This is a genomic window from Achromobacter sp. UBA4530, assembly GCF_002388205.1.
GTDB lineage: Bacteria > Pseudomonadota > Gammaproteobacteria > Burkholderiales > Burkholderiaceae_B > Achromobacter > Achromobacter animicus.
This window is the reverse complement of the sequence record NZ_DGMA01000028.1, coordinates 54,158-107,340: the sequence shown is the minus strand read 5'-3', so window position 1 is coordinate 107,340 and position 53,183 is coordinate 54,158. Positions and strand designations below refer to the sequence as shown.

50 protein-coding genes and 2 tRNA genes are annotated in these 53,183 nt (G+C 65.0%); 32 read left to right on the top strand and 20 right to left on the bottom strand.

Annotated features, from left to right (window positions below; all coding sequences use genetic code 11):
* Positions 1-251, bottom strand: a 251-nt coding sequence (locus B2W22_RS20630; RefSeq protein WP_286939387.1) for a hypothetical protein, incomplete at its 3' end; no start/stop codon positions are given.
* A 110-nt stretch (positions 252-361) separates the two neighbouring features.
* Here B2W22_RS20630 and B2W22_RS20625 point away from each other — a divergent pair.
* From B2W22_RS20625 to B2W22_RS20595, 7 genes are all read left to right on the top strand, one after another.
* Complete coding sequence (locus B2W22_RS20625; RefSeq protein ID WP_175123988.1) at positions 362-622, top strand: hypothetical protein; 261 nt, start codon at positions 362-364, stop codon at positions 620-622.
* Positions 623-625: 3 nt separating this feature from the next.
* Positions 626-1,435, top strand: a complete 810-nt coding sequence (gene truA, locus B2W22_RS20620; RefSeq protein ID WP_286939385.1) for a tRNA pseudouridine(38-40) synthase TruA — start codon at positions 626-628, stop codon at positions 1,433-1,435.
* Positions 1,436-1,487: 52 nt separating this feature from the next.
* Positions 1,488-2,585 carry a TRAP transporter substrate-binding protein gene (locus tag B2W22_RS20615; protein WP_286939383.1) on the top strand — a complete coding sequence of 366 codons (1,098 nt, stop codon included), beginning with the start codon at positions 1,488-1,490 and terminating at the stop codon, positions 2,583-2,585.
* Positions 2,586-2,641: 56 nt separating this feature from the next.
* The gene (locus tag B2W22_RS20610; protein WP_286939382.1) at positions 2,642-3,307 is read left to right on the top strand and encodes a phosphoribosylanthranilate isomerase; all 666 of its coding nucleotides are present in this window, start codon (positions 2,642-2,644) and stop codon (positions 3,305-3,307) included.
* 154 nt (positions 3,308-3,461) lie between these two features.
* Positions 3,462-3,538 (top strand) — tRNA-Val (locus B2W22_RS20605).
* 13 nt (positions 3,539-3,551) lie between these two features.
* Positions 3,552-4,526 carry a tetratricopeptide repeat protein gene (locus tag B2W22_RS20600; protein WP_286939381.1) on the top strand — a complete coding sequence of 325 codons (975 nt, stop codon included), beginning with the start codon at positions 3,552-3,554 and terminating at the stop codon, positions 4,524-4,526.
* A 145-nt stretch (positions 4,527-4,671) separates the two neighbouring features.
* Positions 4,672-5,151, top strand: a complete 480-nt coding sequence (locus tag B2W22_RS20595; protein ID WP_349679464.1) for a YbaN family protein — start codon at positions 4,672-4,674, stop codon at positions 5,149-5,151.
* Positions 5,152-5,170: 19 nt separating this feature from the next.
* Here the strand turns inward: B2W22_RS20595 and B2W22_RS20590 are convergent, their stop codons facing one another.
* The 4 genes from B2W22_RS20590 to B2W22_RS20575 form a co-directional block, all read right to left on the bottom strand.
* Complete coding sequence (locus B2W22_RS20590; protein WP_286939380.1) at positions 5,171-6,952, bottom strand: IlvD/Edd family dehydratase; 1,782 nt, start codon at positions 6,950-6,952, stop codon at positions 5,171-5,173.
* 62 nt (positions 6,953-7,014) lie between these two features.
* Positions 7,015-8,031: a TRAP transporter substrate-binding protein gene (locus tag B2W22_RS20585; RefSeq protein WP_286939379.1), complete on the bottom strand. Its 1,017-nt coding sequence runs from the start codon at positions 8,029-8,031 to the stop codon at positions 7,015-7,017.
* A 31-nt stretch (positions 8,032-8,062) separates the two neighbouring features.
* Entirely contained in the window at positions 8,063-9,343 is a 1,281-nt protein-coding gene (locus B2W22_RS20580; protein WP_286939377.1) for a TRAP transporter large permease, read from the bottom strand.
* 43 nt (positions 9,344-9,386) lie between these two features.
* Positions 9,387-9,944 carry a TRAP transporter small permease gene (locus B2W22_RS20575; protein ID WP_175138561.1) on the bottom strand — a complete coding sequence of 186 codons (558 nt, stop codon included), beginning with the start codon at positions 9,942-9,944 and terminating at the stop codon, positions 9,387-9,389.
* A gap of 131 nt (positions 9,945-10,075) precedes the next feature.
* Between B2W22_RS20575 and B2W22_RS20570 the strand changes: the two genes are divergently transcribed.
* Complete coding sequence (locus B2W22_RS20570; protein ID WP_239213779.1) at positions 10,076-11,101, top strand: LacI family DNA-binding transcriptional regulator; 1,026 nt, start codon at positions 10,076-10,078, stop codon at positions 11,099-11,101.
* On the opposite strand, the gene B2W22_RS20565 is transcribed toward B2W22_RS20570, so the two are convergent.
* On the bottom strand, positions 11,098-11,706 hold the full coding sequence (locus B2W22_RS20565) for a TetR/AcrR family transcriptional regulator (RefSeq protein WP_175184992.1): 609 nt from the start codon (positions 11,704-11,706) through the stop codon (positions 11,098-11,100). The genes B2W22_RS20570 and B2W22_RS20565 overlap by 4 nt on opposite strands.
* Positions 11,707-11,845: 139 nt before the next feature.
* Here B2W22_RS20565 and B2W22_RS20560 point away from each other — a divergent pair, with 139 nt between their 5' ends.
* The 7 genes from B2W22_RS20560 to B2W22_RS20530 all read left to right on the top strand — a co-directional run bounded on the left by B2W22_RS20560 (position 11,846) and on the right by B2W22_RS20530 (position 21,369).
* Positions 11,846-13,633, top strand: coding sequence for an ABC transporter ATP-binding protein (locus tag B2W22_RS20560; RefSeq protein ID WP_286939376.1), 1,788 nt, complete (start codon positions 11,846-11,848; stop codon positions 13,631-13,633).
* Positions 13,627-15,381 (top strand): ABC transporter ATP-binding protein, encoded by a 1,755-nt coding sequence (locus B2W22_RS20555; RefSeq protein WP_286939375.1) that lies wholly within the window; start codon positions 13,627-13,629, stop codon positions 15,379-15,381. The genes B2W22_RS20560 and B2W22_RS20555 overlap by 7 nt, the downstream gene beginning before the upstream one ends.
* Positions 15,381-16,322 (top strand): ABC transporter permease, encoded by a 942-nt coding sequence (locus tag B2W22_RS20550; protein WP_286939374.1) that lies wholly within the window; start codon positions 15,381-15,383, stop codon positions 16,320-16,322. The genes B2W22_RS20555 and B2W22_RS20550 overlap by 1 nt, the downstream gene beginning before the upstream one ends.
* Complete coding sequence (locus B2W22_RS20545; RefSeq protein WP_286939389.1) at positions 16,322-17,269, top strand: iron chelate uptake ABC transporter family permease subunit; 948 nt, start codon at positions 16,322-16,324, stop codon at positions 17,267-17,269. The genes B2W22_RS20550 and B2W22_RS20545 overlap by 1 nt, the downstream gene beginning before the upstream one ends.
* Positions 17,266-18,042 carry an ABC transporter ATP-binding protein gene (locus B2W22_RS20540; protein ID WP_286939373.1) on the top strand — a complete coding sequence of 259 codons (777 nt, stop codon included), beginning with the start codon at positions 17,266-17,268 and terminating at the stop codon, positions 18,040-18,042. Before B2W22_RS20545 ends, B2W22_RS20540 begins: the two co-directional genes overlap by 4 nt.
* A complete protein-coding gene (locus B2W22_RS20535; RefSeq protein WP_286939372.1) occupies positions 18,039-19,052 on the top strand; it encodes a siderophore ABC transporter substrate-binding protein in 1,014 nt (337 codons plus the stop codon). The genes B2W22_RS20540 and B2W22_RS20535 overlap by 4 nt, the downstream gene beginning before the upstream one ends.
* Before the next feature lie 100 nt (positions 19,053-19,152).
* Positions 19,153-21,369 (top strand): TonB-dependent receptor, encoded by a 2,217-nt coding sequence (locus B2W22_RS20530; RefSeq protein WP_286939370.1) that lies wholly within the window; start codon positions 19,153-19,155, stop codon positions 21,367-21,369.
* Here the strand turns inward: B2W22_RS20530 and B2W22_RS20525 are convergent.
* The 10 genes from B2W22_RS20525 to B2W22_RS20480 form a co-directional block, all read right to left on the bottom strand.
* The gene (locus tag B2W22_RS20525) at positions 21,341-22,240 is read right to left on the bottom strand and encodes a DMT family transporter (protein ID WP_175124011.1); all 900 of its coding nucleotides are present in this window, start codon (positions 22,238-22,240) and stop codon (positions 21,341-21,343) included. The two genes, B2W22_RS20530 and B2W22_RS20525, sit on opposite strands and share 29 nt — an antisense overlap.
* Before the next feature lie 45 nt (positions 22,241-22,285).
* Positions 22,286-23,350, bottom strand: a complete 1,065-nt coding sequence (locus B2W22_RS20520) for a histone deacetylase family protein (protein ID WP_175124012.1) — start codon at positions 23,348-23,350, stop codon at positions 22,286-22,288.
* Between the two features lie 47 nt (positions 23,351-23,397).
* Entirely contained in the window at positions 23,398-23,688 is a 291-nt protein-coding gene (locus B2W22_RS20515; protein WP_056569641.1) for a cupin domain-containing protein, read from the bottom strand.
* 36 nt (positions 23,689-23,724) lie between these two features.
* Entirely contained in the window at positions 23,725-25,365 is a 1,641-nt protein-coding gene (locus B2W22_RS20510) for an ABC transporter ATP-binding protein (protein ID WP_175124013.1), read from the bottom strand.
* Positions 25,366-25,374: 9 nt separating this feature from the next.
* Positions 25,375-26,214, bottom strand: coding sequence for an ABC transporter permease (locus B2W22_RS20505; RefSeq protein ID WP_286939369.1), 840 nt, complete (start codon positions 26,212-26,214; stop codon positions 25,375-25,377).
* Positions 26,211-27,218 carry an ABC transporter permease gene (locus tag B2W22_RS20500; protein ID WP_056569653.1) on the bottom strand — a complete coding sequence of 336 codons (1,008 nt, stop codon included), beginning with the start codon at positions 27,216-27,218 and terminating at the stop codon, positions 26,211-26,213. The genes B2W22_RS20505 and B2W22_RS20500 overlap by 4 nt, the downstream gene beginning before the upstream one ends.
* Before the next feature lie 100 nt (positions 27,219-27,318).
* Positions 27,319-28,896, bottom strand: coding sequence for an ABC transporter substrate-binding protein (locus B2W22_RS20495; protein ID WP_175124014.1), 1,578 nt, complete (start codon positions 28,894-28,896; stop codon positions 27,319-27,321).
* A gap of 307 nt (positions 28,897-29,203) precedes the next feature.
* Positions 29,204-30,460 carry a Zn-dependent hydrolase gene (locus tag B2W22_RS20490; RefSeq protein ID WP_218343341.1) on the bottom strand — a complete coding sequence of 419 codons (1,257 nt, stop codon included), beginning with the start codon at positions 30,458-30,460 and terminating at the stop codon, positions 29,204-29,206.
* Positions 30,457-31,197, bottom strand: coding sequence for a FadR/GntR family transcriptional regulator (locus B2W22_RS20485; RefSeq protein ID WP_175124016.1), 741 nt, complete (start codon positions 31,195-31,197; stop codon positions 30,457-30,459). Before B2W22_RS20485 ends, B2W22_RS20490 begins: the two co-directional genes overlap by 4 nt.
* Positions 31,198-31,371: 174 nt before the next feature.
* On the bottom strand, positions 31,372-31,638 hold the full coding sequence (locus B2W22_RS20480; RefSeq protein ID WP_175124017.1) for a hypothetical protein: 267 nt from the start codon (positions 31,636-31,638) through the stop codon (positions 31,372-31,374).
* Between the two features lie 235 nt (positions 31,639-31,873).
* Here B2W22_RS20480 and hemN point away from each other — a divergent pair, with 235 nt between their 5' ends.
* On the top strand, positions 31,874-33,304 hold the full coding sequence (gene hemN, locus B2W22_RS20475) for an oxygen-independent coproporphyrinogen III oxidase (protein ID WP_175124018.1): 1,431 nt from the start codon (positions 31,874-31,876) through the stop codon (positions 33,302-33,304).
* Positions 33,305-33,333: 29 nt separating this feature from the next.
* On the opposite strand, the gene B2W22_RS20470 is transcribed toward hemN, so the two are convergent.
* Positions 33,334-34,047 carry a response regulator transcription factor gene (locus B2W22_RS20470; RefSeq protein WP_175124188.1) on the bottom strand — a complete coding sequence of 238 codons (714 nt, stop codon included), beginning with the start codon at positions 34,045-34,047 and terminating at the stop codon, positions 33,334-33,336.
* Between the two features lie 562 nt (positions 34,048-34,609).
* Between B2W22_RS20470 and thrS the strand changes: the two genes are divergently transcribed.
* From thrS to ptsP, 6 genes are all read left to right on the top strand, one after another.
* Positions 34,610-36,562 (top strand): threonine--tRNA ligase, encoded by a 1,953-nt coding sequence (thrS, locus tag B2W22_RS20465; RefSeq protein WP_175124019.1) that lies wholly within the window; start codon positions 34,610-34,612, stop codon positions 36,560-36,562.
* Positions 36,563-36,582: 20 nt separating this feature from the next.
* A complete protein-coding gene (infC, locus tag B2W22_RS20460) occupies positions 36,583-37,134 on the top strand; it encodes a translation initiation factor IF-3 (RefSeq protein WP_076812461.1) in 552 nt (183 codons plus the stop codon).
* A 166-nt stretch (positions 37,135-37,300) separates the two neighbouring features.
* Positions 37,301-38,287, top strand: coding sequence for a glutathione synthase (gshB, locus tag B2W22_RS20455; protein ID WP_175124020.1), 987 nt, complete (start codon positions 37,301-37,303; stop codon positions 38,285-38,287).
* A 15-nt stretch (positions 38,288-38,302) separates the two neighbouring features.
* Positions 38,303-38,704 (top strand): PTS sugar transporter subunit IIA, encoded by a 402-nt coding sequence (locus B2W22_RS20450; protein WP_056569684.1) that lies wholly within the window; start codon positions 38,303-38,305, stop codon positions 38,702-38,704.
* A 108-nt stretch (positions 38,705-38,812) separates the two neighbouring features.
* Positions 38,813-39,082, top strand: a complete 270-nt coding sequence (locus B2W22_RS20445; protein ID WP_006387993.1) for an HPr family phosphocarrier protein — start codon at positions 38,813-38,815, stop codon at positions 39,080-39,082.
* A complete protein-coding gene (gene ptsP / locus B2W22_RS20440) occupies positions 39,018-40,919 on the top strand; it encodes a phosphoenolpyruvate--protein phosphotransferase (protein ID WP_414631250.1) in 1,902 nt (633 codons plus the stop codon). Before B2W22_RS20445 ends, ptsP begins: the two co-directional genes overlap by 65 nt.
* Positions 40,920-41,027: 108 nt before the next feature.
* On the opposite strand, the gene amt is transcribed toward ptsP, so the two are convergent.
* Together amt and B2W22_RS20430 are read right to left on the bottom strand one after the other, a co-directional pair.
* On the bottom strand, positions 41,028-42,266 hold the full coding sequence (gene amt / locus B2W22_RS20435) for an ammonium transporter (protein ID WP_175124021.1): 1,239 nt from the start codon (positions 42,264-42,266) through the stop codon (positions 41,028-41,030).
* A gap of 28 nt (positions 42,267-42,294) precedes the next feature.
* Positions 42,295-42,633 (bottom strand): P-II family nitrogen regulator, encoded by a 339-nt coding sequence (locus tag B2W22_RS20430; RefSeq protein ID WP_006218735.1) that lies wholly within the window; start codon positions 42,631-42,633, stop codon positions 42,295-42,297.
* Here B2W22_RS20430 and B2W22_RS20425 point away from each other — a divergent pair.
* The 10 genes from B2W22_RS20425 (at position 42,632) to B2W22_RS20380 (ending at position 50,962) form a co-directional block, all read left to right on the top strand.
* The gene (locus B2W22_RS20425; RefSeq protein WP_175138546.1) at positions 42,632-42,799 is read left to right on the top strand and encodes a hypothetical protein; all 168 of its coding nucleotides are present in this window, start codon (positions 42,632-42,634) and stop codon (positions 42,797-42,799) included. The genes B2W22_RS20430 and B2W22_RS20425 overlap by 2 nt on opposite strands.
* 508 nt (positions 42,800-43,307) lie before the next feature.
* Positions 43,308-43,583 carry an accessory factor UbiK family protein gene (locus tag B2W22_RS20420; protein ID WP_056315890.1) on the top strand — a complete coding sequence of 92 codons (276 nt, stop codon included), beginning with the start codon at positions 43,308-43,310 and terminating at the stop codon, positions 43,581-43,583.
* Between the two features lie 125 nt (positions 43,584-43,708).
* A complete protein-coding gene (locus B2W22_RS20415) occupies positions 43,709-45,439 on the top strand; it encodes a YifB family Mg chelatase-like AAA ATPase (RefSeq protein WP_286939366.1) in 1,731 nt (576 codons plus the stop codon).
* Positions 45,440-45,702: 263 nt separating this feature from the next.
* Positions 45,703-45,900: a 50S ribosomal protein L35 gene (gene rpmI / locus B2W22_RS20410; RefSeq protein ID WP_008159912.1), complete on the top strand. Its 198-nt coding sequence runs from the start codon at positions 45,703-45,705 to the stop codon at positions 45,898-45,900.
* A gap of 17 nt (positions 45,901-45,917) precedes the next feature.
* The gene (gene rplT / locus B2W22_RS20405) at positions 45,918-46,277 is read left to right on the top strand and encodes a 50S ribosomal protein L20 (protein ID WP_006218741.1); all 360 of its coding nucleotides are present in this window, start codon (positions 45,918-45,920) and stop codon (positions 46,275-46,277) included.
* Positions 46,278-46,354: 77 nt separating this feature from the next.
* Positions 46,355-47,377, top strand: a complete 1,023-nt coding sequence (pheS, locus tag B2W22_RS20400) for a phenylalanine--tRNA ligase subunit alpha (protein ID WP_175124022.1) — start codon at positions 46,355-46,357, stop codon at positions 47,375-47,377.
* Positions 47,378-47,390: 13 nt separating this feature from the next.
* The gene (pheT, locus tag B2W22_RS20395; protein ID WP_286939365.1) at positions 47,391-49,808 is read left to right on the top strand and encodes a phenylalanine--tRNA ligase subunit beta; all 2,418 of its coding nucleotides are present in this window, start codon (positions 47,391-47,393) and stop codon (positions 49,806-49,808) included.
* Positions 49,809-49,810: 2 nt separating this feature from the next.
* The gene (locus B2W22_RS20390) at positions 49,811-50,149 is read left to right on the top strand and encodes an integration host factor subunit alpha (RefSeq protein ID WP_082579019.1); all 339 of its coding nucleotides are present in this window, start codon (positions 49,811-49,813) and stop codon (positions 50,147-50,149) included.
* Between the two features lie 58 nt (positions 50,150-50,207).
* Positions 50,208-50,642, top strand: a complete 435-nt coding sequence (locus B2W22_RS20385) for a MerR family transcriptional regulator (protein ID WP_218343345.1) — start codon at positions 50,208-50,210, stop codon at positions 50,640-50,642.
* A gap of 243 nt (positions 50,643-50,885) precedes the next feature.
* Positions 50,886-50,962, top strand: a tRNA-Pro gene (locus B2W22_RS20380).
* A 485-nt stretch (positions 50,963-51,447) separates the two neighbouring features.
* Here the strand turns inward: B2W22_RS20380 and B2W22_RS20375 are convergent.
* Positions 51,448-52,710, bottom strand: coding sequence for a J domain-containing protein (locus B2W22_RS20375; protein ID WP_218343346.1), 1,263 nt, complete (start codon positions 52,708-52,710; stop codon positions 51,448-51,450).
* Positions 52,711-53,183: the final 473 nt, after the last annotated feature.

Below are 53,183 nucleotides of genomic sequence, written 5' to 3'. Positions count from 1 at the left end.
AGGTACTCCGCTCGCAGCACGCCCTCCGGGCGGAGCAGGCACGCCGGGCGCAGCAGGTACTCCGGGCGGAGGAGGTACTCCGGGCGCAGCAGGTGCTCCGGGCGCAGCAGGCACGCCGGGCGCAGCAGGCACTTCGGGTGCAGCAGGCACTTCGGATGCAGCAGGCACTTCGGGTGCAGCAGGTACTCCGCGCGCAGGAGGTACTCCGAGCGTAGCAGGCACGCCGGGCGCAGCAGGCACCCCAGGTGCAACAGGCACCCCAGGTGCAGCAGGCACCCCGAACGCGGCAAGCACCCCCGGCGCCACGACCTCCTCACCCTCCGACGCCGACAAACCCGTCGGCACGCTTCCGGACAAAACTGTGCAAACTGGCATGCCCGGCTGGCTGGCCGACAATCTTCTCGTAATCGTTACCGCGGTGCTGGCGCTGGTCGCCTTCGCCATTGCCTGGCTATTGCGCCGGGCCGCCGCGCGGCGTGACGACGATGACGAGGACAGCTATACCTACAACGAGCCCGCGCTGGATACGGCAGCGCTGAACCGCAAGCTCGACACCATCAATCTCGACCTGGACGTACCGCCCACGGACGAACCGCGCCGTATCGGCGGTCCTCGGGTTTGAAGCATGTCTAGAGTTGCATTGGGGCTGGCGTATGACGGCTCCGCCTGGCAGGGTTGGCAGACACAGCCGCACCGGCAGACGGTGCAGGATTCGCTGGAATCCGCCCTGGCCAGTTTCTGTGGCGTCGCCGATCCCGTGCCCACGATCTGCGCCGGGCGCACCGACACCGGCGTGCATGGCGCGATGCAGGTGGTCCACTTGGACACCGCACTGAACCGCAAGACCGAATCCTGGGTGCGTGGCGTCAATGCGTTTTTGCCGCCCAGTATCTCCGTGCAATGGGCAGAAGAAGTCTCCGACGAATTCCACGCGCGCTTTTCGGCGCGCGCTCGCACATACGTCTATCTGCTCTGGCGCGGCCGGGTGCGTCCGGCGCTGTGGGCAGGGCGTGCGGGCTGGTGCTTTCAGCCGCTGAATGTGGACGCCATGCGCGCGGCCGCGCAGGCGCTAGTCGGCGAGCATGATTTTTCCAGCTTCCGTTCCTCGCAATGCCAGGCCAAGCATCCGGTGCGCCACATGCACAGCCTCGAGATCGAAGAGCGCGGACCGTTCCTCGTCTTCACGCTGAAGGCAAATGCCTTTCTGCATCACATGGTGCGCAACATCATGGGTGCGCTGCTGCAGGTCGGGCAGGGCAGGGAAACGGTGGACTGGATGACGCAGCTTCTGGCGTGGCGCGACCGCAAACGCGGCGCGCCCACCTTTGCGCCGGATGGCCTGTACCTTGCCAGCATCGATTACCCGGAAGCCTTCGGGCTGCGCGAACTCGATGGCGGGGCGTCGCTGCTGTCGCCCTTTACTCAATCCTATTAGGGAAGCCGCCGCGCAGCCGGCGGGATCCCGCGCCTTTCTGGAGGCATGCGCCATGCAACGCCGCGCGTTTCTGAAGCAGACCGCCCTGGGCGCCGCCGCCGGCAGCGCCGTGCTGGCCGCTCCCGCCATTGCGCAGGAAGCACCCAACCTCACCTGGCGGCTGGCTTCGGACTTTTCGGCCGATGCGGCGACGCTGTTTGCGGGGGCCGCCGACGTCGCGCGTTATGTGGCCGAGGTCACGGACGGGCGCTTCAACATCGAGGTCTTTCCGGCCGGCCAGCTGTTCCAACCGGGCCAGGCGCTGGAAGCCGTGCAGCACCGCATCGTCGAATGCGGCCATGCGGCATCGGCCAAGTATTTCACTACCGATCCGGCGCTTTGCTTTGACGGTGGCGTGCCATTTGGATTGAACACGCGCCAGATGAACGCATGGATGCGGAAAGGCGAGGGTCTGACGCTGACGCGCGAGGCCTTCGCCAAGTTCGGCATCCTGAACTTTCCCTGCGGCTATACCGGCGCACAAATGGGCGGGTGGTTCCGCGGCGAGATCAAGACCGTTGATGACCTGCGCGGCCTGAAGGTAGCGGCCGATGGCTTTGCCGCCCACATCCTGTCGCGACTTGGCGCGACGCCGGTCGACATACCCGCGAGCGATGTGCATGCCGCGTTGGCGCAAGGCGTGGTGGACGGGGCGGCGACAATCGGCCCGTTCGACGATGAGCGGTTTGCGTTGTTCGAAGTCGCGCGAAATTATTACTTTCCGGGCTGGTGGGCCGGCACGCAGCAGTTGTCGCTGTACGTCAATCAAGACGCGTATGGCGAGCTGCCCAAGGCCTATCAGACCGCGCTGTCCCTAGCCTGCGCCGCCGCATGCAACGACATGATTGCCGCGTTCGATGCCAACAATCCCGATGCACTGCGCCGGCTGGTGTCGCAGGGTGCGCAATTGAAGGCGTATCCGCGGCCGGTGCTGCAAGCTGCGCACGAAGCCACGGTGGCGGCCTGCAATGAATTAAGCGCGAAAGACGCGACGTTCAAGAAGCTCTACGACAGCATGCTGGCTTTCCGCGGCAAGCAGGTCCCGTGGTTCCGCATGGCCGAGGGCAGCTTTGACAACATGGTGGCGACGCTGGGCGCGCCCGGGGCGTAGGGGCCGGATATACTGGCCCATCCAGTCGCCGCGGGGCGACACATCCAGAAAATGCCATGCGTACACGCATAAAGATCTGCGGGCTGACCCGCGAAGAAGACATTGAAGCCGCCGTTTCGGCAGGCGCCGACGCGATCGGCTTTGTCTTCTATCCCAAAAGCAAACGTTGCCTCACGCCCACGCGCGCCGCGCAGTTGCGCCGCGGGGTGCCGGCGTTTGTCGACGTCGTCGCGCTCTTCGTGAATGCGCAAGAGGAAGAGGTGCGCACGGTACTGGACGAAGTCGGGCCCGACCTGCTGCAATTCCACGGCGACGAAACGCCGCTGGAATGCGCGCGCTACGGGCATCGCCACCTGCGGGCCTTCCGTGCCGGCGCGCCCGGCCTGGAGACGGCGGAAACCCTGGCAGCCACTTGCCGCGCATACGGCCAGGCCGCGGGATGGTTGTTCGACAGCTACAGCGCCGGTTATGGCGGTAGCGGACATGGTTTCGACTACGCGTTGCTGGATGATGTGCGGGCCGATCCCATGTCCCGTCCGTTGATTCTGTCCGGCGGATTGAATGCAGAAAACGTCGGCGCCGCTATCGAATCCGTGCGGCCTTGGGCGATTGATGTGAGTAGTGGCGTTGAAGTCGAGCAAGGAATAAAAAGTTCTGATAGAATCTCGTTCTTCGTTGCTGCGGCACATGACGCAGACACGAAATTGAAGGAAAAGAAGTAGTGCTTTAAAGCGCTTTAGAGCGTGTTGCGAAAAGGCAGTTTGGCAAGGCCGCAAGGTAAGTGCCGCAAAACCCGAAACGCAATAAAAACTGCAAAAAATCTTCCAAGACGATTTGCACAGTTTAAAAAAGCACTATATAATTCTTCTTCTTTGCAGGCGGTTAGCTCAGCTGGTTAGAGCGCCACGTTGACATCGTGGAGGTCGTTGGTTCGATTCCAATACCGCCTACCAAATTCCTGCAAAGGTGTGTTCGATAGAGCTAGTCGGACACAGACCTGAAAAGCCGCGACAGTCTTACGACTTCGCGGCTTTTTGCTTTTCTGCGTGCGACGGTGCTTTTAGCAAATCAAGCGCGCGGCGCGATCCTCGCATCGGTTCGCAACTCGCTGCATGGGTTCGCACCATCGCCGCATCGGTATCGCAACGCTGTTGCCTTGGTATCGCAATAGCGTCGCATCAATACCCGCGCAGGTATATTCCTTCTTTCCCAATTCAAAGCCCGCCCATGCACTGCACGTTGAAGGCGTTCGTTCTGGCTCAGTTGCTGTGGCTGCCCGGCTGCGCAATCAAGGCGCCGTCGCCGGCGCAAACGGCTAGCGACGAGGCGCCGATGTATGCCGGCGCAGATCGCCGCGCGGCCGCAGCGTTGCGCGCGGGCGATGAACAACAGGTTGCACAGGCCGCGAAAGCGTTTGCGTCGCCATCGGCGGCAGCGCAGGCGCGGGTCGAAGAGGGCTATCGCCTTTTCCGTGAAGACCAGCCCGGCCAAGCCATGCGGCGCTTCAATCAGGCCTGGCTGCTCAATCCCGACAACGCCGAGGTATACGCGGGTTTCGCGGTCATTCTGGAAAGCCAGCGCAAAGTCTGCCAGGCGATGAGCATGATGGACCGCGCGATCAGTTTGAATCCGCCCGCGTTTCGCGGCATTTATGCGGACGCGGGCCGGATCGCGGCGCGTTGTGCGGCAGAAGACAAGACGCTGCCGCCCGAGGCGCGCATCGCGGCCACGACGCGTTCCGACGAGTGGTACCGCAAGGGCGAGGCCGTCGAGCCGGACAAGGGTTATCTGTATGCGTCATGGGCCACTGCTTACTACTGGCGCGGCCAGTATGGCGAGGCGTGGGCCATGGTTCACCGGGCGCGTGACGCAGGCGGCAGTCCTGATGCGGAATTCGTCAGGATGCTGCGCGCCCGCATGCCTGAGCCCGCCGCATCCTGAGCCGGTCGATGCCGGGGGCGTCGAAGATGATGCGGGCAGGGCAGACGTTGCGGGCAGGGCAGACGATCCGGGCGGAGCAGGCAATGGACGCGGCGCGAAGCAGCCGGTTCTCCGCCCGCCCATTTGCGATATCCTGCACACCATCATGATGAGAGCACTTTGGTTATGCCTGGGCTGCCTGATGCTGGCGCTGGGCGTCATCGGCGCCTTTCTGCCGGTGATGCCGACGACGATCTTCCTGATCCTGGCCGTGGGCTGCTTTTCGCGCTCGTCGCCCCGGCTCGAGAAATGGCTGCTGGACAGTCCGACATACGGTCCATCGCTGCGCGCCTGGCGTGAACAGGGCGCGGTATCGCGCAAGGGCAAGACGTACGCCAGCCTGGGCATGGCAGCGGGCTATGTGTTGTTCTACTGGAGCGCAAATCCCTCGCCGTTGCTGGCCATCGGCGTGGGCATCTTCTTTCTGGCCAGCGCGGCCTACGTGCTCAGCCGGCCGGGCCCGCGTACCGAGAGCCAGGCCACTGACCCAGCAGCCGAACCGCTCACCGAACCGACTGCCAAACTGCCTTCCGACGCAACGACAGAATCCGCCTCGGACCCGGCCGACACGCCTGCTCGCAAATAGCCCGCACGGCCCGCATACCTCAATGCGAATGCCGCGGATCCCCGCGCGTCTCCACCACCTTCAAATACAGCGTCGCCGCCTCCAGGCACCCGCCCGTGGACAGTTGTCCCACGGTCTGCCGGTAGAGCTCCTGCCAGGGCGTCTGCGACGGCGGCGCTTCGTATGCCGGTTCCTGGCGGCGCCGTTCCAGTTCCGATTCATCCACCTGCAAGATGACCGACCGTTGGTTCAGGTCCACGCGGATCCGGTCGCCGGTGCGCAGAAGCGCCAACCCGCCGCCCACCGCAGCTTCCGGCGACATGTTCAGGATGGACGGACTGGCCGACGTGCCGCTCTGGCGGCCGTCGCCCATGCAGGGCAGTGAGTCGATGCCGCGCTTGATCAGATGCGACGGCGGCGCCATGTTCACGACTTCCGCGCTGCCGGGGTATCCCACGGCGCCCGCGCCGCGGATCACCAGAATGCAATGTTCGTCGATGTTCAGGGCCGGGTCTTCGATGCGGGCGTGATAGTCCTCGGGGCCTTCGAACACGATGGCGCGGGCGTCGAAGGCGTTTTCCGAACCGGGCTCCGACAAGTACGCGCGGCGAAATGCCTCGCCCACGACCGACATCTTGATGATGGCGCTATCAAAGAAGTTGCCGGACAGCACGATGAAGCCGGCGCGGTGCTTGAGCGGCGTGTCGCAGCTTCGGATGACGTCGGTGTTATGGGTCTTGGACGCTGCGGCAATGTCGCCGATGGTCTTGCCCGACACGGTCCCGCAGTCAGGATGCAGACGGCCCGCGGCCAGCAGCTCGTGCAGCACGGCCGGCACGCCGCCCGCGCGGTGAAAGCCTTCGCCCAGGTGCTCGCCGGCCGGCACGCAGTTGACCAGCAGCGGCACGTCTTCGCCCAGCCGCTGCCAATCGTCCAGGCTCAGGTCGACGCCCATGTGGCGCGCAATCGCGATCAGATGCGGCGGGCAGTTGCTGGACGCGCCCAGTGCCGAGGCAACGACGATGGCGTTTTCGAACGCCTGCCGCGTCATGATGTGCGAAGGCCGCAGGTCTTCGCGCACCATGTCGCAGATGCGCATGCCGGTGGCATAGGCCATCTGGCCGCGTTCGCGATACGGCGCGGGAATGCTGGCACAGGTGGGCAACGACATGCCCAGCGCTTCGGCCAGCGAATTCATGGACAGGGCGGTGCCCATGGTGTTGCAGTGGCCGATCGACGGCGACGATGCCGTGGCCAGCGTCATGAAGCCTTCGTAGTCCAGCTTGCCTGCGGCCATCAGGTTGCGCGCGTGCCAGATGACGGTGCCCGATCCCACGCGCTGCCCCTCATGCCAGCCATCCAGCATGGGTCCGCCGGACAGCACGATGGCCGGAATGTCCACGGTGGCCGCGGCCATCAGGCAAGCGGGCGTCGTCTTGTCGCATCCGGTGGTCAGCACCACGCCGTCCAGCGGATAGCCGTGCAGGATTTCAACCAAACCCAGATACGCCAGATTGCGGTCCAACGCCGCGGTAGGCCGCCGGCCCTGTTCGGCCAGCGGATGCACCGGGAATTCCATGGGGATGCCGCCGGCGTCCCGGATGCCCGCCTTGATGCGCTCGGCCAGCGCCAGATGATGGCGATTGCAGGGCGCCAGGTCGCTGCCCGTCTGCGCGATGCCGATGATCGGCCGCCCCGACTGCAGTTCCTGGCGCGTCAGGCCGTAGTTGAGATAGCGCTCGACGTAGATCGCCGTCATGTCGGCGTGCGAAGGATCGTCGAACCATTTCTGGCTGCGCAGTCGGCGGGGTGTCTGGGACATGGCTGTCTCGCTTCGGTTGCTTACTGGCCCGGACCAAAAGCGGATCCGGGCCACCATTGGCGCTAGTTGCGCGCCTTCTGGATTTCGTCGTTCAGCTGCTTGACCAGTTCCGGGCCGAGCTCTTGCGTGTACTTGTCGACCACGGGCTGCACCTTCTGGCGCATGCGGGCCACCTCTTCCGGCGTGACGGTGTTGATCTTCATGCCGTTCTTTTCAAGCGTGCCCATGGCCTTGGTGGAATCGGCGCGGCTGTCCTGCCTTTCGAAGTCGCGCGACGACGCGGCGGCCTGGCGGATCAGCTTCTGCTCGTCGGGCGACAGCGTGTCCCACCACTTCTTGGACGCCATCACCACCCACGGCGTGTAGACGTGGCGCGTGATGGTCAGGTAGGGCTGCACCTCGTAGAATTTGCTGCTCTGGATCGTGGTGATGGGATTTTCCTGGCCGTCTACCGTGCGCGTTTCCAGCGCGGTGAACAGTTCCGAGAACGGCATCGGCACCGCGTTGGCGCCCAGCGTGTTGAACACACCCAGCGCGATCTGGTTCTGCATGACGCGCAGCTTGATGCCCTGCAGGTCCTCGGCGCGCGTGATCGGCCGCTTGGAATTGGTCATGTTGCGAAAGCCGTTTTCCCAATAGACCAGGCCGACCAGACCTTTGGCTTCCAGTTTTTTCAGCAGATCCTGCCCGAGCGGGCCGTCCAGCACCGCGTCGGCTTCTTTTTCGCTGTTGAACAGGAAAGGCAGGTCGAACACGCCGAACTCCTTGACCATGCCCGCCAGCGGCGCGGTGGACCCCACCATCATTTCCTGCGCGCCGCCCACCAGCGCGCTCTGCATCTGTTCGTCGGAACCCAGGTTGGCCGAGCCGAAGGTCCGCATCTTGAGCTTGCGGCCGCTGACCTTTTCCAGTTCCTGCGCCAGATGGCGGGCCGCGCGGCCCTGCACGCTTTCCTCGTTCAGCCCGTAGCCGAAGCGGATGAGGCGCGGCTTGACGTCCGCAGCCGCTGCCACCCCGGCGACGGTGCAGGACAGCACCGTCGCCAGGACAAGAATGCGGGTCTTGAATTGCTTGATCATGGTGTTTCTCCTCGGGGGGTTTCAAGTGCCGCTAGTGCATCCAGCGTGCGGGTACGGTGATCAGTTCGGGGAAGATCACCAGCAGGACCAGCAGCAGCGTGTAGGCCACGACGTAGCGCCACACCCCTCTGCAGATGGTTTCCATATTGATGCGGGCCACGCCGCAAACCACGTTGAGCACCGTGCCCACCGGTGGCGTCAGCAGGCCGACGCTGCCGACCATGACGAACATGACGCCGAAGTAGACGGGGTCGATGCCGGCCTTGATGACGACGGGCATGAGCACGGGGCCGAGGATCAGAATGGTCGGCGTCAGATCCATCACCGTGCCGACGAGGGTCAGCAGAATCAGCAGGGCGAACATCAGCATCTTGGGCTGATCCATGACCGGCTCCAGCAGTGCGATCAGGTCCTGCGGCAGATCCGCCAGCGTGATCATGTAGGACGACACCATGGCGGCCGCCACCAGGAACATGACCACAGCGGTGGTGCGCGCGGCGTTGACGAAGAGCGGCCCCAGGTCGCGCCAGCCGATCTCGCGGTAGACGAAGAGGCTGACCAGCAGCGCATACACGGCGGCGACGACGGCTGCCTCCGTGGGCGTGAAGATGCCGCCCCGCAGGCCGCCGATGATGATGACCGGCAGGAACAGCGCCCATAGCGAGCCGCGCAGCGCCTTCAGGCGGTTGCTCCAGGGCTCGCGCGGTGCGGGCTTGATGCTGCCGTGCTTGCGCGCCACCCAGGCCCACACGGCCACCAGCGTGAGCCCCATCATGAGGCCCGGCGCGATGCCGGCGAAAAACAGCTTGGTGATCGACACATTGGTGGCGACGCCGAAGATGATGAACGAGATCGACGGCGGAATGATGGGCGCGATGATGCCGCCGGCGGCGATCAGGCCCGACGCCTGGCCGGCCTCATAACCCTTTTCGCGCAGCATCGGGATCAGCAGCGATCCCAGCGCTGCCGCATCGGCCACGGCCGAGCCGGATAGCGACGCCAGCAGCACGCTGGCGAAAATGGCCACATATCCCAGGCCGCCCTGGATGTGGCCCACGAACGTGTTGGCCAGATGCACGATGCGCCGCGAGATGCCGCCGGCGTTCATCAGTTCGCCGGCCAGCATGAAAAGCGGCACCGCCATCAGCGTGAAGCTGTTGGCGCCGGACAGCATGTTCTGGGCGAGGAGCTGGGTGTCGTAGAAGTCCAGCTGGAACATCATGACGATCGCGCTGATGATGAGCGCGAAGGCGATCGGCATGCCCAGGGCGATCAGCCCCAGCAGCACGACTAGGAAGACGGTCAGGATCATTGCGGATATCCGGGCAGGTGATTGGGGGCGGGGAGGGGCGGGTTCACACCGCCGGGTCTTCCGGACTGGACTCCGCCGGCAGCGGGCCGCCCGCAATCACGCGGACCAGGTCGATGAGGGTCAGGATGCCCATCGCCACGGCGGCATACAGGCCGGCCGCGTTAAAGACGGCCAGCGGCATGCCGGTGACCGGCAGCACGGTGTCCATGCCGATCACCGTCTGGACCCAGCCGCCTTCGGCCATCAGCCACAGCACCCACAGGATCATCAGCTGGCAGGCAATGTGCGACACGCGGCGCGCGCCCGGGCCGAAGCGTTCCACCATCATGGTGACCCCGATGTGCTGGTGTTCGCGCAGCGCGATCACCGCGCCCAGGAAGATCATCCAGACAAAGGCCAGGCGCGAGACCTCGTCGGACACGTTGATGCCGGAGTTGAAGAGATAGCGCAGCGCCACGTTGCCGAACAGCAGCACGACCATCACGATCAGACAGGCCACCATCAGCCAGGTCTGCAGCACAAAACACCAGTCCGCGGCGCGGGCCAGCGGCGACCGGCCGGGACGCGATGGCCCCGGCCGCCCCAATGGGGAAGCTTGCATGGTTGTCTCCTCTCCATTTTTCCGGAGTTTTTCTAATCATTTGATGCGGATCATGTTAGCGCTAACATTTTTGCTTTGGCAAGCCTCTTTTTTTCCGTCAGACTACGCGCTTGCATTCACCGCGAGGGTCCATGTCCATCCGCAAACCCCGAAGCTCGCGCGCCGGCCGCGTCACCATGCAGGACGTCGCGCGGCGCGTCGGCGTCAGCGCCATCACGGTCTCGCGGGCGCTGCGCACGCCGGACAAGGTGGGGGAAGACCTGCGCCAGCACATCGCGCGGGTGTGCCAGGAGCTTGGCTACGTGCCCAACCACGCCGCCAGCGCGCTTGCATCGGCGCGGTCGCAGACCATCGTGGTGCTGATTCCGTCGCTGAGCAACGTGGTCTTCGTGGACATCATCACAGGCATCAAGGACGTGTTGGACCAGCACGGCTACCACATGCTGATCGGCGTCACGGGCTACTCGCCGGACGAAGAAGAGGCGCTGCTGCGCAAGTACCTGCAGCACTCGCCCGACGGGTTGGTGCTGACCGGCATCGATCACAATCCGGGCGTCTGGGAACTGCTGCGCGCGCAGGCGATTCCCACGGTGCACACGATCGAAACGCTGGAAGGCAACGACGACATGAGCGTCGGGTTCTCGCAATTCGACTCGGGCTACGCGGCCGGCCGTCATCTGGTGGAACGCGGCTACCGCCGCATCGGCATCATCGGCGCGCAGTTGGATCCGCGGTCGCTGCGCCGTTGCGAGGGGTGCCGGCAGGCGCTACGCGATGCAGGCTTGTATGACGCGGCGCTGGAAATCATGACGCCGGAGAAATCGTCGATCAGCCTGGGGGCCGCGTTGATGCAGGACCTGCACGCGCGCCACCCGGATTGCGACGCCGTGTTCTTCTGCAACGACGACCTGGCGCAGGGCGCGGTGTTCCAATGCGGCCGCGATGGGTTGCAGGTGCCGGCGCAAATGGCGATCGTCGGGTTTCATGACCTGGCGGGCACGGCCTGGACCACGCCGCCGCTGTCTACCATCGCCACGCCGCGCTATCAGATCGGGCTATCCGCCGCGCGATTGCTCATGCAGCATCTGGCGGGCGAACCCGTGCCCGAGCGGCACGTGGATCTGGGTTTCGAACTGGTCCAGCGCGAAACCAGCTAAGCGCCCTCCAGCATCGCCATCAATCCGATGATCAGCGCCTGCATGCCCTGATCCAGTTCCACTTCCATCTCGGATTCTTCCGCCGTGCGCGCGGCGTCGACAACCGGCTCCAGCCCGGCAACCGAATACACCGTGTCCGCCACCGCAAGGCCGTGAAACGCCACGGTCGCCAGCAGGATGCGCGATTGTTCCTTTGAGATGCCATAGGCGTCGGCGATGTGGCGCTGATGCCCGTCGATCTTCGCCAGCATGGACGGCGTCGCGGCCAGCCGCCGGATGACGTAGGGCGTCACGCCCGGATGCGCCTTGACGAACTCGCGCACGGATGTCGCGAACACCGTCAGGTAGTCCTTGAGATCGCCGCGATCGTGGCTACAGGCCTGCGGAATCTGCCACCGATTGAAGATCTCCTCGGCGACCAGGCGCTTGAGCTCTTCCAGGCTGGGCACGTGCTTGTACAGCGCCATGTGGCTGACGCCCAGCGCCGCTGCGACGCCGACGAACGTGATGTTGGGCAGGCCCACGGCGATGCCGGCATCGGCGATCCGCTCGCGGGTGATGGTGGGAGGGCGTCCCCGTGCGGGGCGGCGCTCTGGCGGCTGCATGTCTGATCCCTGGTGTTGGCGTCGGCGTTCCCGCACTTTAACCCGTCCCGCAATTATTTAGTTTATTGCTGTGCAACTATTTCAAGATTTAGTTTATAGTGATGCAAATAATTATCAACTTCGTCCTGGTACTTCGTTCATGAGCACTTCCGGAGCCGCGCCGGCCCACGCTAAACACCCCGGCCCGCTCAGCCTGGTGTTGACCCCGATTCGCGGGCGACTCATTGCCGCAGCCGCGCTTGCCGCAGTTGGCACCATGCTCACGCTGGCGCCGCTCGCCGCCATCGCACACATTGCTCGCCTCTTCCTGGAAGGTCCCGAACCAACAGCTCCCGAGCTTTGGTGGACTGTCGCCGCTGCCGTCGCGTGCCTGTTCACGGGCATGGCGCTGGTGTCGGCTGCCGAACTGACCGCCCACCTGGCCGACAACCGGATCACGCATCATCTGCGTCTGGCCGGCGCGAGGCGGTTGGCGCAAGTGCCGCTGGGCTGGTTCACGGACCGGGCCTCCGGCGAGGTCAAACAGGCATTGCAGGACGACATGGCGACGCTGCACAGCCTCACCGCGCATTTCTTCACGGCGGTGGGACGCGCCGGCGGCGCCATCGCGGCGTCGGCGGTCTACCTGTTTGCGCAGGACTGGCGCCTTGCCATCGCGGCGTTGCTGCCGTTTCCGGGCTTCTTCCTCTTTCTGCGGCGGGCCATGAAGGCGGGCGGCGCGAACATGCCGGTGTTCATGGAACGCCTTGGCCGCCTCAACGGCGCGACCGTCGAATTCGTCAATGGCATACCCGTGGTCAAGGCGTTTGGCGATGCCGGCAAGGCGCATCGCGGCTACCGGGACGCGGTGGACGGCTTTGCCGCGGCTTTTGCCGACTTCACCCGGCCATTGGTCGCCGCGATGGCGCGGGCCCACGCGCTGATCGCGCCGGTCACGGTTCTGGGCGTGGTGCTGGGCGCGGGCGCGCTGTTCGTGGCGCTGGAGTGGATGGCGCCGGTGGACGTGCTGCCTTTCGCATTGGTGGCGCCGGGCATCTGCGCGCCGATGCTGTTGCTGCACACGCTGTTGCACGATCTGGGCAGCGCCACGGGCGCGGCGCAACGGGTGCTGGCGCTGATGAATACGCCCGTGCTGAAGGCGCCGGCGGCCGGCCACGGCCAGATTCCTAAAGGGCATGAAGTGCGGTTCGAGGATGTCAGCTACCGCTACGGCGATGGTCACGAGGCCGTGTCCGGCATCACGTTCACGCTGGCGCCCGGCACGGTGACCGCCATTGTCGGCCCGTCCGGCGTCGGCAAATCCACGCTCGCCCGCCTGCTGGTGCGCTTCTTCGACCCGGCGCAAGGGCGCATCACACTCGGCGGCGCGGACCTGCGCCAGATCGAGAGCGCGCAGCTCTACCGGCGCATCGGCTTCGTGCTGCAGGAGGTGCGGCTCATCCACGCCAGCGTGCGTGACAACATCGCGCTGGGCCGGCCGGGCGCCACCCAGCAGGAAATCGAAGCCGCCGCGCGCGCCGCCAACATCCACGAACGCATCCTGGCCCTGCCGCGCGGCTACGACGCCGTGATCGGCGAAGACGCGCAGCTCTCGGGCGGGGAACGCCAACGCGTGAGCATCGCGCGCGCCGTCCTGCTGGATCCGCCCGTGCTGGTGCTGGACGAGGCCACGGCCGCAGCCGATGCCGGCAACGAAGCGGCCGTCCAGGAGGCGCTGTCGCGCTTTGCGCGGGGTCGCACGCTGCTGGTGATCGCGCACCGGCTGGACACGGTGGTGCATGCCGATCACATCCTGGTCCTGGAAGACGGGGCCATCACCGAACAGGGGCGGCACGACGCGCTGCTGGCGCATGGCGGCTGCTATGCGCGGCTGTGGGCGCAGGGCGGTCATGCGATGGCGACGGCGCAAGAGGAGCCGGCATGCTGACGACCTTTGTGCGCCTGCTTGGCAACGACGTTGCCTTCCTGCGCCGCTACGGGTGGCTGGCGGCCGCCTACGGGCTGGCCTGCGGGCTGACCATGGCGGCCACGGCGCCGCTGCTTACGCATCTGCTGGCCGGCGACACGCGGCAGGCCGCTGCGTGGCTGGCTGCGGTGCTCGCCGGGGTGGTGTGCTGCGGGGCGCTACGCCTGCCGGTCGAACGGGCCGGCGTGCGTGTGGGCGTCGCCATCCTGCAGGCTGGCCGCCATCGGCTGGGCGACCATGTGGCGCGCCTGCCTGTCGGCTGGTTAACGCCGCAGAACACCGCGCGTCTCAGCCATGTCGTCACGCAGGGCATGATGACCGTGGCCCAGTTGCCCGCGCACGTCTTCACGCCGCTCGTCGCAGGTGTGGCGGCGCCCCTCGTGCTGGTGGCGGCGCTGTTTGCGCAGCATTGGCTGCTGGGGCTGATCGCACTGGCGGCGCTGCCGCTGCTGGCGGGCGTGCTGGCGCTGACCGCGCGGTTGGCGGGGCGCGCCGACGCCGAGTTTCATCGGCGCTTTGCCGAAACCAGCCAGCGCGTGGTGGAGTTTGCGCAGGCGCAGTCGGTGCTGCGCGCCTTCAGCGCGGAAGGCGGCGGCATGCGGCACATCGAGCAATCCCTCGACGCGCAGCGCCGATCGGGCACGCGCCTGATCTGGCGGTCGGCGGCCGCGGCCGTCCTCAACGTCTGGGCGGTCCAGGCCGTCTTTGCCGCCCTGCTGATCGCGGCGGCTCTGTGGCTCAACGGACTGCTCGCCGCCGGCGCCGCTAACGGGCAATTGGTGGCCGCCGTTGTCGCGATGCTGCTGGCGGTGCGCTACATCGACGGCCTGCTCGAGGTTGCCGGCTACGGCGAGGTGCTGCGCGGCGCGCGCGCCCAGCTTGATGAGATCGACGCGCTTTTTGCGGCGGCGCCCTTGCCGGAGCCCGCCGCACCGCAGACGCCGCGCGACGCGTCCATCGAATTGCGCGACGTGCGCTTTCGCTACGCGCAGGACACGCCCGACGTGCTGCACGGCCTGAACCTGCGCATCGAGCCGGGCAGCATGGTCGCGCTGGTCGGCGCATCGGGGTCCGGCAAGACCACGCTGGTGCGGCTGATCGCGCGATTCTTCGACCTGACGCAAGGCAGCGTGCACATCGGCGGCGTTGACGTGCGGCAGATCGCCAGCACGCAACTGGCCGGCCACATCAGCCAGATATTCCAGGACACCTATCTTTTTACCGGCACCATTGCCGACAACATCCGTGCCGGCCGGCCGGGCAGTGATGATGCCGATGTCCTGCACGCCGCGCGGGAAGCGGGCGTGGACGAGATTGCCGCCCGCCTGCCGCAAGGCATGGACACGCCGGTGGGCGAGGGCGGCGCGCGGCTGTCGGGCGGCGAGCGCCAGCGCATCGCCATCGCCCGCGCGCTGATCAGCAACGCGCCCATCCTGCTGGTGGACGAGGCCACTGCGGCGCTGGACGCGGGCAATCAGGCCGTCATCGCCAGCACGCTGGCGCGCCTGCGCGGCAAGCGGACGCTGGTGGTCATTGCGCATCAGTTGTCGACGGTGGCGATGGCTGATGAGATCGCGGTGGTGGAGGACGGCCGGATCGTCGAAGCGGGCACGCCGGCGGCGCTGCGCGCGAGCGGCGGGCGGTACGCGCAATTCCTGACGCAGCGCGAGGCCGCCAAGGGTTGGCGCATCGCCGGAGACCGCGTCTGATGCGTGCCGGGCTGTCGGTGCTGTTCGTCATGCTGTGCGGCGCGTCCCTCCTGGTCGGGGCGCGGCAGTTGGCCTGGACGCAGCTGTTTACGTTGTCCGGCGACGCGTGGCTGACGCTGACCGCCAGCCGCCTGCCTCGGCTGGCCGCGCTGGTGCTGACGGGCGTCGGCCTGTCGGTGTGCGGTGTGATCCTGCAGCACATCGTGCGCAACAAGTTCGTCGAACCCGCCACCTGCGGCGGGCTGGACGCCGCCAAGCTGGGCATCCTGGTTGCGCTGACGGTGGCGCCGTCGATGGGGCCGGGCGGGCGGATGGCGTTTGCGCTGGCATTCTGCTTTGCAGCCAGCCTGGCCTTCGTCATGATCGTGCGCCGCATCCGGTTCAAGAACACGGTGCTGGTGCCCGTGATGGGGCTGATGTTCGGCGGCGTGCTGAGCGCGCTGGCCGAATTCCATGCCTATCGCAACAACATCCTGCAAAGCATGCAGGGCTGGCTGCTGGGCGACTTCTCCAAGATCGTGCAGGGCAATTACGAGATCATCTATCTCATCCTGCCGATCGTCGTGCTGACGTACCTGTATGCGCACCGCTTCACGGTGGCCGGCATGGGCGAGGACATGGCCGCAAGCCTGGGGCTGAATTATCCGGCCACCGTCGCGCTGGGCCTGATGCTGGTGGCGGTCACGGTGTCGGCCACGGTCATCACGGTGGGCGCGATTCCGTTCGTGGGTTTGGTGGTGCCCAATATGGTCGCGCTCCACTACGGCGACAACCTGGGCCGCACGCTGCCCGTCGTCGCCTTGGGCGGCGCGTCGCTGCTGCTGGTCTGCGACATCCTGGGGCGCATGCTGATCTATCCGTTCGAGGTGCCCATTGGCCTGACGGCGGGGGGCGTGGGCGGCGTCCTGTTCCTGGCGCTAATTCTCTGGAAGCACCGATGATGCGCGCAGCTTCCCGGAACGCGGTCTGGATGGCGGTCATCGCGTTGGCCGTGGTGTTCCTGTTTTTCCGGTCGGGCCTGGACTTCGACTACGTCATCCCCAAACGCCTCGCGCGGCTGGCGGCCATGGTGATCGGCGGTGTCTGCATCGCGTGGTCGTCGATCGTGTTCCAGACCCTGACCGGCAACCGGATCCTCACGCCCGCCATCATGGGCTACGAGGCGGTGTACCTGCTGCTGCAGTCCGTGTTGATCCTGGCGCTGGGCACGCAAAGCCTGGTGCTGCTGGGGCCGAACGCCAACTTCCTGGTCTCGGTCCTGGTGATGCTGGCGTATTCGTGGATTCTGCATCGCTGGCTGTTCCGCCGCGGCAGGCAGAACGTGTACTTCCTGCTGTTGGTGGGACTGGTGCTGACCATGGTGATCGGCACCTTCACGCAGTTCGTGCAACTGAAGACCAGTCCGGGCGAGTTCTCGATCCTGCTGGGCTTTACCCAGGCCTCGTTCGGCAAGGCCGAACCGGCGCAGTTGCTGGCATCCGCCGCCGTTGTTGCCGCGATATGCCTGGCCGGACGCAGGCAATTGCCGACGCTGGACGTCCTGTCGCTGGGGCGTGACCAAGCCATGTCGCTGGGTGTTGACCATCCGCGGGCCGTGCAACTGCATCTGGCCTTGATCGCGGTGCTGGTTGCCGTTTCCACCAGCCTGCTGGGACCCACGGCGTTCATGGGCATCTTCGTGGCCAACACCGCGTATGCCCTGGCGCGCACACGCCGGCACCGCATCACATTGCCCACCGGCTGCGCCATCGCCGTCGGCATGTTCATCCTGGCCCAGCTCGCGGTCGAGCACATCTTCAACTACAAGACCACCGTCGGCATCCTGGTCAACCTGGTCTGCGGCGGCTGGTTTCTCGCGCTGATAGCGCGCACGCGGGGCGCCGCATGATCACGACCAGAAATCTTTGCAAAACCCATGGCGCGAAAGCCGTCCTGCGCGACGTGAGCCTGCAGTTCCCCGAAGGCAAGCTGACATCGCTCATCGGCCCGAACGGCGCGGGCAAGACCACGCTCCTGATGATGATGGCGCGGTTGATGGAACCGACGCAGGGCGACGTCTTCATCGGCAACCGCAGCGTGGCGGACATGCGCCGCGCCGATTACGCGCGGCGCGTCGCCACCTTGCGCCAGTCTCCCGACTTCAACCTGCGGCTCACGGTGGAAGACCTGGTGGCATTCGGGCGCTTTCCCTACAGCCGCGGCGCCTTGACGCCGCAGGACATGCAGGCGATCGACGAGGCCATCACGTTTCTATCGCTGGAGCCGCTGCGCCGCGCCTACCTGGACGAGCTGAGCGGCGGCCAGCGGCAGATGGCATTCATGGCCATGACCATCGCGCAGCAGACCGATTGCCTGCTGCTGGACGAGCCGCTGAACAACCTGGACATCCGGCACGCAGTCCAGATCATGCGTGCGCTGCGCCGCCTGTGCGACGACCACGGCCGCACCGTGATCCTGGTCGTGCACGACATCAACTTCGCGGCCAGCTATTCGGACCATGTCGTCGCGCTGAAGGGCGGGGTGGTGCATTGCGCGGGCGCGGTGCATGAGGTCATGACCGAAGACCGGCTGCGCGAACTGTATGGACTGGATTTCGAGATCACGCAGGGCGATCGCGGTCGCCTGTGCAACTACTTCAATCCCCCTGGAGAACTGAAATGATCCTGTCGCACTGGCCGAGGGCGCTGCTGCTAGCCGCGGCATTGGCCGCAACAGCGGCGCTGCACGGCTGCGGGCAAGCCACGGACACGCCCAAGGCCGCGGCGGCAACGGCCGCCGCGGCACCCGCGGATGCGCCGTCGCAGAATGCTTATGTTCCGATCACCGTCAAACACAAGCTGGGCGAGACCGTGATCGACCGGCTGCCGCAGCGCGTGGTGGCCCTGGACATGAACGAAGTCGATTTTCTGGACGAGCTGGGCGTCCCCGTCGTGGGCATGCCCAAGGACTTCGTGCCGCACTTCCTGGTCCGCTACCGCGACGCGCCCGACGTGCAGGACATGGGCGCCATCGTCCAGCCGAATCTGGAGCGCGTGCACGCGGCAAAGCCGGATCTCATCCTGATCACCTCGCTGCAGGCGAACCACTACAAGGAGCTGAGCCAGATCGCGCCGACCATCCACTTCGACGTGGACTACCGCGACAGTCAGGCCGACCACATCGAGATCGTCAAGGACCATCTGCTGACGCTGGGGCGCATTTTCGGCAAGGAGGACCTTGCCCGCAGGAAGGCGGCTGATCTGGACGCCAAGGTTGAGGCGGCCCGCGCGCTCATCCGCGATCGTCCGGAAACGGCGCTCGTCGTGCTGCACAACAACGGCGCCTTCAGTTCGTTCGGCGTGCATTCCCGTTACGGCTTCATCTTCAAGGCGCTGGGCGTGAAACCGGCCAGTCCCTTGGCCGATGGCGGCCTGCATGGCCAGCCGATCTCCAGCGAATTCATCCAGCAGGCGAACCCGGGCATCGTCTACGTGGTCGACCGCACGGCCGTGATGGAACGCCGGCCGGCCCTGAACGCTGAGACGCTGGGCAACCCGCTGCTGCGTCAGACGGCCGCGTGGCAAGACGGCCGCGTGGTCTTTGCCGACGCCGAGGCCTGGTATGTCACTGCCGCCAGCGTGAAGTCGCTGCATCTCATGATCGACGAAGTCAAGAGGCCTTACCGGAACTGATTTCTCAAGACGCCCCGCGCGTCATTGCCGATCCAAACGTAAATGATTCCCAGTCGCCCGGATTGCCGGGCGTTCCCAGCTCAACTGAACGGAGCATTCCATGAGCAAACGTCGCCATAGCGGCCGCGTCGCACGTCCTTCGCCGCTAGCCGGGCAGGCAAAGCCCGCCTTTTCCTTGAACCCTTTCGTCGCCGCCGTGTTCGGCCTTACGCTGGGCGCCGCGGTTGCGACGCCGGCGTGGGCGCAGCAGGAGACGGGTGTGAAGACCCTGCCCACGGTGACCGTTACGGGCCAGGCCGATGCGCAGGAAGCGCCGTCAACGCCCTACGCCGGTGGCCAGGTCACGTACGGCGGCCGTGTAGGCTTCCTGGGCGACAAGGACTTCATGGACACGCCGTTCTCCGTCATCAACTACACGGAAAAGTACATCGAGGACCTGCAGGCCAAGGACATCACCGATGTCATCGCCCGCACCGACCCGTCGGTGTTCAGCAACGGCGTGTCGGGCGCGTGGAGCGAAAACTACTCGATCCGTGGCTTCTCGTCCGCCACCACCGACATGACGTTCAACGGGCTGGCCGGCATGGCGCCTTACTACCGGACGTCGCCCGAGATGTTCGAGCGGATCGAGGTCTTGAAGGGCCCGTCCGCCTTGCTGAACGGCATGCCTCCCGGCGGTTCGGTCGGCGGCACGGTCAACCTGGTGTCCAAGCGCGCCGGCGCCGAGCCGCTGACGCGCCTGACCGCCACCTACATGTCGGACGCGCAGTTCGGCGGGCACCTGGACATGGGGCGGCGCTTCGGCGAGAACCAGCAGTTCGGCATCCGGTTCAACGGCATGTACCGCAACGGCGACGGTCCCGTCGACGACCAGAAAAAGCGCGCGCAACTGGCGTCGCTGGGCCTGGACTGGCGCGGCGAGCGGGTCCGCATCTCCGCCGATCTGTACGACACCGATGAGCGCATCGACGGCGTGACGCGCGGCATCAACCTGGCGCCCGGCATCGGCGTGCCCAAGCCGCCCAAACCCGAAACCCTGTTGAACCCGGATTGGGCCTACGTGAAGAACCAGGATCGCGGCGCCATGGTCCGCGGCGAATTCGACGTCACCGACAAGCTGATGGCGTACGCGGCCATCGGCACCAGCCGTTCCGAATACACCTACAGCGGCGCCATGTCGGCGCAGGTGTTCAACGATGCCGGCGACTTCCGCACGTCGATGGGGCAACTAAACATGGAGGTGGACAAGACCTCCGGCGACGCGGGCCTGCGCGGCAAACTGCAGACCGGCGCGATCAAGCATCAGTGGGTGCTGAACGCCACGTACTACTCCGATGATCAACACGATTACGGCCGCCGCTCGGTGCCCGGCGCGGACTGGGTCACCAACATCTACAACCCCGTCTGGGGTCCGGCGCCCGCCGGCGTTTTTCCCCCCATCATGCACAGCAAGACGCGCATGATCAGCTATGGCTTGGCCGACACCTTGTCCTTTGCGGAGGACCGCGTGCAACTGACGCTGGGCGCGCGCCGCCAGGAGGTCCGCACCGACAGCTTCAGCGTCGCCACCGGCGCGCGCACCAGCCGCTATGACGCCCACGCCACGACGCCCGCCGCCGCGCTGCTCGTCAAGGCGACGGACAACATTTCCGTGTACGCGAACTACATCGAGGGCCTCTCCAAGGGTCAGTCCGCGCCCGCCACCGCGGCCAACGCAGGCGAGCTCTTTGCGCCCTTCAAGACCAAGCAGAAGGAGATCGGCCTGAAGGTCGACCTGGGCGACTTCACCCATACGCTGGCGCTGTTTGAAATCGAGCGCCCCAGCAGCTACACCGATCCGGTCACAAACATGTTCTCGTTCGGCGGCGAGCAGCGCAACCAGGGCGTGGAATGGGGCTTCTTCGGCGAACCGCTGCGTGGCGTGCGCCTGATCGGCGGCGTCGCCTACATCGATCCCAAGGTGACAAAAGCGGCCGTCGCGGCCAACGAGGGCAAGCAGGCCACCGGCATCCCGAGGCTACAGGGCAAACTTGGCGTGGAATGGGACGTGCCGGCGGTGCAGGGGCTGACGTTGACGGCCAACGCGACCTCGGTGTCCAAGCAGTACATCAGCGCGGACAACTCGCTGTCGGTGGGCGGGCGCACCACGTACGACATCGGCGCGCGCTACGCCACGAAGGTGGCGGACCGCCAGGTGGTGCTGCGCGCCGCCATCAATAATCTGACGAACAAGGCCTATTGGGGCATGCCGCAGCTCTCCAGCCTGGCACTGGGCGCGCCGCGCACGTTCATGCTGTCGGCGTCGATGGACTTCTAAGGGGGCCCAGCGCCAGAAACACCCCGGCCGCCATGATGAGCCCCATGCCCGCCAGCGCCAGCGCGTCTGGCGGGCGCTGGAACCAGAACGTGCTGAAGCCCAGCGCCAGCAGCAACTGGAAGTAGTTCAGCGGCGCGAGCGTCGCGGCCGGGACGCGCTGGAAGGCGGCGATCAGCAGGATCTGCGCCAGTCCGCTGCATGCGCCCAACGCAAGAATGATGGCGGTGTCCGCCGGTCCCGGCCAGGGATCGGGCAGGAAGAAGGGCGCCGGCAGCGCCGTCACGATGAGGCAGATGAACGCGGTGTACGCATACTGCACCGGCCCCGGCACCTTGTTCGACAGCTTTCGCGTCAGCACCTGGAAGATTGCGTAACTGACGGCGGACACCGCCATCAGCAACGTGCCCAGCAGAGGCAGGTCGCCGCCGGGCCGCACGATCAGCAGCATGCCGCCAAACCCCGCAGCCACGGCGCCCCATTGCGCCGCGCGGACGCGTTCGCCCAGCATCCAGGGCGACAGCGCCACCATGATGAGCGGGGCCGTGAAGTAGATGGCGGTGGCTTCGGACAGCGGCATCCAGATCAGCGCGGTCATGAAGCAAGTGGCCACCGTGGCCAGCATGACGCCGCGCAGCACCAGCAGCGGCTTTTCCGGCGCGTCGCGCAGGCGCAGGCCGCGCCCATGGCGCCACAGCATGCCCATCGCCAGCGTCACCACCGCCAGGTAGCGCATCACGTTCAGGAAGGGCGCGGGGTAGCGTTCCAGCAACTGCTTGGTGCCCGCGTCGAAGGTGGCAAACGCCACCAGCGCCGCAAAGAACAGCAGGATGCCGGTCTGGCGCGCGGGCGTTGATCCGGTCAGGGCGCTCATCCGGCGCACGTGCTCATGCACGCCTTTGCGCACCCCCGGGCATGGTCACTTGCCGCCACGGTCGAATCCTTCAAGAAACGCGTCCAGCGCCGGTCCGATCGCCTCGACCATGTAGCCGCCTTCCTGCACCACCACGGTCGGCACGCCCAGACCGGCGACGCGCGCGCCGATGTCGCGGTAGGCGTCGATGTCCAACCGGAGCACGCTGATGGGATCGTCCTTGTACGTGTCGAACCCCAGCGGCAAAACCAGCGCCTCGGGCGCATAGCCCGCCAAGGCGTCCAGCGCCGTGTCCAGCGCCTGCAGGAATTCCGCGTTGCCGCAGCCGTGCGCCAGCGGCAGGTTCAGGTTGTAGCCTTCGCCCGCACCGTGGCCGCGTTCGTGCGCGTAGCCGGTGTAGAAGGGGTAATAGCCCGCCGGGTCGGCATGAAGCGACACCGTCATCACATCCGGCCGCTGGTAGAAGATGTTCTGCGTGCCGTCGCCGTGATGCGCGTCCACGTCCAGCACCGCCACCTTTGACCACGTTTGCAGCAGCCGGCTGGCCGCGGCGGCGCTGCTGTTCAGGTAACAGAAGCCGCCCGCGCGATCGCGATGGGCGTGGTGGCCGGACGGCCGGCACAGCGCATACGCCACCCCGCCACCGCCCGCCACATGATCCGCCGCCGCCAGCGCGCTATGGGTGGACCGCAGCGCCGAGCGCCATGTCTGCGGCCCGATGGGGCAGGACAGGTCGCTCAGGTAGTACCCGGTCTGCGCCACGATGGACGGCGAGGGGCAGGGGCCGCGCCCGGCGGCATCGATGCGGCCGTTGTAGTACGGCGAGAGATTCGGCAGAACCTCCGGCCCGGGATCGACCCCCGGCGCCTTCAACGCCTGCCAGCGCGCAAAGGCCGTTTCCAGATAATCCAGGTAATCCGCGCTGTGGACGTGTTCGAGCGGCTTGCGTCCATAGTCGGCCGGCGCTTCGACCTTGATGCCGCGGGCGGCCAGCGCCTGCTGCAGGTTCTCGGCGCGCGACGGCAGGTCGGTCGGGGCGCTGATGCGGCCCAGCCGCATGAATTGGCGGGGCGAATGCAGCAGCTGTTCTTCGGAAAAAAAGGCCTTCATGGATATCCTCGCTCAGACCGTCCGGGTCAATGCCAGATGCGCGGGGCTCATGCCCGCTTCAGTTCGATCTCGACGAACACGAATTCCGTGTCGCTGGGATTGATGACGTTGTGCTCCACGCCGACCGGCCGGTAGTACGCCACGCCGGTGGTGAGCTGGCTGGTGACCTGGCCGGTGGGGGTGTCCAGCAGCAACGGGCCGGTGGTCTGCGGCACCACCACGTAGTTCATGCCATGGCGGTGCCAGCCCGTCTCGCCACCCGGCGGGAAACGCCACTCGGTGACGGTGACCTGCTCGTTGTCGATCTGCACGGTGGGGATTGCGGCGGGGCGTTGCATAAGCGGTTCTCCTGAATGGCGATGACGGAATGGCGGTCAGGCGGCCTGCGCCTTGGTCGGGTCCCAATGCTGGCCCGGCACCGCGGCGATCAACTGGCGCGTGTATGCATGCCGCGGGTTGTCGAAGATCTGGGCGGGCGACCCGTACTCGACCACCTTGCCGCGATGCATGACCAGGACCGAATTGCAGATCTGCGCCGCTACGCGCAGGTCGTGGGTGATGAACACCAGCGCAATCTTCAGCCGCTGCTGCAGGTCGTGCAGCAGTTGCAGCACTTGCGCCTGCACCGACACGTCCAGCGCGGAGACCGATTCGTCGGCCACCAGCACCTTGGGTTCCAGCGCCAGGGCGCGCGCGATGCCGATGCGCTGGCGCTGGCCGCCGGAAAACTGGTTGGGATAGCGATCGAAGGCAGACGGATCCATGCCCACCAGCGACAGCAGCTCGCGCGCCCGGGCCTCGGCCTGCGCCCGCGCCACGCCGTTGGCGACCGGGCCGTCGCTGATGATGCGGCCCACGGTGTGCCGGGGGTTGAGCGAGGCAAACGGGTCCTGAAAGATCATCTGGATCTCGTGCCGCATCGGCCGAAAGCGGGACTCGGGCAGCGTGGCGATGTCCTGCCCGTTGAACAGCAACTGGCCGCCATTGATGCCGACAAGCTTGAGCAGGCATTTGCCGATCGTGGATTTGCCGGACCCCGATTCACCCACGATGCCCAGCGTCTCGCCGCGCCGCACGGCAAAGCTCACGCCGTCCACCGCGCGCACCTCGCGCTTGTTGCCCAGCCAGCCGTGGCCGATCACGTAGGTCTTCTTCAGGTCCTTCACTTCCAGCACCGGTCTGTCGTCCGCGATCCCGGCGCGCTCCTCGCCGCGCCGGTGAGGCACCGCCGCGATCAGGCGCTGGGTATATGGATGGCGCGGACGGTTGAGCACTTCGTCGGCAGGGCCTTGTTCCACCAGAATGCCTTTCTCCATGACGGCCACGCGATGGGCGATCTCGGCCACCACGCCGAAGTCGTGCGTGACGAACATCACGCCCATGCCTTTCTCTTTCTGGATCCGCGCGATCAGCGCCAGGATCTGCGCCTGCGTCGTCACGTCCAGCGCGGTCGTGGGCTCGTCCGCGATCAGCAGCGCGGGTTCCAGCGCCAGCGCCATCGCGATCATGACGCGCTGGCGCTGTCCGCCTGACAGCCGGAATGGGTAGACGTGATAGAGCGTCGCCGGGTCCGGCAGGCCCACGAATTCCAGCAGTTCCAGCGTGCGCTTCAGGCGCTCGGCGCCTGGGTAGGCGTCATGCACGCGCATCACCTCGCTGATCTGCTCGCCCACCGTCATCAGCGGGTTCAGGGCCGACAGCGGCTCCTGAAAGATCATCGCCATGTCCTTGCCGCGCATGGCCTGAAGCGCCGGCTCGTCCAGCTGCAGCAGGTCCTGGCCGCGGAACAGGATGCGGCCCTGCTGCGGCGTCAGGTAGTCGGGCAGCAGTCCCATGATGGCGTTGGCGCTCATGGACTTGCCCGATCCGGATTCGCCGACGATGCACAGGATTTCCCCGGCGCGGATGTCGTACGAGACGTCCTGTACGGCGTAGGGACGATCGCCACCCTTGGGCAGCGCGATGGTCAGGTTCTGGATGGACAGCAGCGGCGTCGATTCTGAGGTTGGATTCATGCCGGCCTCCTATTCGCCGCGCTTGCGCAGTTGCGGGTTGAGGGCGTCGTTCAGGCCTTCGCCGATCAGGTTGATGGCCAGCACGGTCAGCAAAATGGCGACGCCCGGCCACACGCTCATCCACCAGGCTTCGCGGATCATCGTGCGCGCCGCGCCGATCATGAAGCCCCAGCTCATCAGGTTGCGGTCGCCCAGGCCCAGGAAAGACAGCGACGATTCCGTCAGGATGGCGGTCGCCACCATGAACGAGGCCGACACGATGATGGGCGACATGGCATTGGGCAGGATCTGCGTGCCCACGATGCGCGCCGGCGTCTGGCCAATCACGATGGCCGCCTGCACGAATTCGCGCTGCTTGAGCGTCATGAACTCCGACCGCACCAGCCGCGCGGCCGGCGGCCAGGACACCACGGCGATCGCGCCCATGATCGAATACACCGACGAACTCAAAATGGCGACCAGCACCACGGCCATCGCCAGTTGCGGAATGGTCTGGAAGAATTCGGTGAAACGCATCAGCGCGTCGTCTACGCGGCCCCCGCAATAGCCGGCCACCGACCCCACCAGGATGCCGAACAGCAGCGCCACGGCGGTCGACAGCAAACCGACCATCAGCGACACGCGTGCGCCCCATACCAGGCCGGCCGTGATGTCGCGGCCCAGCATGTCCGTGCCGAACGGATAGTCCGCATTGGTGAACGGCGGGATCAGCGGATCGGCCACCATCATCCATGGCGATTCCTCGTACAGCAGCGGCGCCGCCAGAGCCACGGCCACCACGATCAGCATGATGACCAGGCCGGCCACCGCCCCGTAATTGCGCATGTAACGTTGGGCGAATGACTTCATGCGGAGGCTCCTTGCTGCGCGCCCGCGCCGATGCGCGGATCGATCAGGCGGTACAGCACGTCGGTCAACAGGTTGAAGACGACGACCATGATGGACGTGACCAGGAAGATGCCCAGCAGAAGCTGGTAGTCGCGTTGCAGCAGGGCGTCAAACATCAGACGGCCGATGCCGGGCCACGCGAAGACGGTTTCGGTCAGCACCGCGCCGCCCGCCATCTGCCCAAGCTGGATGCCGGCAAACGTGATGACCGGCAGCAGCGCGTTGCGCAGCACGTGCGCGCGGATCACACGGCTGGGGCTCACGCCCTTGGCGCGGGCCGTTTTCACAAAGTCCATGCCGATCACTTCCAGCATCGACGCGCGGGTCAGCCGCACATACACGGCCATGAAGAAGCAGCCCAGCGTCACGGTCGGCAGGATGAGGTGCAGCGCGATGTCGCCCGCGCGCGCCCAGCCGGTCAGGTTGGCGCCCACGGTTTCCATGCCGAACGCCGGCAGCCAGCCCAGCACCACCGAAAACAGCAGGATGCCCATCAGCGACAGCCAGAAGAGCGGCGTGGCGTACAGGAGCAGGGCGCCGGTCATCACCGAGCTATCGATCCAGCGGCGCTTGTTGCGGTAGCGCGCCTTGGCCGCCACCACGCCCAGCAGCACGCCCAGCACGATGGAAAACACGAAGGCGCACGACATCAGGAGGAACGTGGCGGGCAGGCGCTCGACGATCAGGTCCAGCACCGGCACGTGGTTGCGGTACGAAAAGCCCAGGTCCAGCTGCACCACGCCCTTCAGATAAAGCAGGAGCTGCGTCAGGATCGGCTTGTCCAGCCCGAAAGCGACACGCAGCTGGTCCACGTAGGCGGCATCGCCCGCGCCGGCCTGGCCGGCGAGCACGGCGGCGGGGTCGCCGGGCGCCAGCCGTATCAGGAAGAAATTGATGATCACCACGCCCAGCACCACCACCAGGGCCTTGCCGATGCGGGAAAGCAGGAAAGACAGGAATCTCATGCTCGGGTCCTTTCAGGACGGGCTTTGCCGGCGGCAAGCGGGCCCATCGCGCAGCGGGGCGCCGCCGCGGGTCAAGCCCGCGGCGGCGCATCGGCAGCGCTTACTTCTTCTCGATGTAGACGTCGTCGAACGACTCGTTCAGACCGATGGCGGTCTTGACCAGGTTCTTGACGTTGGCGCGAGACAGGGTGGGGAACTCCATGTCGACCAGAAATCCGTTGGCCACCTCGTTGACGAGGGTCGTCTGGATCTTGGTGTAGAGCTCCTGGCGCTTGGCCGGATCGACCTCGGAGGCGGCGGCCTCCCACAGCTTGTCGGTCTCGGGATTGCTGTATCCCTGCACGTTGGCAAAGGGCGATCCCTTGACGATGTTCGACGAGATGTACAGCCGCTGCACGCCCAGCGCGGGGTCGCCGTACTGGTAGGTGAAGGTGGTGGTCAGGTCGAAGTCCCAGTTGCCGGTGCGGCTGGCCCAGCCGCCCGCGTCGGTCGATTCCACATTCACCTTGAAGCCAAGCTGTTCCAGCGCCTGCTTGGTGTATTCACCCAGGCGGTCCCAGGTCGAACCATACGGAAAGCTCAACTGGCGGATCGTGTAGTCGCCCGGCTTGATGCCTGATTCCTTGATCAGCGCGCGCGCCTTCTTCATGTCGAACGGCATCGGCGGCATGTTCTTGTCGTAGAACATCTCGGTCGTCACGAACGGGCTGGTCGACACCTTGCCCAGGCCGAAGAAGATGTTGTTGACCACCATGTTGCGGTTCATCGCGGCCATGACGGCCTGGCGCACCTTCAGGTTGTCGAAGGGCGGCTTGCGCATGTTGAAGATCAGGTAGGCCTGCGGCGAGAACATCTCCCAGCCCGCGGTGGTGTATTCCACGTTGGGCAGGCCGCGCAGGCGCTTGATGTCGACGTTGTCCACGTCGCCGCCGCGCAGCACGTCCACGCTGCCGCGCTCAAAGGCCACGGCGCGCGAGGCCGCATCCGGAATCACGTTGAACACCAGCTCATCCAGATAGGGCTTGCCCGGCTTCCAGTAGTCGGGATTGCGCGCCAGCTTGATGTATTCGCCGCGCTTCCATTCCTTGAAGACGAACGGGCCGGTGCCCACGGGCTTCTGGTTGGCGGGGTTGGTCATGTAGTCCGTGCCGGCGTACAGATGCTTGGGCATCATCGGCGCAAAGCCGGGTTCGAACATCAGCATGAAGGCCGGGAACGGCGTCTTCAGCTTGATGACCACGGTCTTGGCATCCGGCGCCGTCACGGAATCGACGAACTTGTTCAGGATGACGCGGGCACGCGCATGGGTCTTGGGCAGCATCTCCGCCAGCGAGAACACCACGTCTTCGGACGTGAACGGTTTGCCGTCATGCCACTTCACGTTGTCCTGCAGATGGAAGGTGTAGGTCAGCCCGTCAGCGGCGGCTTCCCAGGACTTCGCCAGGCCAGGTTGCGGCTTCAAGTCGGTGGAGTAGGTCAGCAGGCTTTCGTAGATCTTGCCTGCAACGAATTGCGTTGGCCCCTGCTGATTGATGGCCGTCACGATGACCGGCGGTTCGGGCTGCACGATCATGTTCAGCGTGCCGCCTTTGGTCTGGGCGAACGCCTGCGTGGCGGGCAGCGCGGCCGCAAGGACCAATGCGCCGATGCTAAGGGAAAACCAGTTTTTCGATTTCACTGCGAGCCTCCGGGCTGGAAAGGGTCGGACAGGCGGCCGCCTGGACGCGGCGATAGCCGTGCCGAATCAAGCAAACCTCATGCCACCTGCGTTTCTCGGGTACTGCGGGTGGAGCTGCTGCAACAATGCTTCGTTCAGGTGCTGGTTAAGGCGCCGCGCACCAATGCGGAGAATTCAATGGTGCTTCGCCAGGGCGGCGAGGGCGGCGCGGTCGTCGGCTGCGGTGCGGTGAGTGTCCGGCTGCAAGTTTTTTCCCCTTTGCATTCTTGTTGGACGAATCAGGCGTGCTGGCTACGGCTTGGGCAAATCATTCAGGGCGCTGACTGGCGCTATTGGCCCGCGCCACCATGGCGTCGAGCAAGACGTTGCACCCGGCCTCCAGATGCTCGGGCCGTGCGTCTTCGATTTCGTTGTGGCTGATGCCGTCCTTGCACGGCACGAAGATCATGGCGGTGGGCGCGACGGCGGCCATGTAGACGGCATCGTGTCCGGCGCCGGTGACGATGTTCATCGCGGGCAGACCACGGTTCGCGGCGCCCTTGCGCACCTTGTCGACCAGATCCGGATCGAACGGCGTCGGCGGGAAGTACTGCACATCCTTCACCTCGACACGCACGCCATGCGCGACGGCGATGTCGTCGCAGACGCGCCGCCAATCCTGGTCCATGCGGTCCAGCGTCGCCTCGTCTTCGTGGCGCAGGTCGGTGGTGAAACGCACCTGGCCCGGGATCACGTTGCGCGATCCCGGAAAGGCGTGGATCTCGCCCACCGTGCCGCGTCCATGCGGCTGATGGGTGTTGGCGATGTTCACGACCGCCTGGAGCAGGAAGCTCGTGGCAAAAAGCGCGTCGCGGCGGATTGCCATCGGTGTCGGACCGGCGTGCATTTCCATGCCGGTCACCGTGACGTCGTACCAGCGCAGCCCCAGCGACCCCGTCACCACGCCGACGGTCTTTTCCTCGTGCTCAAGGATCGGGCCCTGCTCGATATGCGCCTCGAAATAGGCGTCGACGGGGCGGCCGCCCACGGGATCGGCGCCCGCGTACCCGATGGCGGCAAGCTCGTCGCGCACGCTGATGCCCTGCGCGTCGCGGGCCGACAGCGCGGTTTCCAGCGGGAATTTGCCGGCGAATACGCCCGATCCCATCATGACCGGCACAAAGCGCGAGCCTTCCTCGTTGGTCCAGATGGCCACTTCCAGCGGGGCGTCGGTCTGCACGCCCGCGTCGTTCAGGGTGCGGATGACTTCAAGCCCGGCCAGCACGCCATAACAGCCGTCGAACTTGCCGCCGGTGGGCTGCGTGTCGATGTGACTGCCCGTCATGACGGGCGGCAGGCTGTCGTCGCGGCCCGCGCGCCGGGCAAAGATGTTGCCCACCTGGTCCACGCGCACCGTCATGCCGGCATCGCGCATCCAGCCGGTCACCAGATCGCGCCCCTGGCCATCGAGCGCGGTGAGCGCCAGGCGGCAGTTGCCGCCCTTGGGCGTCGCGCCGATCTGCGCAAGATCCATCAAGGATTGCCACAGCCGGTTGCCGTTGATGGACAGGGTGGGTGTCGTCATAGATCGCCTCGGGGGTTGGAAACGTCGCCAAAGTCCTCGCGCAATCGCGCCAGGATGCCAAGCAGGTGTGCGTGCATGGCGTGGCGCGCCCGCATGGGGTCGCGCGCCACGATCGCAGTCAGGATGCGCTGGTGTTCGGCGTGGGCGACGGCCCACACCTTGGCGTCGACGAAGTAGTCCTGCATCCGGCGGTACACCGAGCTGGACTGGGTCAGGTTCCACAGGTGGCCCACCGCGGCGGCCAGCGCGGCGTTGCCGCAGGCGGCAGCGATCGCGCCGTGGAATTCGCGGTCGTGCCGACCGGGGGAATCCGTCAGGGACATGCCCTCATGGGCTTCGCGGATCGCCGCAAGCTGGGTGGGCGTGGCGTGCTGGGCCGCCATGCCGGCGCATTCGGGTTCGATCAGGAGGCGTGCTTCAAGCAGGTCGAACGGGCCGATGTCGTCGGTGCTCTGCGCCGCACTGGCGTTCGGCCCGGCGCCCCACGCCGCGCCGCCGCCTTCCTTGTCCGCCACGAAAACACCGGTGCCGACGCGGACCTCGACGTAGCCCTCGATTTCAAGTGCGATCAGCGCTTCGCGGATTGACGCGCGGCTGACCTGCAATTGTTCGGCCAGGTCCCGCTCTGACGGCAACCGCCGGCCGCGCGGAAAGTCGCCGGCCCGGATGCGTCCCGCGATCTGGTCGGCGATCATGCGATACAGACGAGTGACAGCGACGGCTTGAAAGGTGCTCATCGGGCGGTCTGCGCAAAGGGTTGGCCTGGTGGTCAGGCCACCAATATAGGCACTTCGCCCTTGAAACAAAAGGGGAAACCGCCGCTTTCAGGGAAAACGATGTGAGGGAATCCACTGCTGTTCGTCTGGTGGTCAGGCCAGTTGGAGGTGATTTGGCCTGAGTTCGACGCATGTCTACTGCCCGTCGTCGTCCGGTTCAGGCGTTTGCGTAAACGCCCGAACCAGGCGGGCGATGCCGTCGAGTTCGTCATGGGCGCCCACCACCCATTCCGGCTTGCCGAACGGGCTGTCGGCCGGCGTGTTGTCCAGATTGGCCTTCAGGTCGCCCAGGAGTTCCAGCGCCATGTCGGTGGCCTGGGGACTGCTGCGGGTCGACAGGGCGATCGCAATCGCCAGCGCTTGGCGCATGGCCAGCAGGCGGCCTTCCAGTTCGGTTTCCATTGATTGATCCTTGTTTGCTGCGGGAATCTCGCGGCGGGAGTCTGGGGCGGGAATCGGGCTGCGCGATTCTCGGCATGCACGTCTTGCCCGGTGAGTCGCGGCATTTTACGGGGCAGGGCGGCGCAGCAGGATGGCGCTCGCTCGCCGTGGCAAAGCTTGCCCCGCGGCAGACGCGGTGCTCGCCGTTTGCGCAAGATCAAAGTGTCGGGGGGCGGGCAGGCGAATAATCCGGGTTATGCAAGCCGCTCTACGCCCTCAATCTTCGGAATCGCCGGCGCCCGCCACCGCCGAGCCGTTTTTTCCACCCCAACTGCTGGCCCGGTTGGACAAGAACGGGCCGCGATACACCTCGTATCCTACGGCAGACCGTTATCACGGAAGCTTCGGCGAGCAAGACTACCGCCTCGCCCTGCAGCAGCGGCGCGCAACCAGCCCGGCCGAGCCACTGTCGCTCTACGTGCACATTCCGTTCTGTGAATCGGTCTGTTATTACTGCGCCTGTAACAAGGTGGTGACCCGCCACCACGACCGCGCCGCCCGCTATCTGGATGCGCTGTCCAGCGAAATCGCGCTGCATGTGCAGGAACTGGGCCCGGGCGTGCCGGTATCGCAACTGCATTTCGGGGGCGGCACCCCCACGTTCCTGTCCAACGAGGAACTGGCGCGGCTGATGGGCGATCTGCGCGGCGCCTTCCGCTTTGAGCCCGATGCCGAAATTTCCGTCGAAGTCGATCCTCGCACCGCTACCCCCGAGCGCCTGGCCTTCCTGCAGCAACTGGGCTTCAACCGCTTGAGCTTCGGCGTCCAGGATTTCGACGAACGCGTACAGGTCGCGGTGCACCGGGTCCAATCGTACGAAGACGTCGCCGCGCTGATGCATAGCGCGCGGGCTTTGGGCTATGCGTCGGTCAACGTGGACCTTATCTATGGGCTGCCGCTGCAAACCACCGAATCCTTCGCCCGCACCATCGAGCAGGTCATCTCGCTGCGTCCCGACCGCATCGCACTCTATGCCTACGCGCATCTGCCCGAACGTTTCAAGCCGCAGCGCCGCATTCAAGAAGCCGACCTGCCGGACCGCGCCACGCGGGTCGGCCTGCTCAGCTCCGCCATCCAGGGCTTTCTGAAACAGGGCTACACGTATATCGGCATGGACCATTTCGCGTTGAACACCGACGCACTGGCCATTGCCAAGCAACGCGGCGAGCTTCACCGCAATTTCCAGGGTTACAGCACACAGCCGGATCGCGACCTCATCGCGCTGGGCGTGTCGGCCATCGGACGCATCGGCGACACCTACAGCCAGAACGCGAAGATCCTCGACGAATACTACGCGGCCATCGAATCCGGAAGGTTCGCCGTAGAACGCGGCCTGGCCCTTAGCCCCGACGATCTGGTCCGCCGCGAAATCATCATGGACATCATGTGCCAGGGCCGCGTGGACTTCGCCCGCATCGAGGCCAAGCATGGCCTGCAATTCGGCGACTACTTCAGCCGCGAGCTCTCGCAGGTGGCCAGCCTGGCCGAACTGGGCCTGGTGAATCTGCACCTGGGCGAATTGCGGGTCACCGGCCTGGGCTGGTACTTCGTGCGGGCCGTGGCCATGGCCTTCGACAAATACCTGCGATCGGCCATTCCCACCGCCACGTACTCCCGCATCATCTGATCTCTCGCGCGGCCAACCGGCCGCGCGATTCATTCGGCAAACTTGTCGCGCAAGTACAGCGCCAGCGACAAATCATCCGACAGCCCCAGCTTGCGCATGGCGCGGCGCTTGTGGGTGCTGACTGTCTTCTTGCTGCGCACCAGCCTGCGGGCAATCTGCGTCACTGACAGGCCCTGCCTGATGTGGCGCAGCACCTCCACTTCCGACGTCGTTAGCAGCGCATGCGGCGCCGTCGGCTCCATGCTGCAGATCTGTCCGTCTTCGACCGTCAGGAACGGCGTGTTGGCCTCGACCACGCCGCGGATCATGTCCGGCAGCAGGACCAGACCCCATTGTTTTGCCAGGTAACCGGCGGCGCCGGCCCGAAAGGCGGCGTACTCGGTCTCTTGGCGATTGCCAGCCGAAAAGGTGATGACCGCCATGTTGGGGTGATAGCGGCGCACCCGCCGCAGGTAGTTGACGCCATCGAAGGGTTCCAGGGGCAGATAGAAGTCGATCAGCGCGACGTCGCACGGCTGCTTGGCCAGTTTCTCCAGCAAGGAGCGCGCGGAGGTCTCGCGGTGCACCACGTGAAACCCAGGGCGGCTTTCCAGAAAGGCGCCAATGCCCAGCGCGACGACGGGATGGTCGTCCAGGACCGCGACCCGGATCACCGGCGGCGGCCGCGACAGCAGCAGGTGCTTGCGGGCCTCTAAGCCGTCCGCCGGCGCGATAAGCGGGCCGTGAAGCGAGCCGCCGGTCATCTGGCTTGCAGTCTCTGAAACGCGATTCATCGTTGCTCCACGATCGGATGGGGGTCCAGGGCAATCCGCGCGGCCACGACGCGGCGGTCGCTGGCGCATTTCCGTGCGCGGCCCTGAAATTCGTGGGCAGATTACGTGTTCGGCGCGCGTTTGAGTTACCAAACGGGCCAAAATCAGACCGATCCGTCGGCACTAAACATCTCGCTGCGTCCCCGGTGCGCTCACTGCAATCCTCCGTGGCGTTTTCGCCACGGATAGCCCGCAAACGGTGCTACAATCGGCAACGATCCATGCAGCTATTTCAGCTGCATTTGTTTTGCTGCACCTTGATTCGCGCCCCGCAGTGCGCGCACCAACAGGCCCCAACATGTTTTTCCCGCCCGCACGAACTACGACCCGGAACTTTCGCCCCATGTCGCGTTAGTTTTTTCGTGCGTCGGGTTTCACCGTGTCAGGTCAGCGGTAGGACTCATCAAGACAATCAAATGAACGCGGCTACCAAGCCGCGTTTTTCGTTTCTGTTTTCGTTTTTCAGTTCCAAGAACCCCAGGAAGCACTCCCGATGGTACAGATCACATTGCCCGATGGTTCGCAGCGCCAATATCCGGAACCGGTAACGGTTGCCGAAGTGGCGCAATCGATCGGTACGGGCCTGGCGAAGGCTGCCCTGGGCGGCCGCGTGACGTTCGACGGCGCGGAATCCAAGCTCGTCGACACCAGTTTCCGCATCGCAGAAGACGCCCGTCTGGCCATCGTGACGGCCAAGGATGCGGACGGCCTGGATCTGATCCGCCACTCGACCGCCCACCTGCTGGCCTATGCCGTCAAGGAGCTCTTCCCTGATGCCCAGGTCACCATCGGCCCTGTGATCGACAACGGCTTCTACTACGACTTCTCGTACAAGCGCCCCTTCACGCCGGAAGATCTGGCCGCCATCGAAAAGAAGATGGCCGAACTGGCCAAGAAGGACGAAGTCGTCACGCGCGAAGAATGGTCCCGCGACGACGCCGTCGAATTCTTCAAGGGCATCGGCGAAAAGTACAAGGCGGAAATCATCGCCTCGATCCCGTCCAACGAGACGCTTAGCCTGTACCGTGAAGGCGACTTCATCGACCTGTGCCGCGGCCCGCACGTGCCGTCCACGGGCAAGCTCAAGGTCTTCAAGCTGATGAAGGTGGCAGGCGCCTACTGGCGCGGCGACAGCAAGAACGAGATGCTCCAGCGCATCTACGGCACCGCCTGGGCAACGAAAGAAGAGCAGGAAGCCTACCTGCACATGCTCGAAGAGGCCGAGCGCCGCGACCACCGCAAGATCGGCCGCGAACTTGACCTGTTCCACTTCCAGGACGAGGCCCCGGGCCTGATCTTCTGGCATCCCAAGGGCTGGGCCCTGTGGCAGCAGGTCGAGCAATACATGCGCAGCGTGTACCGCGACAACGGCTACCAGGAAGTCAAGGCGCCGCAGATCCTGGACATTTCGCTCTGGAAAAAGACCGGCCACTGGGACAACTACCGTGAAAACATGTTCACGACCGAGTCCGAAAACCGCGTCTATGGCCTCAAGCCCATGAACTGCCCGGGCCACGTGCAGATCTTCAACGCCGGCCTGCATTCCTACCGCGAACTGCCCCTGCGCTACGGCGAATTCGGCCAATGCCACCGCAACGAGCCCTCCGGTTCGCTGCACGGCATGATGCGCGTGCGCGGCTTCACGCAGGACGATGGCCACATTTTCTGTACCGAAGACCAGCTCCAGGACGAATGCGCCGATTTCACGGCGCTCTTGCAAAAGGTCTATCGCGACTTCGGCTTTACCGAAGTCCTGTACAAGGTCGCCACGCGTCCTGAAAAGCGGATCGGCACGGACGAAGTCTGGGATACGGCCGAAGCCGCCCTGATGGAAAGCCTGCGCCGCACGGGTTGCGAATTCGAAATCTCGCCGGGCGAGGGCGCCTTCTACGGTCCGAAGGTCGAATACACGCTCAAGGACGCCATCGGCCGTCACTGGCAGTGCGGCACGATCCAGGTCGATTTCTCCATGCCCGTGCGCCTGGGCGCCGAGTACGTGGACCAGAATGACCAGCGCCGCCCGCCGGTCATGCTGCACCGCGCGATCCTCGGTTCGCTCGAGCGCTTCATCGGCATGTTGATCGAAAACCACGCCGGCGCCATGCCGCCCTGGCTGGCGCCGGTGCAAGCAGTTGTATGCTGCATTTCCGAACCTTCGGCCGATTATGCTGCCGAAATCACGCAAAGCCTGAAAAAACAAGGCTTTAGAGTAGAGTCCGATTTGCGCGGTGAAAAAATCACTCGTAAAATTCGGGAACACAGCCTGCAAAAGGTGCCGTACATTCTTGTCGTCGGCGACAAGGAAAAGCAAAACGGCACTGTCGCGGTACGTGGATTGGGCGGCCTGGACCTTGGCGCCATCCCGTTCAACGACTTTGTGTCCCGGTTGTCCGAAGACGTCGCCACCCGTCGCGACGTCAATCAACCCGATAGCAGCGCTGCTTAACATTTCTAGGAGCTTTCAACATCGCCACTGAAAAAGCCAATCGCATCAACGGTGAAATCCGCGTCCCCGAGGTGCGCCTGATAGGTCTGGACGGAGAACAGCTGGGCATCGTCAAGATTGCCGACGCGTTCCGTCTTTCCGAGCAAAACGACGTGGATCTGGTGGAAATCGCGCCGAACGCCGAGCCGCCGGTCTGCCGTCTGATGGACTACGGCAAGTTCAAGTACCAAGAGCAAAAGCGCCAAGCCGAAGCCCGCTCCAAGCAGAAGGTCATCCAGGTCAAGGAAGTCAAATTCCGTCCGGCGACCGACGAGGGCGACTATCAGGTCAAGCTGCGCAACCTGCGCCGCTTCCTCGAAGAGGGCGACAAGGCCAAGGTGACGTTGCGTTTCCGTGGCCGCGAAATGGCTCACCAGGAACTTGGCATGCGCGTTCTCGAGCGCGTGCGCGACGACCTCCTGGAGCTTGCCCAGGTCGAAGCCATGCCCAAGCTCGAAGGCCGTCAGATGGTCATGGTGCTGGCGCCGAAGAAAAAGGCTGTGCCCGCAGGCAAGCCCGAATCGGCAGCCTGAGCGCCCGCCGTATCCGGTTCAGGCAAGGCCTAGCCTTGCATTCCTGCAACCCGCCGTGTCCGTCTCGTGACCGGCGGGTTCGCTTATTGGCCGGCTCTACGCTACGATGTCACAAAGCATAGCCGCCTTCCCAGCAGGGGAGGCGGCGTCCGTTCAGGGTGTCGCGATGCACGTTTTGTTCGTTTTGGATCCCTTGCCGCTGCTCAAGGCGTACAAGGATAGTTCGGTCGCCATGATGCGTGCCCTCGTGGCGCGCGGGCACACGCTCAGCGTGGCCATGCAGGGCGACCTCTACATCGAGGCGGGCGTCGTCAAGGCGCAGACCACCCCGATCGAGCTGGTCGCCGATGCCGACCTGCACGGCCACGACTGGTGGCGCGATTCCGCCTCCCAGGATCTGCCACTGGCGGATTTTGGCGCGGTCGTGATGCGCAAGGACCCCCCGTTCGACATGGAATACGTGTATTCCACGCACCTGCTCGAATACGCCGAGGCGCAGGGCGCCTGCGTGTTCAACGGCGGCGCGGCCATCCGGAACCACCCGGAAAAGCTGGCGATCACCGAAATCAGCGAGTTCACCGCGCCCACGCTGGTCACTCGCAACATGGCCCGTCTCAAGGCGTTCCATGACAAGCACCAGGACGTCATCGTCAAGCCGCTGGACGGCATGGGCGGCACGGGCGTGTTTCGCCTGCAGCCCAAGGATCCCAACCTGAACGCCATCCTGGAAACGCTCACCGACAACGGCGCGCGCACCATCATGGCGCAGCGTTTCATCCCTGACATCGTCAAGGGCGACAAGCGCATTCTGCTGATCGGCGGCGAACCCGTGCCGTATTCCCTGGCCCGCATCCCCCTGGCCGGCGAAACGCGCGGCAACCTGGCCGCCGGCGGCCGTGGCGTCGCGCAGGAACTGTCTGCCCGTGACCGCGAAATCGCCGAAGCCGTGGCGCCCAAGCTGGCCGCCCGCGGTCTGCTGCTGGTCGGCCTGGACGTCATTGGCGACTTCGTTACCGAAGTCAACGTCACCAGCCCCACCTGTTTCGTGGAAATCGCCGAACAGACCGGCTTCGACGTGGCCGGCATGTTCGTGCAGGCGCTCGAAAAGGCCGTGGCGGCCAAGGCTGCCAGCGCCGCCTCCGTCGCTGCCTGATTTTTCGGAACCGACATGACCACGGGTATTGTGATCGTCGTGCACGCGCCTCTGGGCGCGGCAATGCGCGAATGCGCGAGCCACGTCATGGGCGATCTGGACGGCATGCTGGCAATTCATGACATCCTGCCTGAAGACCTGCCGGATGACCTGGCGCCGGATGTCCTGAAAGACATCCTCGAGCAGGACCACGGCGCGGGCGTCCTGGTGCTGACCGACCTGATCGGCGCCACGCCCGCCAACATCTCCAAGCGCGCGGTCGCCGATGCGCAGGCACAGGGCATCCAGTGCTGTGTGCTCGCGGGTCTCAACACGCCGATGCTGCTGCGCGCGTTGACCTACCGCAACCTGCCGCTGGCCGAAACCCGCGAAAAGGCGCTTGCCGGCGGGGTGCAGGGCGTCTTGCGGGTAGACTGACGGGCGGAAAATTGCCCTATTATGTCGGCTATTATTTCAAGCCGACGATCGGTACGACGATTGGCTGCGATCAACACTGCGGCATAGCCCGCGGTCACCACCTTTCCTATGCCTAATACTGACATTGTCATCAGCAACAAACTGGGATTGCACGCCAGGGCCGCCGCCAAGCTGACGCAGCTGGCCAGCAAGTTTTCCAGCGAGATCTTCATTTCGCGCGGTGCGCAACGCGTGAACGCCAAGAGCATCATGGGCGTCATGATGCTGGCAGCCGGACTGGGCGTCACCGTCAAGCTGGAGGCCTCCGGCAGCGATGCCGAGCAAGCGCTTTCCGAAATCGAAACTCTGTTCGACAGCAAATTCGGTGAGCAGGAATAGACCCTCTCCTGAAGCAACCGGCCCGGCTCGGGCCGGTTCGCCCGTAGCGGCAACCGGCGTGCCCACGACCGGCGCGCCCGCGACCAGCGCACCCCAAGGGGCTGGTTCTGCCGGCCCCGTTGTGTGTCTCTACGGCAAGGGTGTCGCCAAGGGCTACGCCATCGGCCGCGCCGTCGTCATGGGGGCTGCGGCCCTTGAAGTCGCGCACTACCGGATTTCGCCGGAAGACGTGCCCGCTGAAAGCGCCCGCCTGACCGAGGCCCTGGCGTCAGCCCAGCAGGAACTGCTGCAACTGGCTGACACGCTGCCGGCCGACGCGCCGCGCGAGCTGGGCGCGATGCTCAACGTACACAGTCTGCTACTAGGCGATCCGCTCCTGGCCGAACAGACGCTCGCCCTGATCGCCGAGCGCCATTACAACGCCGAATGGGCGCTGACGACGCAGGGCCAGATTCTGGGCCAGCAGTTCGACGCCATGGAAGACGAATACCTGCGCGAGCGCGGGGCGGATGTGCGCCAGGTGATCGAGCGCGTGCTGCACGTGCTGGCCGGCACGTCGGCGATCCTGCCCGACATGTCCCACATGGGCGGCGATGACGCCCTCGTCGTGGTGGCGCACGATATCTCGCCCGCCGATATGCTGCGCTTGCGCGGCGGACGTTTTGCCGCCTTTGTCACCGACCTGGGCGGACCGACCTCACACACCGCGATCGTGGCGCGCAGCATGGGCGTGCCCGCGGTGGTGGCAATGGGCAATGTGCGCGAACTGGTCCGCGACGGCGACATGCTGATCATCGACGGCTCGGTTGGCGTCGTGGTGGTCAATCCGTCCGAACGCATCCTCCAGGAATACCGCCGCCGCCAGGCCGCCTACGCCGACGAGCGCGCCGAACTCAGCCTCCTGCGCGACGAACCGTCCGTCACCCTGGATGGCATCGACATCGTGCTGCACGCCAATATCGAGCTGCCGGACGAGGCCGCGCTGGCGCTGGCTTCCGGCGCGCACGGCATCGGACTCTTCCGCAGCGAATTCCTCTTCATGGGCCGGCCCGATCTGCCCGGCGAAGAAGAGCAGTACGAGGCCTATGCTTCGGTCGTCAAGGTGATGGCCGGCCGTCCGGTCACGATCCGCACGCTGGACATCGGCTCTGACAAGACGCTGGACGGCGAGGCCACCGTGGCCACCAATCCCGCCCTGGGGCAGCGTGCTATCCGCTACTGCCTGGCGCGCCCCGAGATGTTCGCGACTCAGTTGCGGGCCATCCTGAGGGCCTCCGCCCACGGACCGGTGCGCTTGCTGATCCCGATGATCGCGCATATGCACGAGGTCGTCGCGACCAAGGCCGCCATCGAGGCCGCCCGGCGCGAACTCGATGCCCGTGGCCAGGCCTACGCGCCGCACATGGAGGTGGGCGCGATGGTTGAAGTACCCGCCATCGCCATCGCCATCGAACCCTTTGCCCAGGCGCTGGACTTCCTGTCCATCGGCACCAACGACCTGATCCAGTACACGCTTGCCATCGACCGCGGCGACCACGACGTGGCGTCGCTTTACGATCCGCTGCACCCGGCGGTGCTGCGCCTGGTCGCCAACACCATCAATGCCGGCGAGCGCGCGGGCAAGCCGGTGGCCGTCTGCGGTGAGATGGCAGGCGATTCGCGCATGACCCGCCTGCTGCTCGGGCTGGGTCTGACCGAGTTCTCCATGCACCCGCAGCAGCTGCTGGACGTCAAGCGTGAGGTCCGCCGGGCGCACTCCAATGCGCTTCGCATCAAGGTGGCGTCGGCGCTGAACCGCGCCTTGCCCGTCGACCTGGACGCGCTCGGCCCGGTCTGATCTGACACCTTCCCAAGCAAGCTGGCAAAAAAGAGCCCTTCATGTTGAAGGGCTCTTTCATTTTTCGATCCGCCCCGCCGCGGGTCGCGGCGGGAGCATCGCAGCAGCTTAGCTGTGATACGCGGATTCGCCGTGGCTGGTGACGTCCAGGCCTTCGCGCTCCTGGTCTTCCGGCACACGCAGGCCGCACAGGGCATTGGCGATCTTGTAGGCAATCCATGCCACCACGCCGGACCAGACGATGGTCAGCAGCACGCCTTCCAGCTGGACCCACAGTTGGTGAGCAATCATGGAGGGCTCGGCCAGGCCGGGGCCGCCGAAGACCTGCGCATTGAACACGCCGGTGAGCAGGGCGCCCACAATGCCGCCCACGCCGTGGATGCCGAACACGTCCAGCGCATCGTCGGCACGCAGCATGCGCTTCAGGCCGTTCACGCCCCAGACGCAGACCACGCCGGCAACCACGCCGATGATCAGGGCGCCCACCGGACCGACCAGGCCCGCGGCCGGGGTGATGCCGACCAGGCCGGCGACGGCACCCGAAGCGGCGCCCAGCATCGAGGGCTTGCCCTTGATGGCCCATTCCGTGAACAACCAGGCCAGGACGGCGCCCGCCGTGGCGATCATGGTGTTGAAGAAGGCCAGGGTGGCGTTTTCGTTGGCGGCCAGGGCCGAACCTGCGTTGAAGCCGAACCAGCCCACCCACAGCAGGGCGGCGCCCACGAAGGTCATCGGCAGGTTGTGCGGCTGCATGGCTTCACGGCCATAGCCCACGCGCTTGCCAACCACATAGGCGCCCACCAGACCGGCCACGCCGGCGTTGATGTGCACCACGGTGCCGCCGGCAAAGTCCAACGCGCCTTGTGCGTTCAAGAGGCCGGGCGCCGTTTCAGAGGCGAACCACACCATGTGCGCGATGGGGATGTAGGCGAACGTGAACCAGATCACCGTGAACACCAGCACGGCCGAAAACCGGGCGCGTTCGGCAAAGCTGCCGACCACCAGGGCGCAGGTGATGCCAGCGAACGTGGCCTGGAACGAGGCAAACAGCAGCTCGGTCAGGGAGTTCGACATGGCGTACGTGCCGTCGGCGGGATTGAACATGCCAGAGAAGAAAGCGCGCGAGAGGCCGCCGAAGAAGGCATTGCCCTCGGTGAACGCCAGGGAATATCCATAGATGAACCAGAGAACCAGGCCCAGCACGAACGTGCACAACACTTGCAGCAAGACGGACAGCACGTTTTTGCTGCGCACCAGGCCGGCGTAGAACATGGCCAGGCCGGGTACGGCCATCATCAATACAAGCAGGGTAGAGACGAGCAACCAGGAAATATCTGCTTTATCCATTTTCAGGCTCCATTGAGTCTTTATTTATTTACAGCGCAGCTTCGCCGGCTTCGCCAGTTCTGATACGGATGACTTGTTCAAGGGGGGCGGCAAAAATCTTGCCGTCGCCGATCTTGCCGGTGCGGGCGGCTTGTTCGATCGCTTCGATGACCTGGTCCACAAGGTGGTCGGGCACGGCGGCCTCGACGCGCAGCTTTGGCAGGAAGTCAACGGCGTATTCCGCGCCACGATAAAGTTCGGTGTGGCCTTTCTGGCGGCCAAAGCCTTTGACTTCGGTGACGGTCAGGCCCTGGACCCCGATTCCGGATAGAGCCACCCGCACTTCGTCGAGCTTGAAGGGCTTGATGATGGCGATGATGAGTTTCATGGCATTTCCTCTCTTGGTTGCACGCTCCGTGGTTAAAGCAATATCCATGCCATGTTGGCCAGCGCTGGCGATGCCCGGGAACGGCGCAAAAGTTGTGCAAAACGGCACCGTTGTGGTGCGCGATGCACCGCAGGCCGGCCTCAATTTGGTGCGCAACAACGCGTAGCAGTCACATGCAACCACATGTGATCCGCAACAGGGATTTGTAGCCATTTAATGCGAGCGCTTGGGGTGCGGTCACGTGTCGGCGCTCGTGCGTGGTCGCGTCAATAGAACGTGTCGTCCGGCGCTCAGCCTTGCGGGCTGCGGTTCTTTGCCCGCCGACGGCCTTTCAATTCCAGTTGGAATTCGTTTGGACCCGTCCAAATTGGGGCGCGACCGTGATACGAGGGTTTACACGGGTCGGCTTGTTGACCGGTGTGGGCTCGAGTTGAATCGGACTCAGGACGTGCATCCGCCATATGGACGATGCACTGCGCGGTCGGATAGACCGGCGGCAAGGTTAGTGGTGTTGGTAGGGGGTTGCCGTCAGGCAGCCCGGTTTTCTCCTGTGCTTTGAAGGGCGGTCACCGCATGCGGCCCGCCCTTTTTTTTGCGGCGGCGCAACCGGCCCCGCCTGAAACAATCTGGCCGACGCACTACACTTGAGCCATCAAGAACATCGAGAGGCCCATATGAACAATCGCACCCAGTGGATGGAAGACCTTCAGAAGAACATTTCCGACCTGATCGCGCGCAGCCCCGCGGCGGACGTCGAGCGCAATGTGCGCGCCATGATGACGCAGGCGTTTTCCAAGCTGGATCTGGTCACCCGCGAAGAGTTCGACGTGCAGGCCGACTTGCTCGCACGTACGCGCGCCCGGGTCGATCAGCTGGCCGCCCAGGTGCAGCAGATGGAACAGCGCCTGACGGGTCTGGACAAGGGTCCGGCGACGGGCCTGGACAAGTAAGTAAGTAAGCAAGCGCCGCGCACCCGCTACGCGCGGGTCCAGCGCGAGATCGTTTTGTCACGGCCGCTCTCCGCGGCCGTTTGTTTTTGCGGATACTGGCGTCCCGAACTCATCCGGAGACCCCCGTGACGCTTGCCGTACTCGCCAGCAGGGCCCTCAGCGGCATGCACGCCCATGCGGTCCGCGTCGAAACACACCTCGGCCCCGGCTTGCCGGGATTCAACGTGGTCGGGCTGGTTGATACCGAGGTCCGGGAAAGCCGCGAGCGGGTCAGGGCCGCCATCATCAACAGCGGCTTCGAGTTTCCGGCGGGGCGCATCACCGTCAATCTGTCGCCGGCAGACATGCCCAAGGAGTCCGGCCGCTTCGATCTGCCGATCGCGCTGGGCGTGCTGCTAGCGTCCGGTCAATTGGCCGCGCCTGCGCAAGATGGCGCGCAGGCGGGGCGGCAGCGGGGCGGACGTTCCGGTGGGGATTCGGGTGAACAGTCCGTAGACCGCTGCGCCGGCCACTCCGGCGAACTTCCTGGCGAACTTCCCGGCGAGCATCCCGGCAAAGATCCCGACGGCACTTCCAACGAACCTGCCGGCGACAGCCTCGGCGCACATGCCGCGGGACCTGCCGGCGAGCGTCACGCAGATCAGCCTCGTGCGCCCGATCCCGCGCTCTCCCGCCTGGTGCTCGCCGGCGAACTGTCCCTCACCGGCGCGCTCGTGCCGGTCGCCGCGCCGCTGGTGATCGCCTTGAGCGTCGCCCGCGACGCGCCCGATGCCACGCTGATCCTGCCGGCAGGCAGCGCCGAGCAGGCCGCCTGGGTCCCGGGGTTGCGCGTCCTGTCGGCGCGTTGCCTGGCGGACGTGGCGGCCCATGCTGCGGGCGCGTCGCTGCTGCCCGATGCCGTGCCCGCACCGTGGCCTCCGGTTGCGCCCGTCCCGTGCCTGTCCGACGTGCGCGGCCAGCCTGGCGCCCGGCGTGCGCTGGAAGTCGCGGCGGCAGGCGGGCACAGCCTGCTGATGCTGGGGCCGCCCGGCGCGGGCAAGAGCATGCTGGCCGCGCGCCTGCCGGGCCTGCTGCCGCCGCTCGAGCGGAGCCAGGCGCTGGAAGCGGCGGCCGTGGCGGCAATGGCCGGCATGCCCGACGCGCTGACCGGCCAGCCGCCTTTCCGGTCGCCGCATCATTCGGCGTCGGTGGCGGCGCTGGTGGGTGGGGGCGGGCGGCCGCGTCCCGGCGAAATCAGCCTGGCGCATCACGGCGTCCTCTTCCTGGACGAACTGCCCGAGTTCAGCCGCCGCTCGCTCGAGGCGCTGCGAGAGCCCCTGGAAGCGGGTAGGGTGGTCATCTCCCGGGCGCTGCACGCGGCGCAGTTTCCCGCGCGTTTTCAGCTCGTCGCGGCGATGAATCCGTGTCCTTGCGGCTGGCGGGGCCATCCGGCGCGGGCGTGCACCTGCACGCCGGATCAGGTGGCGCGCTACGCGGGCAAAATCTCGGGGCCGCTGCTTGACCGGATCGACCTGCATGTTGCCCTTCCTCCCTCCGATCCCGCCTGGATGACCGCGCCGCCGGGCGAAGCGTCCCAGGCTGTCCGGGAGCGCGTCGTCCGTTGCCGCGAGCGTCAGCTTGCCCGGCAGGGCAAGATCAACGCCGCGCTGGCCGGGGCCGAGCTGGACGAGTTTTGCGTCATGGACGCCGACGCGCAGGCGCTGTTGCATCAAGCCATGCGGCGCCTGACTGGCTCCGCCCGGGCCATGCACCGGGCGCTCCGTGTGGCCCGCACGATCGCGGACCTGGACGGCCAGGCCGTGCTCGCGGCCAGTCACGTCGCCCAGGCGGTGCAGTACCGGCGAACAGCCGTATGATCCCGGCCTCCTGTCCCCGTTGTTCGCGGAGCACTCTCCGACTCGACAAAGTCCAGGAAATCACCATATAATCAAAGGCTTTTCCGGATGTGGGTAGCTATTTGTCCGCCTTCGGGAAAGATCCGCGAATCAACGTTGCAGTTCAAAAATCGTTGGTTGCGACCCCCAGAAGTGGCAACAGGTCTACAAGTTTTGGCGTCTTTGGCGTCAAGCACCTGGCGTCATGTAAATCAACAATGCGTGTTTTAGTTTAGGGAATCATCATGCCCAAGATGAAAACCAAGAAAAGCGCTTCCAAGCGCTTTAAGGTGCGCGGCAGCGGCTCCATCAAGCGTGGTCAGGCGTTCAAGCGTCACATCCTGACCAAGAAGACCACCAAGGCCAAGCGTCAACTGCGCGGCTCTGCAGCGGTTCATGACTCCAACGTGGCCTCCGTCAAGGCCATGATGCCTTTCGCTTGATCTAAGGGAGATCTACTATGCCTCGCGTCAAACGCGGCGTAACTGCCCGCGCACGTCACAAGAAAGTCATTGCCGCCGCCAAGGGTTACCGTGGCCGCCGCGGTAATGTGTTCCGTATTGCCAAGCAAGCAGTCATGCGCGCTGGCCAATACGCCTACCGCGACCGTCGTAACAAGAAGCGCACGTTCCGCGCTCTGTGGATCACGCGTATCAACGCGGCCGTCCGCGAGCATGGCGTCAGCTACAGCGTGTTCATCGCTGGCCTGAAGAAGGCTTCGATCGAACTCGACCGTAAGGTCCTGGCCGATCTGGCCGTGCGCGACAAGGCCGGCTTTGCCGCCATCGTGCAGCAAGCCAAGGCTGCCTTGGCTGCCTGATCGCGCGCTTTAACTCATCGCGCATCGCTGCAAACGGGGCTGTAATAGCCCCGTTTGCGTTTTGAAGGCTGGATTTCATGACTCGATTGGTTGACGACCTGGTAGACCAGGCGCAAGAACGGTTCGCCGCGGCCTCGGACGCCGCCGCACTTGAGAACGCAAAAGCTCGCTTCCTGGGCAAGGAAGGCGCCTTGACGGTGCTGCTCAAAGGCCTGGGCAAGCTCGATCCCGAGCAAAAGCGAGAAGCGGGCGCGCGAATCAACCAGGCCAAGCAGAAGATCGAAGAGCTTCTGAACTCGCGCCGCGCCGAACTGGCGCAGGCGGAGCTGGATGCCCGTCTGGCATCCGAAACCATTGACGTCACCCTGCCGGGCCGCGGTCGCGCGCCGGGCGGCATCCATCCGGTGATCCGGACCTGGGAACGTGTGGAAGAGATCTTCCGTTCCATTGGCTTCGACGTGGCCGACGGCCCCGAAGTGGAAAACGACTGGACCAATTTCACCGCTTTGAACAACCCGCTGGACCATCCGGCGCGTTCCATGCAGGACACGTTCTACGTCGACATGAACGACGCGGACGGCCTGCCGCTGCTGCTGCGCACGCACACCAGCCCCATGCAGGTGCGTTACGCCCGCATGAACAAGCCGCCCATCAAGGTCATCGCGCCGGGGCGCACCTACCGCGTCGACAGCGACGCCACGCACTCGCCCATGTTCCACCAGGTGGAAGGGCTCTGGATCGCCGAGGACATCTCGTTTGCCGACCTGAAGGGCGTGTACACCGATTTCCTGCGTTGCTTCTTTGAAAGCGACGATCTGGTCGTGCGTTTCCGTCCGTCGTTCTTCCCGTTCACGGAACCGTCCGCCGAGATCGACATGATGTTCACCTCGGGTCCCAACCGCGGCCGCTGGCTCGAAATCTCCGGATCCGGCCAGGTGCATCCGCAGGTGGTGCGCAACTTCGGGCTGGATCCCGAGCGCTACATCGGCTTTGCCTTCGGCTCCGGGCTCGAGCGCCTGACCATGTTGCGCTACGGCGTCAACGATCTGCGCCAGTTCTACGAAGGCGATTTGCGCTTCCTGCGCCAGTTCAACGAATAACAGACGGCTGATCATGCAATTTCCCGAATCCTGGCTGCGTACGCTGGTCAATCCTCCGATCGCAACCGATGAACTCGCGCACCGGCTCACGATGGCCGGCCTGGAAGTCGAAGAAACCGAGCCCGCTGCACCGGCATTCACCGGCGTGGTCGTCGCGCACATCGTCGAGATCGCGCCGCACCCTGACGCCGACAAGCTGCGCGTCTGCCAGGTCGACGACGGCTCCGGCGAACGCCTGCAGATCGTCTGCGGCGCACCCAACGCTGCTGCCGGCCTGAAAGTGCCGCTCGCCCGCGTGGGCGCAGAACTGCCCGGCGGCATGAAGATCGGCGTCGCCAAGATGCGCGGCGTGCAGTCCTCCGGCATGCTGTGCTCGGCCCGCGAACTGGGTCTGTCGCAAGACCATGCGGGGCTCCTCGAGCTGCCCGCCGACATGGTCCCCGGCCAATCCATCCGTGAAGCGCTGGATCTGGACGACACGCTGTTCACGCTCAAGCTGACGCCCAACCGCGCCGACTGCCTGTCGATCCTGGGCGTGGCGCGTGAAGTGGCCGCGTTGACCGGAGCGCCGCTGTCGGTGCCCACCGCGGCCGCCGTGCCCGTCACGCTCGACGAGCGCCTGCCCGTCAAGATCGAGGCGCCCGACCTCTGCGGCCGTTTCGGCGGCCGCGTCATCCGCGGCGTGAACGCCCGCGCGGCGACGCCCGAATGGATGAAGACGCGCCTCGAGCGCGCCGGCCAACGCTCGCTGTCCGCGTTGGTCGATATCTCGAACTACGTCATGCTCGAACTGGGCCGTCCGTCGCACGTTTTCGATCTGGACAAGATCGGCGGCGACATCGCCGTGCGCTGGGCGCGTGAAGGCGAAACGCTGGAACTGCTGAACGGCCAGACCGTGACGCTGGACCCGAAGGTTGGTGTGGTCGTCGCTGGCGAGCAGGTCGAAAGCCTGGCCGGCATCATGGGCGGCGAAGCCACCTCGGTGACGCTCGACACGCAGAACATCTATCTCGAAGCCGCGTTCTGGTGGCCGCAAGCCATTGCCGGCCGCGCGCGCCGCTTCAAGTTCAGCTCCGAAGCCAGCCACCGCTTCGAACGCGGCGTCGACTACGCCAGCATTCCCGAGCACATTGAATTCATCACCCGCCTCATCGTCGACATCTGCGGCGGTCAGGTCGGCCCCATCGACGACCAGATCGTCAATCTGCCCCAGCGTCCGCCGGTGCGCATGCGCCTGGCGCGCTGCCATCGCGTGCTGGGCGTGCCGGTCACACGCGAGCAGGTCGCTACGATTTTCGGCAGCCTGGGCCTGGACTACTCGGTCGAAGGCGACGACTTCATCGTCAACCCGCCGTCGTTCCGTTTCGATCTGGAAATCGAAGAAGACCTGATCGAGGAAGTGGCTCGCATCTATGGCTTCGAAAGCATTCCCGACGTGCCGCCGATGGCGCGCGCCAAGATGTTTTCACAGCCCGAAGTGCGCCGCGGCGCGCATGCGCTGCGCCGTCTGACGGCTGCCCAGGACTACCAGGAAGTCGTGAACTACAGCTTCGTCGAAGCCGACTGGGAACGCGATTTCGCGGGCAACGACAACCCCGTGCGCCTCGTGAACCCGATCGCCAGCCATCTGTCGGTCATGCGTTCCAGCCTGATCGGCGGTCTGGTCGCCAACATCCGTCACAACGCCAACCGCAAGCAGTCGCGCGTGCGCCTGTTCGAACTGGGCCGCGTGTTTTTCCGCGATGCCTCGGCCGAAGACGGTCCGCTGCAAGTGGCCGGCGTGCGCCAGCCCATGAAGCTCGCGGGTGCCGCATGGGGCCCGGCAGTGGAAGAGCAGTGGGGCGTACCCACGCGCCACGTCGATTTCTTCGACGTGAAGATGGACGTCGAGTCGCTGTTCGGCGCCCGCGGCCGCCGCCTGCGTTTCGAGGCAGCGGCGCATCCTGCCCTGCATCCCGGCCGTGGCGCGCGCGTCATGCTGGACGGCAAGCAGGTCGGCTGGATCGGCGAACTGCATCCGCGCTGGGCGCAGCAGGCAGACCTGGCGCATGCGCCGGTGGTGTTTGAACTGGACGTGGACGCATTGTCCGAAGGCGAACTGCCGCAGGTGCGCGAGCTCTCGCGTCAGCCCGTCGTCGTGCGCGACCTGGCGCTGTGGGTCGACGAGGACGTGACGGTACAGTCCATGCTCGACACCGTTGCCGCTGCCGTCAAGGCCGACGCGCAACTGGCCGTCGTGCAGGATGCGCGCGTGTTCGACGTGTGGCGTGACAAGGCGCAAGGCAGCGAACCCGTCGCCGAGAAAAGCCTTGCGTTCCGTTTCTGGCTACAGGACACTGAGGTCACTTTGGACGAAGCCCGCGTGGCGGATTGCCTTGCGCGCATCAAGGAAGCCCTGGTTGCCGCGCACGGCGCGCGCCAACGTGGCTGAACATGGGGACCAGTATGCTTGCCGAGCAACGCACCCTCACCAAGGCCGAGCTGGCCGAACTGCTCTTCGAGCGGGTCGGCCTGAACAAGCGCGAAGCCAAGGACATCGTCGATACGTTCTTCGAGGAAATCCGCGACGCCCTGGCGCGCGGTGATTCCGTCAAGCTCTCGGGTTTCGGCAACTTCCAGGTGCGCGACAAACCGCCGCGCCCTGGTCGCAACCCCAAGACCGGAGAAACCATTCCCATCGCGGCGCGGCGCGTGGTCACGTTCCACGCCAGCCAGAAACTCAAGAGCGTGGTGGAGCAGGCCGTTCCCGCAGCACCGGAGGCCGCGGAGTGATACGCTTTGTCGGTAATTGTTATCGGCGCCCCACGCATCGCGCGCATAAAATCCGCTTATGACACGTACTGAATCCACCGTTACCCTACCGCCCATTCCCGCCAAGCGTTACTTCACCATCGGCGAAGTCAGCGACCTGTGTGGCGTCAAGCCTCATGTCTTGCGGTACTGGGAACAGGAATTCACGCAGCTCAAGCCCGTGAAGCGCCGCGGCAACCGCCGCTACTATCAGCATCACGAAGTGCTGCTTATCCGCCGCATCCGTTCGTTGCTTTACGAACAAGGCTTCACGATCAGCGGCGCGCGCAATCGCTTGGGCGACGCGCGCGACGTGCCGCACGATCAGGACGCCGCCGTGCGCCTGTCGGGCACCGAGATGCAGTCGTTGCGCAATGAGCTCGGCAACGTGTCCGCGATGCTCGCCGAAGCATTGGGCGCCGCGGCCATTGCGCCCGCTGCCAGCAGCACGACGCACACGGCGCCTGCCGCCTGAGCCGCTGTCACCGCGGTTCATCGCTTGAAATCCAAAGCTTGATATCAGTTCCCGCAGCGCGCGATGGCCTTCATGGCCGCGCGCTCTGCACAACATAGTGCCTTGCGCTGTGTGGACGTCGGCTCATCACATGCAGTCTTGTGAAGGGCGCACGCAAAGCGCAAAAATTTTTTCGAGTATTCAGCACTTTTTTCGCACCAATGCGTGCAAACATTTTTTAGTTCTGCTATACTCTTTTTCTTTCGGGGCGTAGCGCAGCCTGGTAGCGCACTTGCATGGGGTGCAAGGGGTCGCGAGTTCGAATCCCGCCGTCCCGACCAGTAGTTCCAAGGCCGTCAGTGAGAAATCACTGACGGCCTTTCTCATTGTGGCGGAGACTCCCTTATTTGAGCCGCTTATGGTGTGAGCAACGTCAACGTCGGGTTGCTCGTGTCGGTGCTGCGATGCGGTTTGCAGAGCCAATCAGCTTGGTAAGCTCCGCCGTCGAGTGCAAGGGGATTGCCGTCGGGATCCTACGGCATTTTGCTGTCCGTCTCGGGCACGCCCGCCGCGCGCAGGCGACTAGCGAACGTGTGCTTTAAAACTGTGCGCCCCGCAGCTGGCAAATCCCGGGTGCGGCGCGGCGTCTAGATCCTTCTCCCCACTGCGCCGGACCGCTTTCTCGCGCTATACCAAGCCGTGTCATTCGTCCGGAGCACGGCCGCGTCCCGCTACGAAAAAAACAATTGAGGACGCCGTGCCCGTTGAAGCTACAAAGTGCGCGGGGCTCAGGCGAGAAAAAGCTCTGGGCGTGGCTTCAATCGAATCAATCTGCTAGAAAGGCCACAGGGTCCGCCGTGCTCGGTGAAAAATTTCCGTTCCGCTGTAGTTGCAACGAGTATTCCATGACCGTCGAATACTCCAAATTTCCAGCTTGAGTATTCCTAAAGTGACGGGGGGTGGGGTCGTAGGAGACGTGCATATCAACAAGAAATCGTCCGCACTTTGAACTAAAGCCGGTTCCTGTCGCGAACCAAGCGGTGTATACGCCGGAGGGGATACCTTGAAAAGTGTGTGCCTGACCGCGCCTGACAAACCCGCTAAACGCTGTGTGACCTTGCGCGTCCTTGAGCTTTACCAGCGCATCTCGGTTGTGATTAGCGACGATACGAAGTTCGTGATCTCCGTGCGCGCTTGGATGCATCAATACCGTTCCGGTGCTCAGGGGAGTTCCCTCTTCTTGGCACAGTTGCCGAAGCGTATCTGCATCTGATCCTGCCAGAATGTATGTGGCGTTGACATATCCAAATCCCGCCCGGTGGGAAACCGGAATCCAGCCATTACTTGCAGGACCTTCAAATGACACCGTATCGAGAAAGCGTAGTCGGGCGAGAACGTCGTGGTTAACGCCCGGGCCGGCACGAACGTTCAGCTCTACTGCGTTAACACGTCCCCTCGGCAATTGGCTTGTCATTGGGACAGAAGCAGGTGTTGATGGGAAGGTCGCAGGTTGCAACGCCACGGGGGCTGGAGTTCGATTGACGAATGGTGGGTTCGCCGCACTGGCAGTCGACCCATATCGACTGGCGCTTGGACTGGGAATGGATGAGTCCGTCGGTCCCGCGGATTTATGTGCGGTTTTCGTCTTAGACCCTTGCGTGTTCATCAACGCTAAAACTACTACCAGTATCAAAAGGACCCCACCCCAGGACCATCCGGACGACCGCGCGGATCGCGTTGTTGCTTGCGGCGGCGGTTGCGGGGAAGGGGCCTTCGATGGCGGATCGGGACGGGGCGCTGAGTCGCGAGGAGCAGCCCCCTGCCTGCGAGCATCCGCTTGATTGTCGACCCTTGCCTTAATTTCTTGCTGAGCAATCCATGCGTCATGAGACGCACGACGTACAGGGTCCGACAACTCCGCATACGCCTCATTTATAAGTCGCATGGCGTTTGCCGCGGCCGCAGACCCCCCGTGCTTATCCGGATGGTACTGCTGGGACAGGGCTTTATATGCCGCCCGAATCACGAAATCGGGAGCGTTGCGCGCAACCTTCAGGTTGTCGTAGTGGGTATGGATTGTTGGTCCCATTTCATTCGATAGTGACGGCAGGGCGGTCGTTTGTTCGCCGCAAAATAATAGCTACAAAAATCGTCTTTCGTTACATACAAACAAAATTTTTCTCAAACGCGGGTAAACCTCTGGGCTACTCACCCTTCGTGCCAGTAAGGATCCCTTGGCCGCGTCGTACCTCCGAGCACAGTGACGACTTAGTGGCCTAGGCGGAGGGCTGTCTTTAGAATCGTGCTGAAGGCACTTAGGCGGATCCCGAAGACTTTGGCGGTTTCGCGCATCTTGGCAGTTTCGGGTGGGGCTCGCGCCTAACCTGTTGCGCCAAACCACATCATAAGTGATCCGCACATCCGACCTTTTAGGACATCGACGATGACCCGAACTTCCCACGCGATCCGCCGGGATCTTCGCCCAGTTCAGGCTGCTCAAGGGCATTAGCGCCACCGCCTACGTGCGGCGCGGCTGTCCAAGGGCGCTGAGGCGCGGCTGAA

Bases quoted from the DNA above. Each gene is read 5' to 3' on its own strand.
- B2W22_RS20390 (WP_082579019.1), top strand. From the start codon at position 49,811: ATGGGGACCAGTATGCTTGCCGAGCAACGCACCCTCACCAAGGCCGAG.
- B2W22_RS20560 (WP_286939376.1), top strand. From the start codon at position 11,846: ATGAGCACTTCCGGAGCCGCGCCGGCCCACGCTAAACACCCCGGCCCG.
- B2W22_RS20585 (WP_286939379.1), bottom strand. From the start codon at position 8,031: ATGATCAAGCAATTCAAGACCCGCATTCTTGTCCTGGCGACGGTGCTG.
- B2W22_RS20580 (WP_286939377.1), bottom strand. From the start codon at position 9,343: ATGATCCTGACCGTCTTCCTAGTCGTGCTGCTGGGGCTGATCGCCCTG.
- B2W22_RS20490 (WP_218343341.1), bottom strand. From the start codon at position 30,460: ATGACGACACCCACCCTGTCCATCAACGGCAACCGGCTGTGGCAATCC.
- B2W22_RS20450 (WP_056569684.1), top strand. From the start codon at position 38,303: ATGACCACGGGTATTGTGATCGTCGTGCACGCGCCTCTGGGCGCGGCA.
- amt (WP_175124021.1), bottom strand. From the start codon at position 42,266: ATGGATAAAGCAGATATTTCCTGGTTGCTCGTCTCTACCCTGCTTGTA.
- B2W22_RS20515 (WP_056569641.1), bottom strand. From the start codon at position 23,688: ATGCAACGCCCCGCCGCAATCCCCACCGTGCAGATCGACAACGAGCAG.
- B2W22_RS20565 (WP_175184992.1), bottom strand. From the start codon at position 11,706: ATGCAGCCGCCAGAGCGCCGCCCCGCACGGGGACGCCCTCCCACCATC.
- B2W22_RS20610 (WP_286939382.1), top strand. From the start codon at position 2,642: ATGCGTACACGCATAAAGATCTGCGGGCTGACCCGCGAAGAAGACATT.
- hemN (WP_175124018.1), top strand. From the start codon at position 31,874: ATGCAAGCCGCTCTACGCCCTCAATCTTCGGAATCGCCGGCGCCCGCC.
- B2W22_RS20485 (WP_175124016.1), bottom strand. From the start codon at position 31,197: ATGAGCACCTTTCAAGCCGTCGCTGTCACTCGTCTGTATCGCATGATC.
- B2W22_RS20555 (WP_286939375.1), top strand. From the start codon at position 13,627: ATGCTGACGACCTTTGTGCGCCTGCTTGGCAACGACGTTGCCTTCCTG.
- pheT (WP_286939365.1), top strand. From the start codon at position 47,391: ATGCAATTTCCCGAATCCTGGCTGCGTACGCTGGTCAATCCTCCGATC.
- B2W22_RS20570 (WP_239213779.1), top strand. From the start codon at position 10,076: ATGTCCATCCGCAAACCCCGAAGCTCGCGCGCCGGCCGCGTCACCATG.
- B2W22_RS20500 (WP_056569653.1), bottom strand. From the start codon at position 27,218: ATGAGATTCCTGTCTTTCCTGCTTTCCCGCATCGGCAAGGCCCTGGTG.
- B2W22_RS20590 (WP_286939380.1), bottom strand. From the start codon at position 6,952: ATGTCCCAGACACCCCGCCGACTGCGCAGCCAGAAATGGTTCGACGAT.
- B2W22_RS20535 (WP_286939372.1), top strand. From the start codon at position 18,039: ATGATCCTGTCGCACTGGCCGAGGGCGCTGCTGCTAGCCGCGGCATTG.
- gshB (WP_175124020.1), top strand. From the start codon at position 37,301: ATGCACGTTTTGTTCGTTTTGGATCCCTTGCCGCTGCTCAAGGCGTAC.
- B2W22_RS20595 (WP_349679464.1), top strand. From the start codon at position 4,672: ATGATGAGAGCACTTTGGTTATGCCTGGGCTGCCTGATGCTGGCGCTG.
- rplT (WP_006218741.1), top strand. From the start codon at position 45,918: ATGCCTCGCGTCAAACGCGGCGTAACTGCCCGCGCACGTCACAAGAAA.
- B2W22_RS20385 (WP_218343345.1), top strand. From the start codon at position 50,208: ATGACACGTACTGAATCCACCGTTACCCTACCGCCCATTCCCGCCAAG.
- B2W22_RS20375 (WP_218343346.1), bottom strand. From the start codon at position 52,710: ATGGGACCAACAATCCATACCCACTACGACAACCTGAAGGTTGCGCGC.
- pheS (WP_175124022.1), top strand. From the start codon at position 46,355: ATGACTCGATTGGTTGACGACCTGGTAGACCAGGCGCAAGAACGGTTC.
- B2W22_RS20510 (WP_175124013.1), bottom strand. From the start codon at position 25,365: ATGAATCCAACCTCAGAATCGACGCCGCTGCTGTCCATCCAGAACCTG.
- rpmI (WP_008159912.1), top strand. From the start codon at position 45,703: ATGCCCAAGATGAAAACCAAGAAAAGCGCTTCCAAGCGCTTTAAGGTG.
- B2W22_RS20550 (WP_286939374.1), top strand. From the start codon at position 15,381: ATGCGTGCCGGGCTGTCGGTGCTGTTCGTCATGCTGTGCGGCGCGTCC.
- B2W22_RS20615 (WP_286939383.1), top strand. From the start codon at position 1,488: ATGCAACGCCGCGCGTTTCTGAAGCAGACCGCCCTGGGCGCCGCCGCC.
- B2W22_RS20505 (WP_286939369.1), bottom strand. From the start codon at position 26,214: ATGAAGTCATTCGCCCAACGTTACATGCGCAATTACGGGGCGGTGGCC.
- thrS (WP_175124019.1), top strand. From the start codon at position 34,610: ATGGTACAGATCACATTGCCCGATGGTTCGCAGCGCCAATATCCGGAA.
- ptsP (WP_414631250.1), top strand. From the start codon at position 39,018: ATGCCGAGCAAGCGCTTTCCGAAATCGAAACTCTGTTCGACAGCAAAT.
- B2W22_RS20545 (WP_286939389.1), top strand. From the start codon at position 16,322: ATGCGCGCAGCTTCCCGGAACGCGGTCTGGATGGCGGTCATCGCGTTG.
- B2W22_RS20520 (WP_175124012.1), bottom strand. From the start codon at position 23,350: ATGAAGGCCTTTTTTTCCGAAGAACAGCTGCTGCATTCGCCCCGCCAA.
- B2W22_RS20425 (WP_175138546.1), top strand. From the start codon at position 42,632: ATGGCATTTCCTCTCTTGGTTGCACGCTCCGTGGTTAAAGCAATATCC.
- B2W22_RS20470 (WP_175124188.1), bottom strand. From the start codon at position 34,047: ATGACCGGCGGCTCGCTTCACGGCCCGCTTATCGCGCCGGCGGACGGC.
- B2W22_RS20575 (WP_175138561.1), bottom strand. From the start codon at position 9,944: ATGCAAGCTTCCCCATTGGGGCGGCCGGGGCCATCGCGTCCCGGCCGG.
- B2W22_RS20530 (WP_286939370.1), top strand. From the start codon at position 19,153: ATGAGCAAACGTCGCCATAGCGGCCGCGTCGCACGTCCTTCGCCGCTA.
- B2W22_RS20480 (WP_175124017.1), bottom strand. From the start codon at position 31,638: ATGGAAACCGAACTGGAAGGCCGCCTGCTGGCCATGCGCCAAGCGCTG.
- B2W22_RS20430 (WP_006218735.1), bottom strand. From the start codon at position 42,633: ATGAAACTCATCATCGCCATCATCAAGCCCTTCAAGCTCGACGAAGTG.
- B2W22_RS20540 (WP_286939373.1), top strand. From the start codon at position 17,266: ATGATCACGACCAGAAATCTTTGCAAAACCCATGGCGCGAAAGCCGTC.
- truA (WP_286939385.1), top strand. From the start codon at position 626: ATGTCTAGAGTTGCATTGGGGCTGGCGTATGACGGCTCCGCCTGGCAG.
- B2W22_RS20445 (WP_006387993.1), top strand. From the start codon at position 38,813: ATGCCTAATACTGACATTGTCATCAGCAACAAACTGGGATTGCACGCC.
- B2W22_RS20420 (WP_056315890.1), top strand. From the start codon at position 43,308: ATGAACAATCGCACCCAGTGGATGGAAGACCTTCAGAAGAACATTTCC.
- B2W22_RS20525 (WP_175124011.1), bottom strand. From the start codon at position 22,240: ATGAGCGCCCTGACCGGATCAACGCCCGCGCGCCAGACCGGCATCCTG.